Origin of the sequence: Streptomyces siamensis, assembly GCF_039543605.1 — a bacterium.
Lineage (GTDB): Bacteria > Actinomycetota > Actinomycetes > Streptomycetales > Streptomycetaceae > Streptomyces > Streptomyces siamensis.
In genome coordinates, this window is the sequence record NZ_BAABKB010000001.1 from 514681 (window position 1) to 572152 (window position 57472).

47 protein-coding genes, 1 tRNA gene and 1 pseudogene (2 of these 49 running past the window's edge) are annotated in these 57472 nt (G+C 71.2%); 21 read left to right on the top strand and 28 right to left on the bottom strand.

Annotated elements, in window-relative coordinates; translation table 11 throughout:
• Together ABEB03_RS02270 and ABEB03_RS02275 are read left to right on the top strand one after the other, a co-directional pair.
• Nucleotides 1-712: the 3' portion of an IclR family transcriptional regulator gene (locus ABEB03_RS02270; protein ID WP_425589162.1), read on the top strand. Its footprint begins 200 nt before the window's first position; 712 of the gene's 912 nt are visible here — the last part of the coding sequence; its start codon lies off the left edge, out of view; it ends in the stop codon at nucleotides 710-712.
• Between the two features lie 100 nt (nucleotides 713-812).
• Nucleotides 813-1250, top strand: coding sequence for an SsgA family sporulation/cell division regulator (locus ABEB03_RS02275; protein ID WP_095935408.1), 438 nt, complete (start codon nucleotides 813-815; stop codon nucleotides 1248-1250).
• Nucleotides 1251-1313: 63 nt separating this feature from the next.
• Here ABEB03_RS02275 and ABEB03_RS02280 read toward each other — a convergent pair whose 3' ends face one another.
• Nucleotides 1314-2852, bottom strand: coding sequence for a YibE/F family protein (locus ABEB03_RS02280; protein ID WP_345640276.1), 1539 nt, complete (start codon nucleotides 2850-2852; stop codon nucleotides 1314-1316).
• A 220-nt stretch (nucleotides 2853-3072) separates the two neighbouring features.
• Between ABEB03_RS02280 and thiC the strand changes: the two genes are divergently transcribed.
• Together thiC and ABEB03_RS02290 are read left to right on the top strand one after the other, a co-directional pair.
• A complete protein-coding gene (gene thiC, locus ABEB03_RS02285; RefSeq protein WP_345640279.1) occupies nucleotides 3073-4893 on the top strand; it encodes a phosphomethylpyrimidine synthase ThiC in 1821 nt (606 codons plus the stop codon).
• 173 nt (nucleotides 4894-5066) lie between these two features.
• The gene (locus tag ABEB03_RS02290) at nucleotides 5067-6590 is read left to right on the top strand and encodes a VWA domain-containing protein (protein WP_345640282.1); all 1524 of its coding nucleotides are present in this window, start codon (nucleotides 5067-5069) and stop codon (nucleotides 6588-6590) included.
• A 141-nt stretch (nucleotides 6591-6731) separates the two neighbouring features.
• Here ABEB03_RS02290 and ABEB03_RS02295 read toward each other — a convergent pair whose 3' ends face one another.
• From ABEB03_RS02295 to ABEB03_RS02305, 3 genes are all read right to left on the bottom strand, one after another.
• On the bottom strand, nucleotides 6732-7595 hold the full coding sequence (locus ABEB03_RS02295; RefSeq protein ID WP_345640285.1) for a hypothetical protein: 864 nt from the start codon (nucleotides 7593-7595) through the stop codon (nucleotides 6732-6734).
• A 181-nt stretch (nucleotides 7596-7776) separates the two neighbouring features.
• Entirely contained in the window at nucleotides 7777-9030 is a 1254-nt protein-coding gene (locus tag ABEB03_RS02300; RefSeq protein WP_345640289.1) for a metallophosphoesterase, read from the bottom strand.
• A gap of 216 nt (nucleotides 9031-9246) precedes the next feature.
• A complete protein-coding gene (locus ABEB03_RS02305; RefSeq protein ID WP_345640292.1) occupies nucleotides 9247-10359 on the bottom strand; it encodes a LacI family DNA-binding transcriptional regulator in 1113 nt (370 codons plus the stop codon).
• Between the two features lie 443 nt (nucleotides 10360-10802).
• On the opposite strand from ABEB03_RS02305, the gene hisC reads away from it, so the two are divergent.
• Nucleotides 10803-11882, top strand: coding sequence for a histidinol-phosphate transaminase (gene hisC, locus ABEB03_RS02310; protein WP_345640295.1), 1080 nt, complete (start codon nucleotides 10803-10805; stop codon nucleotides 11880-11882).
• Nucleotides 11883-12186: 304 nt separating this feature from the next.
• On the opposite strand, the gene ABEB03_RS02315 is transcribed toward hisC, so the two are convergent.
• Nucleotides 12187-12579 carry a cyclophilin-like fold protein gene (locus tag ABEB03_RS02315; RefSeq protein WP_345640298.1) on the bottom strand — a complete coding sequence of 131 codons (393 nt, stop codon included), beginning with the start codon at nucleotides 12577-12579 and terminating at the stop codon, nucleotides 12187-12189.
• Nucleotides 12580-12802: 223 nt separating this feature from the next.
• Here ABEB03_RS02315 and ABEB03_RS02320 point away from each other — a divergent pair, with 223 nt between their 5' ends.
• The 5 genes from ABEB03_RS02320 (at nucleotide 12803) to ABEB03_RS02340 (ending at nucleotide 21893) form a co-directional block, all read left to right on the top strand.
• On the top strand, nucleotides 12803-14311 hold the full coding sequence (locus ABEB03_RS02320; protein ID WP_345640301.1) for a cytochrome ubiquinol oxidase subunit I: 1509 nt from the start codon (nucleotides 12803-12805) through the stop codon (nucleotides 14309-14311).
• A gap of 20 nt (nucleotides 14312-14331) precedes the next feature.
• Complete coding sequence (gene cydB / locus ABEB03_RS02325; RefSeq protein ID WP_345640305.1) at nucleotides 14332-15339, top strand: cytochrome d ubiquinol oxidase subunit II; 1008 nt, start codon at nucleotides 14332-14334, stop codon at nucleotides 15337-15339.
• Nucleotides 15340-15400: 61 nt separating this feature from the next.
• A complete protein-coding gene (cydD, locus tag ABEB03_RS02330) occupies nucleotides 15401-18970 on the top strand; it encodes a thiol reductant ABC exporter subunit CydD (RefSeq protein ID WP_345640308.1) in 3570 nt (1189 codons plus the stop codon).
• A 42-nt stretch (nucleotides 18971-19012) separates the two neighbouring features.
• Nucleotides 19013-20731 (top strand): sensor histidine kinase, encoded by a 1719-nt coding sequence (locus ABEB03_RS02335; RefSeq protein WP_345640311.1) that lies wholly within the window; start codon nucleotides 19013-19015, stop codon nucleotides 20729-20731.
• A gap of 118 nt (nucleotides 20732-20849) precedes the next feature.
• Nucleotides 20850-21893: a M23 family metallopeptidase gene (locus ABEB03_RS02340; RefSeq protein ID WP_345640314.1), complete on the top strand. Its 1044-nt coding sequence runs from the start codon at nucleotides 20850-20852 to the stop codon at nucleotides 21891-21893.
• Here the strand turns inward: ABEB03_RS02340 and ABEB03_RS02345 are convergent.
• From ABEB03_RS02345 to ABEB03_RS02375, 7 genes and pseudogenes are all read right to left on the bottom strand, one after another.
• Complete coding sequence (locus tag ABEB03_RS02345) at nucleotides 21890-22786, bottom strand: Cof-type HAD-IIB family hydrolase (protein WP_345640317.1); 897 nt, start codon at nucleotides 22784-22786, stop codon at nucleotides 21890-21892. The two genes, ABEB03_RS02340 and ABEB03_RS02345, sit on opposite strands and share 4 nt — an antisense overlap.
• A 77-nt stretch (nucleotides 22787-22863) precedes the next feature.
• Nucleotides 22864-23766: an LLM class flavin-dependent oxidoreductase gene (locus tag ABEB03_RS02350; protein WP_345640320.1), complete on the bottom strand. Its 903-nt coding sequence runs from the start codon at nucleotides 23764-23766 to the stop codon at nucleotides 22864-22866.
• A gap of 147 nt (nucleotides 23767-23913) precedes the next feature.
• A complete protein-coding gene (locus ABEB03_RS02355; protein ID WP_345640323.1) occupies nucleotides 23914-24462 on the bottom strand; it encodes an RNA 2'-phosphotransferase in 549 nt (182 codons plus the stop codon).
• A 240-nt stretch (nucleotides 24463-24702) separates the two neighbouring features.
• Nucleotides 24703-25647 carry a MerR family transcriptional regulator gene (locus ABEB03_RS02360; protein ID WP_345640326.1) on the bottom strand — a complete coding sequence of 315 codons (945 nt, stop codon included), beginning with the start codon at nucleotides 25645-25647 and terminating at the stop codon, nucleotides 24703-24705.
• A 45-nt stretch (nucleotides 25648-25692) separates the two neighbouring features.
• Nucleotides 25693-25890, bottom strand: a pseudogene (locus ABEB03_RS02365) (metal-dependent hydrolase); the annotation flags it as partial.
• Nucleotides 25891-26018: 128 nt separating this feature from the next.
• Entirely contained in the window at nucleotides 26019-27788 is a 1770-nt protein-coding gene (locus tag ABEB03_RS02370; protein WP_345640329.1) for an SDR family oxidoreductase, read from the bottom strand.
• Nucleotides 27785-28648, bottom strand: coding sequence for a M24 family metallopeptidase (locus ABEB03_RS02375; protein WP_345640333.1), 864 nt, complete (start codon nucleotides 28646-28648; stop codon nucleotides 27785-27787). The genes ABEB03_RS02370 and ABEB03_RS02375 overlap by 4 nt, the downstream gene beginning before the upstream one ends.
• Before the next feature lie 293 nt (nucleotides 28649-28941).
• Between ABEB03_RS02375 and ABEB03_RS02380 the strand changes: the two genes are divergently transcribed.
• The 6 genes from ABEB03_RS02380 (at nucleotide 28942) to ABEB03_RS02405 (ending at nucleotide 33231) form a co-directional block, all read left to right on the top strand.
• Nucleotides 28942-29904: an ABC transporter ATP-binding protein gene (locus ABEB03_RS02380; RefSeq protein ID WP_345640616.1), complete on the top strand. Its 963-nt coding sequence runs from the start codon at nucleotides 28942-28944 to the stop codon at nucleotides 29902-29904.
• Nucleotides 29894-30799 carry an ABC transporter permease subunit gene (locus ABEB03_RS02385; protein WP_345640337.1) on the top strand — a complete coding sequence of 302 codons (906 nt, stop codon included), beginning with the start codon at nucleotides 29894-29896 and terminating at the stop codon, nucleotides 30797-30799. Before ABEB03_RS02380 ends, ABEB03_RS02385 begins: the two co-directional genes overlap by 11 nt.
• On the top strand, nucleotides 30796-31707 hold the full coding sequence (locus ABEB03_RS02390; protein ID WP_345640340.1) for an ABC transporter ATP-binding protein: 912 nt from the start codon (nucleotides 30796-30798) through the stop codon (nucleotides 31705-31707). The genes ABEB03_RS02385 and ABEB03_RS02390 overlap by 4 nt, the downstream gene beginning before the upstream one ends.
• A 10-nt stretch (nucleotides 31708-31717) precedes the next feature.
• Nucleotides 31718-32437, top strand: coding sequence for an ABC transporter permease (locus ABEB03_RS02395; protein ID WP_028804040.1), 720 nt, complete (start codon nucleotides 31718-31720; stop codon nucleotides 32435-32437).
• A gap of 153 nt (nucleotides 32438-32590) precedes the next feature.
• Nucleotides 32591-32824 carry an SGM_3592 family protein gene (locus ABEB03_RS02400; protein WP_028804039.1) on the top strand — a complete coding sequence of 78 codons (234 nt, stop codon included), beginning with the start codon at nucleotides 32591-32593 and terminating at the stop codon, nucleotides 32822-32824.
• 322 nt (nucleotides 32825-33146) lie between these two features.
• Nucleotides 33147-33231, top strand: a tRNA-Ser gene (locus ABEB03_RS02405).
• Between the two features lie 118 nt (nucleotides 33232-33349).
• On the opposite strand, the gene ABEB03_RS02410 is transcribed toward ABEB03_RS02405, so the two are convergent.
• The 9 genes from ABEB03_RS02410 to ABEB03_RS02450 form a co-directional block, all read right to left on the bottom strand.
• The gene (locus ABEB03_RS02410) at nucleotides 33350-34129 is read right to left on the bottom strand and encodes an HAD family hydrolase (protein WP_345640617.1); all 780 of its coding nucleotides are present in this window, start codon (nucleotides 34127-34129) and stop codon (nucleotides 33350-33352) included.
• Between the two features lie 104 nt (nucleotides 34130-34233).
• On the bottom strand, nucleotides 34234-35511 hold the full coding sequence (gene serS, locus ABEB03_RS02415; RefSeq protein ID WP_345640344.1) for a serine--tRNA ligase: 1278 nt from the start codon (nucleotides 35509-35511) through the stop codon (nucleotides 34234-34236).
• A gap of 784 nt (nucleotides 35512-36295) precedes the next feature.
• A complete protein-coding gene (gene pheA / locus ABEB03_RS02420; protein ID WP_345640347.1) occupies nucleotides 36296-37228 on the bottom strand; it encodes a prephenate dehydratase in 933 nt (310 codons plus the stop codon).
• 181 nt (nucleotides 37229-37409) lie between these two features.
• A complete protein-coding gene (efeB, locus tag ABEB03_RS02425; RefSeq protein ID WP_345640350.1) occupies nucleotides 37410-38690 on the bottom strand; it encodes an iron uptake transporter deferrochelatase/peroxidase subunit in 1281 nt (426 codons plus the stop codon).
• An 8-nt stretch (nucleotides 38691-38698) separates the two neighbouring features.
• Nucleotides 38699-40678 (bottom strand): copper resistance CopC/CopD family protein, encoded by a 1980-nt coding sequence (locus ABEB03_RS02430; RefSeq protein WP_345640353.1) that lies wholly within the window; start codon nucleotides 40676-40678, stop codon nucleotides 38699-38701.
• A 13-nt stretch (nucleotides 40679-40691) separates the two neighbouring features.
• Nucleotides 40692-41174, bottom strand: a complete 483-nt coding sequence (locus ABEB03_RS02435; protein WP_345640356.1) for a copper chaperone PCu(A)C — start codon at nucleotides 41172-41174, stop codon at nucleotides 40692-40694.
• Nucleotides 41171-41824 (bottom strand): SCO family protein, encoded by a 654-nt coding sequence (locus tag ABEB03_RS02440; RefSeq protein ID WP_345640359.1) that lies wholly within the window; start codon nucleotides 41822-41824, stop codon nucleotides 41171-41173. The genes ABEB03_RS02435 and ABEB03_RS02440 overlap by 4 nt, the downstream gene beginning before the upstream one ends.
• 121 nt (nucleotides 41825-41945) lie before the next feature.
• On the bottom strand, nucleotides 41946-42689 hold the full coding sequence (locus ABEB03_RS02445; protein ID WP_345640361.1) for a YcnI family copper-binding membrane protein: 744 nt from the start codon (nucleotides 42687-42689) through the stop codon (nucleotides 41946-41948).
• A gap of 109 nt (nucleotides 42690-42798) precedes the next feature.
• Nucleotides 42799-43629, bottom strand: a complete 831-nt coding sequence (locus ABEB03_RS02450) for a hypothetical protein (RefSeq protein WP_345640363.1) — start codon at nucleotides 43627-43629, stop codon at nucleotides 42799-42801.
• 223 nt (nucleotides 43630-43852) lie between these two features.
• Here ABEB03_RS02450 and ABEB03_RS02455 point away from each other — a divergent pair, with 223 nt between their 5' ends.
• Together ABEB03_RS02455 and ABEB03_RS02460 are read left to right on the top strand one after the other, a co-directional pair.
• Nucleotides 43853-44308 carry an ATP-binding protein gene (locus tag ABEB03_RS02455; protein ID WP_345640366.1) on the top strand — a complete coding sequence of 152 codons (456 nt, stop codon included), beginning with the start codon at nucleotides 43853-43855 and terminating at the stop codon, nucleotides 44306-44308.
• A 192-nt stretch (nucleotides 44309-44500) separates the two neighbouring features.
• Entirely contained in the window at nucleotides 44501-45328 is an 828-nt protein-coding gene (locus tag ABEB03_RS02460; protein ID WP_345640371.1) for a triphosphoribosyl-dephospho-CoA synthase, read from the top strand.
• On the opposite strand, the gene ABEB03_RS02465 is transcribed toward ABEB03_RS02460, so the two are convergent.
• From ABEB03_RS02465 to ABEB03_RS02480, 4 genes are all read right to left on the bottom strand, one after another.
• Nucleotides 45318-46601, bottom strand: coding sequence for an MFS transporter (locus ABEB03_RS02465; protein ID WP_345640374.1), 1284 nt, complete (start codon nucleotides 46599-46601; stop codon nucleotides 45318-45320). The genes ABEB03_RS02460 and ABEB03_RS02465 overlap by 11 nt on opposite strands.
• Before the next feature lie 258 nt (nucleotides 46602-46859).
• The gene (gene pdxR / locus ABEB03_RS02470; RefSeq protein ID WP_345640377.1) at nucleotides 46860-48239 is read right to left on the bottom strand and encodes a MocR-like pyridoxine biosynthesis transcription factor PdxR; all 1380 of its coding nucleotides are present in this window, start codon (nucleotides 48237-48239) and stop codon (nucleotides 46860-46862) included.
• A 130-nt stretch (nucleotides 48240-48369) separates the two neighbouring features.
• Nucleotides 48370-49857 (bottom strand): aminopeptidase P family protein, encoded by a 1488-nt coding sequence (locus ABEB03_RS02475; RefSeq protein WP_425589163.1) that lies wholly within the window; start codon nucleotides 49855-49857, stop codon nucleotides 48370-48372.
• Nucleotides 49858-50023: 166 nt separating this feature from the next.
• Complete coding sequence (locus tag ABEB03_RS02480) at nucleotides 50024-51535, bottom strand: PP2C family protein-serine/threonine phosphatase (RefSeq protein ID WP_345640380.1); 1512 nt, start codon at nucleotides 51533-51535, stop codon at nucleotides 50024-50026.
• A 483-nt stretch (nucleotides 51536-52018) separates the two neighbouring features.
• Between ABEB03_RS02480 and ABEB03_RS02485 the strand changes: the two genes are divergently transcribed.
• Nucleotides 52019-52684: a bifunctional DNA primase/polymerase gene (locus ABEB03_RS02485; protein WP_345640382.1), complete on the top strand. Its 666-nt coding sequence runs from the start codon at nucleotides 52019-52021 to the stop codon at nucleotides 52682-52684.
• Between the two features lie 56 nt (nucleotides 52685-52740).
• Nucleotides 52741-53301, top strand: coding sequence for a hypothetical protein (locus tag ABEB03_RS02490; RefSeq protein ID WP_345640385.1), 561 nt, complete (start codon nucleotides 52741-52743; stop codon nucleotides 53299-53301).
• A gap of 234 nt (nucleotides 53302-53535) precedes the next feature.
• On the opposite strand, the gene ABEB03_RS02495 is transcribed toward ABEB03_RS02490, so the two are convergent.
• From ABEB03_RS02495 to ABEB03_RS02505, 3 genes are all read right to left on the bottom strand, one after another.
• Nucleotides 53536-54525: a DUF5926 family protein gene (locus tag ABEB03_RS02495; RefSeq protein ID WP_095935363.1), complete on the bottom strand. Its 990-nt coding sequence runs from the start codon at nucleotides 54523-54525 to the stop codon at nucleotides 53536-53538.
• A 334-nt stretch (nucleotides 54526-54859) separates the two neighbouring features.
• Nucleotides 54860-55492, bottom strand: a complete 633-nt coding sequence (locus ABEB03_RS02500; RefSeq protein ID WP_345640389.1) for an ATP-binding protein — start codon at nucleotides 55490-55492, stop codon at nucleotides 54860-54862.
• 117 nt (nucleotides 55493-55609) lie between these two features.
• On the bottom strand, nucleotides 55610-56419 hold the full coding sequence (locus ABEB03_RS02505; RefSeq protein WP_345640392.1) for a glycerophosphodiester phosphodiesterase: 810 nt from the start codon (nucleotides 56417-56419) through the stop codon (nucleotides 55610-55612).
• A 256-nt stretch (nucleotides 56420-56675) separates the two neighbouring features.
• Between ABEB03_RS02505 and ABEB03_RS02510 the strand changes: the two genes are divergently transcribed.
• Nucleotides 56676-57472, top strand: the 5' portion of a protein-coding gene (locus tag ABEB03_RS02510; RefSeq protein WP_345640395.1) for a S1C family serine protease. The gene runs 700 nt beyond the window's last position; 797 of the gene's 1497 nt are visible here — the first part of the coding sequence; it begins with the start codon at nucleotides 56676-56678; its stop codon lies beyond the right edge, outside the window.

Genomic DNA, 57472 nt, shown 5'->3' on the forward strand with positions numbered 1-57472 from the left:
GCGGCTTCTGGAGGCGGTGGCGTCCCGCGAGCACGGGGCGCCCGCCAAGCAGCTGGCCCGGGAGGCCGGGCTCGCGCTGCCGACGGCGTACCACCTGCTGCGCACCCTCGCCCACGAGGGCTATCTGCGCCGGGACAAGGGACTGTTCTTCCTCGGAGAGTCGGCCGAGCGGCTGAGCAGCAGTGGAGCGCAGCAGAAACGTCGCAGCACGATGAGTGACGCACTGGCGCACTGGCGCGATGCGATCGGTGTGCCCGTCTACTACGCGAACTACCGGGACGGCGAGATCGACGTCATCTGCGTCGCCGACAGCCCGGCCACCCCCGCCGTCGAGGAGTGGGCCGACTTCCGCGAGACCGGCCACGCCCACGCGATCGGCCAGTGTCTGCTGTCCCAGTTGGACGACAAGGCCCGCCGCGACCACCTCGACCGCTATCCGGTGCAGTCGATCACCCCGTACACGGTGCGTGACAACGACAGCCTGTTGCGGCGCCTGGAGCGGACAGGGCGCATGGAGCCGGTCATCGAGCGGCAGGAGTACGCGCTGGGCACGGTCTGCGCCGCCATCCCCATCACCGCGGGCAGCACAGCTGCGACGATGGCCATTTCTCTCCCTTCCCATCAGGCAGAGCGGCTGCTACCCGCCGCGCGCCAATTGCAGAGCGAGATCGGCCGGCTGCTAGGGACACTCGCGATCTCTATCAGTATCTGAAAACTCACTCCTTGTGATCTGTCGTGCACGTTCTGCAAGATTCCAGCAGTGTCAGGGGGACGATTCCTGGCCAGAGCGACGGCAAACGACGGGGTAGGCGATGCGCGAGTCGGTACAGGCAGAGGTCATGATGAGCTTCCTCGTGTCGGAGGAGCTCTCTTTCCGCATTCCTGTGGAACTGCGATACGAGACCTGTGATCCGTACGCGGTGCGGCTGACCTTCCATCTGCCTGGCGATGCGCCGGTGACCTGGGCGTTCGGACGGGAATTGCTGATCGACGGTGTGGGCCGCCCGTGCGGTGACGGTGATGTGCGCATCGCGCCGGCCGACCCGGAGTCCCTCGGCGAGGTCCTGATCCGTCTTCAGGTCGGCGGCGACCACGCACTGTTCCGGTCCGGCGCCGCGCCGCTCGTCGCGTTCCTCGACCGCACCGACAAGCTGGTGCCGCTCGGGCAGGAGCGAGCCCTGGCCGGCTTCGACACGCATCTCGACGAGGCCCTCGACCGCATCCTGGCGGAGGAGCAGAGCGCGGGCTGACGAACGTCCGCATCCTCAAGTGGAGTAACGCTTCCTCACCGTCGGGGCGGTGGGCCGACGGTTTCAGCGCTTACGGCGGCGACCGCCACCGCCGCGCACCGGCGTCCGGGCCCTCGCGGGCTCAGGCACGCTCTGCGCCGCCTCGGGGCGGTCGGCGGCGACGACCAGGGCAGCGAGCGCCGTGGTCACCGGCACGGAGGCGACCAGCCCGATCGAGCCGATCAGGGTGCGCACGATCTCCTCGGCGACGAGTTCGCTGTTGGCCACCGTGGCCACGCTGCTCTGCGCGATCGAGAAGAGCAGCAACAGCGGCAGTGCGGCGCCCGCGTAGGCGAGGACGAGGGTGTTCACGACCGACGCGATGTGGTCACGGCCGATGCGGATGCCCGCGCGGTACAGGCCGCGCCAGCCCATCGTCGGATTCGCCTCGTGCAGTTCCCAGACCGCGGACGTCTGGGTGACGGTCACGTCGTCGAGGACACCGAGCGAACCGATGATGACGCCCGCGAGTAGCAGACCGCTCATGTCGATGGACGGATACAGGCCATGGATCAGGCCGGTGTTGTCGTCGGTGTTACCGGTCAGCGCCGCCCATCCGATGAAGGCGGAGCCGAGCACACCGATCAGCACCAGCGAGAGCAGCGTGCCGATGACGGCCACCGATGTGCGGGCCGAGAGGCCGTGACACATGTAGAGGGCGATCAGCATGATGGCGCTGGAGCCGACGACCGCCACGATCAGCGGGTTCGAGCCCTCCAGGATCGCCGGCAGGATGAAGAACGTCAGGATCAGGAAGCTGATGGCCAGCGCGACCAGCGCCATGACGCCGCGCATCCGGCCCACGACCACGACGACGACCGCGAAGATCCCGGCGAGCAGGGTCAGGGGGAACTTCCGGTTGACGTCGGTGACCGAGTACTGGAGGTCCTTCGGCGCGGACGGCTCGTACGCGACGACGACCTTCTGCCCCTCGTGCAACTGCCGTGTCTGGTCGGGCTGAACGATCTCCGTGAACGTGCGGCCCGTGTCCTTGCCGGTGTCGATCCGGACCGTGGCCTTCTTGCACTCTCCCTTCGCCCGCTGCTGGGTGGACGAGCCCTCGGCGGTGGAGTTGTCGCCGGTCGGCGCCTGCCCCGCGGCGTTCACCGACTTGCAGTCCACCTCGTCGACCTGGGCGACCGTCGCCTGCTGTGTCTGCCGGTCGAAGCCGACGCCGGTCCGCTCGTGGGACGGAGCGCCACCGGGCCAGAGCACCAGGAGACCCACAACGACCGCCGCCGCGAAGGGGATCAGCACCGCGGCGATGACCTTGCGCAGGTGCCGGGAGACGGGTGCGGCCGGGCCGTGGCTGTGACTGTGCGAGTGGCCGTGGCCTCCGCCGGGGCCCTGTCCGTGCCCTCCGCCGGGACTGTGGTCGTGGCCGTCGCCCGGACCGCCGCCGTGCCCGTTGCCGGGACCGTGGCCATGGCCGCCGCCTGGTCCACGGCCACCGCCGGATCCGCGTCCGGAGCCACCACCGGGGCCATGCCTGTGGCCGTCGCCGGAGCCTGCCCCGCGGGGCGGCTCGGACGGTGGGAACGGGGACTGCTGCGTCGTGGTCACCGACCGATCATCGCAAGAACGGCAGGGGCCCTCTGTTCACCGCGCCAGATATGACGCTAGCGTGGAGGCACCTTTGCACACGCGGGAGCTCGGAGCACCGGGCTGAGAGGGCGCTGACCTCCGCCTCAGCGATGTTTCACATGAAACATCGACAGACGGAAGCCGCTGCGTCGACCGCCGAACCTGTTACCGGGTAATGCCGGCGTAGGGAGTAGGTCTCATGACCGACAAGGACGTACGCACGCCTGCCTCCAGCCAGACGGACGGGGCTTCTTCCCCGTCCTCGAACGGCGAGGCCGGGAAGTCCATCGGCTGGCACAAGGGGTACGTCGGGGGTCCGCGCCCCGACGTACGGGTGCCGGTCCGTCAGGTGCACCTCACCAACGGGCAGTCCGTCACGCTGTACGACACCTCCGGCCCGTACACCGATCCATCCGTCGACACCGATGTGCGCAGGGGCCTGGCGCCCCTGCGGGAGAACTGGATCATCGCCCGCGGCGACACCGAGGAATACGCGGGCCGTCCCGTCCGTCCCGAGGACGACGGGATCAAGCACACCTCGCCGCGCGGGGGACTGCGCAACCTCGATGCCGTCTTCCCCGGCAGGCCGCGGCAGCCGCGCCGGGGCCGGGACGGGCAGGCGGTCACGCAGCTCGCGTACGCCCGCCGCGGCGAGATCACGCCCGAGATGGAATTCGTGGCGGTCCGCGAGAACGTCGAGCCCGAGGTCGTACGCGAGGAGATCGCCGCGGGGCGCGCGGTGCTCCCCGCGAACGTCAACCACCCGGAGATCGAGCCGATGATCATCGGTAAGCGGTTCCTGGTGAAGGTCAACGCCAACATCGGCAATTCGGCGGTCACTTCCTCCATCGAGGAGGAGGTCGAGAAGATGACCTGGGCGACCCGCTGGGGCGCGGACACGGTCATGGACCTGTCCACCGGCCGCAACATCCACACCACCCGCGAATGGGTGCTGCGCAACTCCCCCGTGCCCATCGGCACCGTGCCGCTCTACCAGGCACTGGAGAAGGTCGACGGCCGAGCCGAGGAACTGACCTGGGAGATCTACAAGGACACGGTCATCGAGCAGGCCGAACAGGGCGTGGACTACATGACCGTCCACGCGGGTGTGCGGCTGCCGTATGTGCCGCTCACCGCGAACCGCAAGACCGGCATCGTCTCGCGCGGCGGCTCCATCATGGCCGCCTGGTGCCTCGCGCACCACAAGGAGTCGTTCCTGTACGAGAACTTCGAGGAGCTCTGCGAGATCCTCGCCGCGTACGACGTCACGTACTCGCTCGGCGACGGCCTTCGTCCGGGCTCGATCTCGGACGCCAACGACGAGGCGCAGTTCGCGGAGTTGCGCACGCTCGGGGAACTCAACACGATCGCCAAGCGTTTCAATGTTCAGACCATGATCGAGGGCCCGGGACATGTCCCGATGCACAAGATCAAGGAGAACATCGACCTTCAGCAGGAGATCTGCGATGAGGCTCCGTTCTATACGCTCGGCCCGCTGACCACGGACGTCGCGCCGGCGTACGACCACATCACCTCCGGTATCGGGGCCGCGATGATCGCCTGGTGGGGCACGGCCATGCTCTGCTACGTCACACCCAAGGAGCACCTGGGCCTGCCCAACCGTGACGACGTCAAGACCGGCGTCATCACCTACAAGATCGCCGCGCACGCCGCCGACCTCGCCAAGGGGCACCCGGGTGCACAGGAGTGGGACGACGCGCTGTCCGACGCCCGCTTCGAGTTCCGGTGGGAGGACCAGTTCAACCTGGCGCTCGACCCGGACACGGCACGGGAGTTCCACGACGAGACCCTGCCGGCCGAGCCCGCCAAGACAGCCCACTTCTGCTCCATGTGCGGGCCGAAGTTCTGCTCGATGAAGATCAGCCAGAGCATCACCGAGCGATTCGGTGGCGCGGCGGCCGAGGGGGCTTCCCAGGAGAAGATCGCCGAGGGGATGCTCCAGAAGTCGAAGGAGTTCGCGTCCAGCGGCAACCGGGTCTACCTGCCGATCGCGGACTGATCCGACACGGTTCCCGCCGAGTGGCCGGCCCTTCCCTCCCCAAGGAGGGAGGGGCCGTCTCCCGCTCGTGGGCTGACGCGTCCTCAGCCGGCCGAAGGTCCTGGGCTGTCCGACGGGCACCGGTGTGCGTATGGAGCGGTCCCGGGGACGGGTTCGGTTGGCAGACTGGGCCCATGACAGCCACATCCATGAGCAAAGGCGCCAATCTTCCCGTGGCCGCCGAGGCCGTGCAGGTCGTGCTCGGCTGGACCGCCGGGCCTGGTGCGCCGGACGCCGACGCCTCGGCGCTCCTGCTCGGGGCGGACGGACGGGTGAGGGACGACGGGGACTTCGTCTTCTACAACCAGCCGCAGCACGCCTCCGGCGCCGTGCGCCACCTCGGGAAGCGGCAGGACGCCGGCGGCACGACGGACACCGTCGGGGTGGACCTGCGTGCCCTGGAGCCCGCCGTCGAGCGAGTCGTGCTGGGTGCCTCGGCCGACGGCGGCACCTTCGGTCAGCTGTCGGGGCTGATGCTCAGGCTGCTGGACGCCGGGACGGGCCAGGAGCTCGCGCGTTTCGAGATGGAGGCGACGACGGAGACGGCGTTCATCGGCGGCGAGCTCTATCTGAGGGGCGGCCAGTGGAAGTTCCGCGCGGTCGGACAGGGCTACGCCTCCGGGCTGGCGGGCCTCGCCACCGACTTCGGGATCAGTGTGGACGAGGAACCCGCCGCCCCGGAGCCGCCCGTCCCCGGTGCCGCGGCGACGGCCCACCAGGCGCCGATGCCCGCCGCTCCGCCGGCGCCTGCGGCACCCCCGGCTCCGGTGCCCGCCGTTCCGCCCACACCCCCGGCACCTCGTCCACCCGTCCCCGCCATGGCGCCCGCGCCCGCTCCGCCGGTCGTCGGACCGCCGGTTCCCACGGCGCCGCAGGGCACCCCTCCTCGCCTGGTCAAGGGTGAGGAGAACCTGCCCGTGGACATGCGCAAGCGGCTGTCCCTGCGCAAGGAGCAGGTGGCGGTCAGCCTGCGCAAGCACGGCGCGGAGGGTGTCAGGGCCCGCGTCGTGCTGGTCCTCGACGCCTCGGGCTCGATGTCCTTCCTGTATTCACGCGGCGTCGTGGCCGATGTGGTGGAGCGGATGGCCGCGGTGGCCGCGCAGCTGGACGACGACGGGGAGATGCAGGCGTGGACCTTCGCCTCCAACCCGGCCCGGCTGCCGGACATGGTGCTGGGGGAACTGCCCGAATGGCTGGAGCTTCACGTCCGGGTCGGTGAGCTGACCCTGTTCCGGCGCAAGAAGCCGCGCAAGGGTCTGCGGCCGGGGCAGGTGGACATGCGCGCGGTCGGCATCCAGAACGAGGAGCAGAAGGTCATCGCCGAGGTGCGGTCGTTCGTCCGTGAGAACCCGGCCGCCGATCCCACGCTGGTGCTGTTCTTCTCCGACGGCGGCATCTACCGCAACAAGGAGATCGAGAACGAGCTGCGTGCGGCGGTGGAGGAGCCGATCTTCTGGCAGTTCGTGGGCCTGGGCCGGTCGAACTACGGCGTGCTGGAACGGTTCGACGCACTCCCCGACCGACGCGTCGACAATGTCGGCTTCTTCGCCGTCGACGACATCAGCACCGTGCCGGACCCGGAGCTGTACGACCGCTTGCTGTCCCAGTTCCCGGCCTGGACGAGCGCGGCACGGCGTCTGGGCATCGTCCGCAGCTGAGGCCATGAGGCCATGAGGCCATGAGGCCAATGAGACCGAGGCTGTCGCACGGGGGCGCGAGGGCACAGGGAAAGGCCCCGTGCGGGCCCGCGCCGCTGGAGCGCGGGCCCGGATTCCCCCGGCCGCCGGCCGACCGGGGTCCTACTCGGGCTGGTGCTCCGGTCCGCCGAAGTCCGGGCTGGTGAAGTCCGGACTGGAGAAGCTCGGGCGCGGTCCTGCCGACGGTCCGCCTTCGGGGCTGCTGAACCCCGGCCGGTTGTACCCGAGGTGCGGGATGCGGCTCGGTGTCGGGGTTTGGCGGCCCAGCGCGGCGGAGCCGGGATCGGCGAGGGCCTCCCGGAGGAACGGCAGGATGCCGCGCTCCAGCAGGGCCTCGCGCCAGGCTTCCCTGGCCCGGACCACTTGTTCGCGCAGTTCGCCGCGGGCCTCGTCCGGAAGGGAGGACGAGCTGTTGCGCAGTGCCGTCAGCAGCAGCCCGACCGCGGCGACCAGGATCGCGGCCGCCGTGACCGCGCCGAAGACCCACCCCGTGGTCAGGAGGGTCTTGGCGAACGCCGGCTCGGGGTCGAGCATCTTCAGGATGTACCCGACGAGCAGGAAGATCGCCGCTGCCGTGCCCGCGAGCACGGGCGCGAGCACCGCGACGACGGCGATGGCGCCGGCTCCGGCGGTCTCGGTGACCTCCCCCACGGTGGCGGCGAGCCCCATCGCGGTCGCGCCGGGCTCCGGGGAGCCGACTTCCTCGCTCACGACCGGTTGGGACGACACCGGGTTGCGGAGTTCCTGACGGGCCTTCACATAGTTCTGGTACTCGGTCGCCGCGGCCGCCGTGATGAGCGCGGTGGCGTTGAGTGCCATGGTGCGCAGTTGTTCGGGGTTGAGCCGCTGGCCGACAGCGGCGAGTTCCGGGCGGTGTGGTGCGGAGCGCAGCGCCTCATCGAGGATCCGCTCGTATTCCTGGCGGTCCTCGCTCAGCAGGTGCTGCGGAACGCTGTTCATGTGCATCCCCCGATGCTCCGTAGGGCTGGTGGCTCGCACGCTGACGAGCCGTCGGGCAGAAACGGAGGGGAGCCTGCTACGGATAAGCCGATGGTAGAGCGGTGACGGCACGCCGTGACAGGGGGTTTCCAGAAATAGGCCCCTGGCTCGGCGCAGTCCTCCGGGGGGACGCCTGCCCGGCGAACGCTCAGGTATCCAGGGGAAGTTGCTGGACCAGCAGCTTTCCGGCCATGGTCACTCCGCCGTCCATCGCGATGGCCAGCCCGTCGGCGTACAGGTGGGGTCCTTCGACCACGGGGCCCGCGCCGTCCTCGCCGTCCTCGGAGCCGACCTCGCCCAGGAGGTACGGGATGGGGCTGTGACCGTGGACGATGCGCTTGCCGCCGTAGGCGTTCAGCAGTTCGCGGACGGCCTCGGAACCGCCGTCGTCGCGGAAGGCGAAGCGCTTGGTGAACTTGCGGAACAGGTCCCAGCACTCGTCGGCGTCGTTGCGGGTGAGGGTTTCGCGGACGGTGTCGTTGACCGCTTCGATGGAGTCGCCGTAGTCGAGGTAGGCGGTCGTGTCCGAGTGGACCAGGAGGTGCCCGTCGACCAGTTCCATGGCGTCGAGTCGGGCCATCCACTGGAGGTGGTGGTCCTGGAGGCGGTCCATGTCGGTCTTCTGCCCGCCGTTGAGCAGCCAGGCGGCCTGGAAGGTGGCGGTGCCCGCGCCGGAGTTGACCGGGGTGTCGGCGAACCGCTTGGCGCCGAGGAGCAGCAGCTCGTGGTTGCCCATGAGGGCCTTGCAGTATCCGCCGGCCGCGGCGGCCTCGGCGGACAGCCGCATCACGAGGTCGATCACGCCGATGCCGTCGGGTCCGCGGTCGGTGAAGTCGCCGAGGAACCACAGGCGGGCGTTGCCCGCGGACCAGTTGCCCGAGGCGTCGACGAGGCCCCGCTCCTGGAGCGCCGCGACCAGCTGGTCCAGGAAGCCGTGCACGTCGCCGACCACGTACAGCGGGCCCGGTCCGTCGGCGGGGGCGGGAGCGGGCACGGCGGCCGGGTCGACGGTGACCTGGACGGTGTCGCCCCGGTTGATCACGGGGAGGTCCCGCTGCGTGGGCGTGTACTCCTCCGTGTAGTCCGTCCGGTAGTCCGTGGACGGGTACTCCGCCGACTCCGGGGCCCGCTGCTCGGCCGGCTCCGGGGCCCGGTGCTCCGCCGCGTTCGCGGTCCGGTGCTCCGCCGTGTCCGGGGCCCGGCGCTCGGCCTGCTGCTGGTTCCGGTACTCGGCCGGGGCCGGATTCCGGTACTCGCCCGGCTCCGCGGCGGGGCCGGTGGCCTCGCCGGGGGGAGTGCTGGGCGTGTACGGACCGGTCTCGTGGACGTACGCGGGTACCCGGAAGTCGCGCAACGTCGCCGTCCGCACCACCTCGGGTCCCTGACCGGCCCCCTGAGTCATCGACCCCTCCACCACCATCGCGCCGCATCTGCACCGGATCGGACTGCCTGGTCGCAGCGGCCCGCGGTGTCGTCCGCCCATCATAGGAATGCGGATCGCGCCATGTGATGACCCAGGGGTGGTGAATCGGAGCAGGAGCCCTGTTCACCGCGGTTTTCGCCCGAATTGGGCGGTGCTTTCCCAGCCCTTTCGGTGGCGCCCCTTGTTTACGGGACGTCAACCCTTCTCGGGTGATCGTGGCGGACTGACCGTCGTGCGCGGCGAGCGGCGCTCCGAGGACGTCCGGACGATCAGTTCCGTGGGTATCACCTGCTCGACCGGATGGTCCGATTCGATCCCTTCGATGGCGTCGATGAGGAGCTGGACCACGGCCGTGCCGATGCGCCGCGGCTTGAGCGAGAGCGTGGTGATGGGCGGCTCGGTGTTGGCGTAGACGGTGGACTCGCTGCAGCAGACGAGCAGCAGGTCGTCCGGGACGCGCAGGCCGTACCGGCGGGCCGCGGCCAGCAGGTCCGTGCCGTTCGGGTCGAAGAGCCCGTAGACGGCGTCGGGGCGGTCGGGCCGGGCGAGCAGCCGGTCGGCGGCGACGGCTCCGGCGCAGGGATCGTGCGCGGGGTAGGCCTCGTACACCGGATCCTGGCCCACCCGCTCGCACCAGTGCAGGTATGCGGTGGTGGAGAGATGGGTGTACGTGTCCGTGGTGGTGCCGGTGAGGAGGCCGATCCGGCGGGCGCCGGCGTCGGCCAGGTGGTCGAGGATGCCCAGGACCGCGGCCTCGTGGTCGTTGTCCACCCAGGCGGTGACCGGGAGCGAGCCCGCCGGGCGGCCGTCGGAGACGACGGGTAAGCCCTGGCGGACCAGTTCGCTGACGACCGGGTCCTGGTCGGACGGGTCGATGACCACGGTCCCGTCCAGGGCGACGTTCGACCACACGTCGTGGCGCGAGGTCGCGGGGAGGATCACGAGGGCGTAGCCCCGGGCCAGCGCGGCCGACGTCGCGGCCCTGGCCATCTCCGCGAAATACGCGAACTCGGTGAAGGTGAAAGGTTCATCCCCGTACGTCGTCACGGTCAGGCCGATCAGCCCCGACTTGCCGGTACGGAGGGTTCGGGCCGCGGCCGACGGGCGATAGCCCAGCCGGTCGGCGACCTCGCGGACATGGCGTCGGGTGGCGTCCGGGAGCCGGCCCTTGCCGTTGAGGGCGTCGGACACAGTCGTGATGGAGACCCCTGCGGCCGCAGCCACGTCTCTGATGCCCGCCCGGCCCGGTCGACCGCCTCGGCGGGAGGTCTCCGCCCGGCTCACCTGGTGCTTCCCTGCTGCTGTCATGGCGAGCCGATAGTAGGGCTCATGCGGTGGGGTAGTGCGGACGCATATGCACGCGTTGACAGGCACGTTTCTGCATGGTCGAAAAGGATCAACAACCTTAGAAACAAAGGTAGTTGAACGATCCAATGGCAGTACGTGTCTTGTCGACACGCATGGGCCTGCCAAGTGGGCCATGTTTCGAAGAGGTCTCAACTCACCTTCACGAGGGATGCGCGCCACGGCGTGAGCCACCGGCGCGTGCGAGCCCGAGTGGCGCGCCCCCCTTTTCGTGCACCTTCGTACAAGGATGACCGTCAGGTCGCCCGGAGGCGACGGGCGGTCCGGTGCGGGTTGCCGCCCGGTTGTCCACAGCCCATTCGCAGCGGCGCCGAATCCTCATAAGGTGAGAAGCATTGGTAGCCGGCGGTGGTCATGAGCCGCCGGTGGTCGCGAGGAGGACTGCGGTGAGCGAGACGAGCCCCAAGCTGCGTGCCGAGCTGGAGGGTATCCCCACCTACAAGCCCGGCAAGCCCGCCGCGGCCGACGGTCCGGTGGCATACAAGCTGTCCTCCAACGAGAACCCGTATCCGCCGCTGCCCGGGGTGATGGAGAGCCTCCTGGCCGCCTCCGGGTCGTTCAACCGCTACCCGGACATGGCGTGCACCGGCCTGATGAACGAGCTGGCGGACCGCTTCGGGGTCCCCGTCTCGCATCTTGCGACCGGCACCGGTTCGGTCGGGGTCGCGCAGCAGCTGCTCCAGGCCACCAGCGGCCCCGGCGACGAGGTCATCTACGCCTGGCGGTCCTTCGAGGCGTACCCGATCATCACGCAGATCAGCGGGGCGACCTCGGTGAAGGTGCCGCTCACGCCGGGCGAGGTGCACGACCTGGACGCGATGGCCGACGCGATCACCGACCGCACCCGGCTCATCTTCGTCTGCAACCCGAACAACCCCACCGGCACCTCGGTGCGCCGGGCCGAGCTGGAGCGCTTCCTCGACCGGGTGCCCAGCGACGTGCTGGTCGTCCTGGACGAGGCGTACCGCGAGTTCGTCCGCGACGTCGAGGTGCCGGACGGCGTGGCCGTCTACCGGGACCGGCCCAACGTCTGCGTGTTGCGCACCTTCTCCAAGGCGTACGGCCTGGCCGGGCTCCGCGTCGGCTTCGCGATCGCCCACGAGCCGGTGGCGGCGGCCCTGCGCAAGACCGCGGTGCCGTTCGGCGTGAGTCAGCTGGCCCAGGACGCCGCGGTGGCGAGTCTGCGTGCCGAGGACGAGCTGCTCGGCCGGGTCGGCTCCCTGGTCTGCGAGCGCAACCGGGTCGTCGAGACGCTGCGTGGACAGGGCTGGACGGTACCCGAGACCCAGGCCAACTTCGTGTGGCTGCGACTGGGGGAGCGCACGCTCGACTTCGCCGCGCATTGCGAGCGCGCCGGGGTCGTGGTGCGTCCCTTCGCCGGCGAGGGCGTGCGCGTCACGATCGGCGAGACCGAGGCGAACGACATCTTCCTGAAGGCGACGGAAGGCTTCCGCGCCTCGCTCTAGTCCGCCGGGAGCCGCGCGCCGGCGGAGCCGTCACGGGCCCGCCGGGGCGCAGGTCGGCAGAGCGTGGCGCGGTCCGCCCGGGACCGTTGCCCGGTGCGGTCGCTGTCAGTTCGCTCGGGGCCGTTGCCTGGCGCGATCGCTGCCGGTTCGCTCGGGGCCGTTGCCTGGCGCGATCGCTGCCGGTTCGCTCGGGGCCGTTGCCTGGCGCGGTCGCCGCCGGTTCGCCGCGGGCTGTCGGCCGACGAGGGCACCGGTGGACGGCCGGGGCCCGGACTGTCGGTTTCCCCCCTGCTCCGCCGCGGGGCTACCGGTTCGCGGAATCACCTGCGTCGACGGGTTCCACTCGGACGGGATCGCCGTCGCGCACCGTGGCCAGTGCGTGAGGGTCGCCGTCGAGGCGGCCGAGGACGTTGCACGGGCTCGCGAGGCGGCACTCGTCGTCTCGCGAGATCGGCGTGGGTCCGTAGGGGAGGGCGAGAGCGTCGCCGTCGGTCCAGAAGGCCACCGTGCCCGGCGGGACCACCTCACGGGCGCCGGCCTCGCGGGCGACCGCGACCCCGGTGTCGAAGTAGACCTCCTCGCCCCAGGTGCGGGCGGTGGAGGAGAGCGGCAGCGCCTGGGCGAGCGCCCGGGTGGTCGGGGTGTCGTCGAGGGTCGCGGTGAGGTTTCCCGCGGGCCAGGAGATCCGTATCTGCATGCCGCGGATTCAACATTATGTTGAAGTTCAGCGGAAGCCCCGCGGTCCCCGAGGGTCCTCGAGCCGACTAGGGACCCCCCACCCCCACCCTTCGAACGGCCATGCGTCATAATTGCTTGTGAATGTGAACGCGTTCACAAACGTGTCCCGGTTGCTCCCGTGATGTACGTGACAAAGCGGGCAAACTGCCGCTGTATCACGGCGACGTAAGGAGACTGACGACGTGGAATTGGCTCTGGCGCCGGAGACTCTGGCGCGCTGGCAGTTCGGCATCACCACCGTCTACCACTTCCTGTTCGTCCCTCTGACCATCTCGCTCGCTGCCCTCACGGCCGGCCTGCAGACGGCCTGGGTACGCACGGAGAAGGAGAAGTACCTCAGGGCCACCAAGTTCTGGGGGAAGCTTTTCCTGATCAACATCGCGATGGGTGTCGTCACCGGCATCGTGCAGGAGTTCCAGTTCGGCATGAACTGGTCCGACTACTCGCGCTTCGTCGGTGACATCTTCGGGGCCCCGCTCGCTTTCGAGGCTCTGATCGCCTTCTTCTTCGAGTCCACGTTCATCGGGCTGTGGATCTTCGGCTGGGACAAGCTTCCGAAGAAGCTCCACCTGGCCTGCATCTGGATGGTCTCCATCGGAACGATCCTGTCCGCGTACTTCATCCTCGCGGCCAACTCGTGGATGCAGCACCCCGTCGGCTACAAGATCAACGGGGCGAGGGGCCGTGCCGAGCTCACCGACTTCTGGCTGGTGCTGACCCAGAACACGGCGCTGACCCAGGCGTTCCACACGCTCACCGCGTCCTTCCTGACCGGTGGCGCCTTCATGGTCGGCATCGCCGCCTTCCATCTGCTCCGCAAGAAGCACATCCCCGTGATGAAGACCTCGCTGCGGCTGGGGCTGGTCACCGTCGTCATCGCCGGACTGCTCACCGCGATCAGTGGTGACACCCTTGGCAAGGTCATGTTCAAGCAGCAGCCGATGAAGATGGCCGCCGCGGAGGCGCTGTGGGACGGTCAGGACGCCGCGCCGTTCTCGATCTTCGCCTACGGCGATGTCAGCAAGGGCCACAACACCGTCGAGCTGTCCGTCCCGGGGATACTGTCGTTCCTCGCCGACGACGACTTCACCTCGTACGTTCCCGGCATCAACGACACCAACAAGGCCGAGCAGGAGAAGTACGGTCCGGGTGACTACCGCCCCATCATCCCGGTCACCTTCTGGGCGTTCCGCTGGATGATCGGCTTCGGCATGGCGTCCTTCGCGATCGGCCTGGTCGGACTCTGGCTCACGCGCAAGAAGTTCATGCTGCCTCAGCACCTGAGGGTGGGTGACGACGAGGTGCCGCATCTGGTGCTGTTCAAGAACAAGGCGCTCGGCCCGAACCTCACCAAGTGGTACTGGCGCATCGCGATCCTGACGCTGGGCTTCCCGCTGATCGCCAACTCCTGGGGCTGGATCTTCACCGAGATGGGCCGCCAGCCGTGGGTCGTCTACGGCGTGCTGCAGACCCGGCACGCGGTCTCCCCCGGCGTCTCGCAGGGCGAGGTCCTCACCTCGATGATCGTCTTCACGGCGCTCTACGCGATCCTCGCCGTCGTCGAGGTCAAGCTGCTCCTGAAGTACGTCAAGGCCGGACCGCCGGAACTCACCGAGGCCGACCTCAACCCGCCCACCAGGATCGGCGGCGACTCCCAGGACGCCGACAAGCCGATGGCCTTCTCCTACTAGGCCCAGGGAGCTGCTGAGTCATGGAACTTCACGACGTCTGGTTCGTACTCATCGCGGTCCTGTGGACCGGCTACTTCTTCCTGGAGGGCTTCGACTTCGGAGTCGGCATCCTGACCAAGCTGCTGGCCCGGGACCGCCCCGAGAAGCGGGTGCTGATCAACACGATCGGCCCCGTCTGGGACGGCAACGAGGTGTGGCTGCTCACGGCGGGCGGAGCGACCTTCGCCGCCTTCCCCGAGTGGTACGCCACGCTCTTCTCCGGCTTCTATCTGCCGTTGCTGATCATTCTTGTCTGCCTCATCGTGCGCGGGGTCGCCTTCGAGTACCGGGCGAAGCGGCCCGAGGAGCAGTGGCAGCGCAACTGGGAGACGGCGATCTTCTGGACCTCGCTGATCCCGGCGTTCCTGTGGGGCGTGGCCTTCGGCAACATCGTGCGCGGAGTGAAGATCGACCAACACTTCGAGTACGTGGGCAACGTCGGGGATCTGCTGAACCCGTACGCACTGCTCGGAGGTCTGGTCACCCTGACGCTGTTCACCTTCCACGGCACGGTGTTCGTGGGACTCAAGACCGTCGGAGACATCCGGGAGCGGGCGAGGAAGCTGGCGCTGAAGCTGGGAGTGGTGACCGCCCTGCTGGCGCTGGGCTTCCTGCTCTGGACCCAGGCCGACAGCGGTGACACCGCGTCGCTGGCGGCGCTGATCGTGGCCGTGGCGGCACTCCTCGTCGCGCTGGTGATGGTCAACGCGGGCCGTGAGGGTTGGGCGTTCATCCTGTCGGGTCTCACCATCGTGGCGGCCGTCGCGATGCTCTTCCTGGCGCTCTTCCCGAACGTCATGCCGTCCTCGCTCAATCCCGACTGGAGCTTGACGGTCACCAATGCCTCGTCGAGCCCCTACACCCTGAAGATCATGACGTGGTGCGCGGGAATCGCCACACCGATCGTCCTGCTGTACCAGTCGTGGACCTACTGGGTGTTCCGCAAGCGGATCGGTACGCATCACATCGCCCCTGATGCCGCGCACTGAATCCGACCTCAGGGCATGTTTCACGTGAAACGTGCCTGATGAGCCCAAGGGTGTGTTTCACGTGAAACCAATCGATCCGCGTCTGCTCCGGTACGCCCGGGCCACCCGCCTCTTTCTCATGGCGGTCGTGGGGCTGGGTGCCGTCGGAGCGGCGCTGGTCATCGCCCAAGCGATGCTCATCGCCGAGGTCGTGGTCGGAGCCTTCCAGCACGGCCTGTCGGTCGCCGAACTGTGCACGCCCCTGGTGCTGCTGGTGGCGGTCGCGGCCGGCCGTGCGGCGGTGGCGTGGCTCACCGAGCTCGCCGCCCACCGGGCGAGCGCGGCGGTCAAGTCGGAGTTGCGGGGCCGGCTGCTGGACCGGGCCGCGGAGCTCGGTCCGGGGTGGCTGAGCGGCCAACGGACGGGGTCGCTGATCGCCCTCGCCACCCGAGGGGTCGACGCCCTCGACGACTACTTCTCCCGCTATCTTCCGCAGCTGGGACTCGCGGTGGTGGTTCCGGTGGCCGTGCTGGCGCGCATCGTCACGGAGGACTGGGTCTCGGCGGCGATCATCGTCGGCACGTTGCCGCTGATCCCCCTCTTCATGGTGCTGATCGGCTGGGCCACGCGCACCCAGATGGACCGGCAGTGGACGATGCTGTCCCGTCTGTCCGGGCACTTCCTGGACGTCGTCGCGGGACTGCCCACGCTCAAGGTGTTCGGCCGCGCCAAGGCGCAGGCCGAGTCGATCAGGAAGATCACCGGCGAGTACCGCCAGGCGACCATGCGGACGCTGCGGATCGCCTTCCTGTCGTCGTTCGCCCTGGAACTGCTCGCCACCATCTCGGTCGCTCTGGTCGCCGTGACCATCGGCATGCGACTCGTCCACGGCGAGATGGACCTGTACGTGGGGCTGGTCATCCTGGTGCTGGCGCCCGAGGCGTATCTGCCGCTGCGGCAAGTGGGCGCGCAGTACCACGCCGCCGCCGAGGGACTCGCGGCGGCGGAGGAGATCTTCTCCGTCCTGGAGACTCCGGCACCGGCCTCCGGGGCGCTGCGTGTTCCGACGGGGGAGATCAACTTCGAGGGCGTGACCGTGCGGTACCCCGGGCGCTCGGCGGATGCGGTCTCGGACGCCTCCTTCACGGTCGAACCCGGAGAGACGGTGGCTCTCGTCGGACCGAGCGGCGTGGGCAAGTCGACGCTGCTGAACGTCCTGCTCGGGTTCGTGGAGCCCGACGAGGGACGCGTGCGGATCGGCGGAACCGACCTCGCCGAGGTCGACCTGGCCGAGTGGCGCTCACAGGTCGCCTGGGTGCCGCAGCGTCCCCACCTGTACGCCGGTTCCATCGCCGAGAACGTACGGCTGGCCCGGCCCGACGCGGACGACGCGGCGCTGCGGCAGGCGCTCGCCGACGCGGGCGCGGCGGCCTTCGTCGATGCCCTGCCCGACGGCGCCGGCACCCTCCTGGGCGAGGACGGTGCCGGGTTGTCGGCCGGTCAACGCCAACGCCTCGCCCTCGCACGCGCGTTCCTCGCCGACCGGCCCGTGCTGCTCCTCGACGAACCGACGGCCGCGCTGGACGGGGCGACGGAGGCAGAGGTCGTGGAGGCCGTACGGCGGCTCGCCGTGGGGCGCACGGTGCTGCTCGTGGTGCACCGGCCCGCGCTGCTCGGGGTGGCCGACCGGGTGGTGCGTCTGGAGCCCGGGACGGCCGCTTCCACGGACGGCGGACCGCGCGTCCCGGCGTCCCGCTCGACGGAGGCCGGAGCGCTCGTCGAGGTGCCCGGCTCCGAGGAGCCGGGCCGTGGGCGTCCGCTTCACGAGGTGGAACCGGCGGCCGAGGGGGCCGCCTCCGGAACGTTCCCGTCGAAGCGGGACGGTGTGCTCGCGCGGGTGCGCGCGATGGCCGCTCCCCGGCGCGGGCCGCTCGCGCTGGCCCTGCTCCTCGGCAGCCTCGCGCTCGGAAGCGCCGTCGGCCTGATGGCGACGTCCGGCTGGCTCATCTCGCGGGCGTCGCAGCAGCCCCCCGTGCTGTATCTGATGGTGGCCGTGACGGCGACGCGCGCGTTCGGCATCGGACGGGCCGTCTTCCGTTACGCGGAGCGGCTCGTGTCCCACGACGCGGTGCTGCGGATGCTGGCCGACACACGGGTCGCCGTCTACCGGCGCCTCGAGCGCCTGGCGCCCGCCGGGCTGCGGACGACCCGGCGCGGCGATCTGCTGTCGCGGCTCGTCGCCGATGTGGACGCGTTGCAGGACTACTGGCTGCGCTGGCTGCTGCCCGCCGGAGCCGCGCTCGTCGTCTCCGCCGCGTCCGTCGGCTTCACGGCATGGCTGCTGCCGGAGGCCGGTGCCGCCCTCGCTCTCGGGCTGCTCGCGGCCGGGGTCGGTGTCCCCCTGGTGACCGGAGCCGTCGCCCGGAGGGCCGAGCTGCGGCTCGCGCCCGCACGGGGCGTCCTGGCGACGAAGGTGGCCGATCTGCTCACGGGAACCGCGGAGTTGACCGTCGCGGGCGCGCTTCCGGCCCGTACGGCCGAGGCGCGCAGGGCCGACGCCGTGCTCACCCGCCTTGCCTCCCGCGGTGCCACCGCGACCGCGCTCGGCGACGGGCTGACGGCGCTCGTATGCGGGCTGACCGTCGCGGCCGCGGCCCTCACGGGTGCGCAGGCGGTCGCCGCCGGCCGCCTGAGCGGTGTCGCGATGGCCGTCGTCGTCCTCACCCCGCTGGCCGCGTTCGAGGCCGTCCTCGGGCTGCCCCTCGCCGTCCAGTACCGGCAGCGGGTGCGCAAGAGCGCGGAGCGCGTGTACGAGGTGCTGGACGCCCCCGAGCCCGTACGCGAACCGGAGCGGCCGCGGCCCGCGCCCGCCTCGCCGTTCCCGCTGCGTGTGCGGGGGCTGCGGGCGCGCCACGAGGGACAGGACCGGGACGCGCTGGTCGACGTCGACCTGACGCTCGAACAGGGCCGCCGCATCGCCGTCGTGGGCCCCTCCGGGTCCGGCAAGACCACGCTCGCGCAGGTACTGCTGCGCTTCCTGGACGCGAGCGCGGGAACCTGCACGCTCGGCGGCACGGACGCCGCCGCGATGGACGGCGACGCCGTACGCCGTCTGATCGGGCTCTGCGCGCAGGACGCCCACCTCTTCGACAGCACCGTCCGCGAGAACCTGCTGCTGGCCCGGAAGGACACCGACGAGGCCGGCCTGCGTGACGCGCTCGCCCGGGCCCGGCTCCTGGAGTGGGCGGACGGCCTGCCCGACGGCCTCGACACCCTGATCGGCGAGCACGGGGCCCGACTGTCCGGCGGTCAGCGGCAGCGGCTCGCGCTGGCGAGGGCGCTCCTCGCCGACTTCCCCGTGCTCGTCCTCGACGAGCCGGCGGAGCATCTCGACCTGCCGACGGCAGACGCGCTCACCGCGGACCTGCTGGCCGCGACCGAAGGACGTACGACGCTGCTGATCACGCACCGGCTGGCCGGCCTCGACGCGGTGGACGAGGTGATCGTGCTCGTGGAGGGACGCGTGGTCCAGCGCGGTCCGTACGCTCGGCTGGCCGCCGCCGAAGGACCGCTGCGGGACATGGTGGAACGGGAGACGGCAGGAGATCTGCTGCTCGGAGCCGGGCCCCTGACCGCCGCCGCGCACCGGTGAAGCCGACTTTCCCACATAAAGGGGACTAATTAGGCTCAAGGCATGTCGGCAGCTCCCGCCCCGCGCTCATCCGACGGCAGCCCGGACGCGACGGCCGGGACGGCCCGCGGTCTGCGCGGGCTGTCCACGGAGCTGACCGCGCGGGTGCCGCAACTGCTGGAGGCCCTGCGATCGGTCGGCTCGGGCCTTGAGCTGCACGCCACCCTCAACCGGATCTGCACGACGGCGGCCGAGCTGACGAACGCTCGTTACGTGGGTCTGGGAGTCGCGGCGGAGGACGAGGAGGGGCTCGCGGACTTCGTCTACTACGGCATGGACGAGGACACCGCCCAGCGGATCGGGCGCCTCCCCGACGGGCAGAGCGGTCTCCTCGGGGCGCTCATCCACGACCCGAATCCGGTACGGCTCACGAACCTGGCGGACGACGCGCGCGCCTGCGGCCTCCCCGAACACCATCCGCCGATGCGGAGCTTCCTGGGCGTCCCGATCAGGGTGCAGGGTTCGATCTTCGGCAATCTGTATCTGGCCGAGAAACGGGACGGTGATCCGTTCACCGACTACGACCTCCACCTGGTCCGCGTCCTGGCGGCGGAGGCAGGCATCGCCATCGGCAACGCCAGGCTGTACGAGGCCGCCCAGCAGCGCGAGCGGTGGATCGACGGCTCGGTGGCCGTCACCACGGCGCTCCTGGCGGGCGACGACGCCGAGGACGCGCTCCAGGTGGTCGCCGAACAGGCCCGCCGGCTGGCCCGCGCGGCCGCAGGGATCGTGATGCTGCCCGCCGTGGAGGGTGGTCTGGAGATCGTCGCGGTCTCCTCGGCCCAGCCGTCGAAGGCGCTCGGCGTGGTCGTCCCGCCGGAGAGCCCGGTCGTCGCCGAACTCCTCGACGGAAAGCCGGTGTTCGTCGAGGACGCCGCCACCGAGCCGCGCATGATCACGGACCTCGCCCGCGGCTACGGACCGATCATGATGCTGCCGTTGCAGAGCGACGGCCGGCTGCTGGGGGCCCTCGTCCTGCCCCGTGCCGAGGACGGCCGGCCCTTCACCGGGACCGAACGGGTCCTGGCGGCGCAGTTCGCCTCGCAGGCCGCGCTCGCGCTGATGGTGGCCGAGACCCGGCGCGACCGGGAGCGGCTCGCGGTGTTCGAGGACCGCGACCGGATCGCCCGGGATCTGCACGATCTCGTCATCCAGCGGCTGTTCAGCACCGGGATGATGCTGGAGAGCGCACAGCGGAGGTCGGCCCTGCCCGAGGTGCGGGAGGGCGTCGGACGGGTGGTCGACGAACTCGACGTCACCATCCAGGAGATCCGCACGGCCGTCTTCGCACTCCAGCCGGGTTCCGAGGAGCCGCCGTCCGGACTGCGCACCCGGATCCTGCGTGAGATCAACATGGCCGCCGTGCCGCTGGGCTTCAAGCCCGGCCACCGCTTCGTCGGCCCCGTCGACACCGCGGTCGGCGAGCTCACCTGCAAGAACCTGATCGCCGCGCTGCGCGAGGCCCTGTCCAACGCCTTCCGTCACTCCGGGGCTTCCCGGATCGACGTCACGGTCGACGCGACCGCGCGGCTGCCGGACGGGCGGCAGGGCGTGCGGCTCACCGTCGCCGACGACGGCGTCGGCATCCCCGAGAGAGGTCGGCGCAGCGGGCTGCGGAACCTCGCGCGGCGGGCCGAGTCCCTGGGCGGCGACAGCTCGTACGGACCGGGCATCGGCGAGGGCGGTGCCGGTACGACGGTGACATGGCAGGCCCCGTACTGAACCGTCCCTCACGCACACCCTGTTCGGCCCAGTCCTGTCGGCCATTCGTGCCGTACGGTCCCCCGGCTGTACGACGTGGACGAGACCGGGCCCACCGAGGCGGTCCACGATCGCTGTCATGCCCTTTCTCCGCCGCCGTCCCCTGCTCCTGCCGGTGCTGCTGTGCGCACTCGCGGTTCTCGCGTCCCGGCCCACGACGGCCGAGAGCGAAGACGACGGCTCCGAGGCCGGTGCCAGGGTGGCGCGACTGTACGAGGAGGCCGCCACGGCGTCGCGCGAGTACGAGGCGGGACGCAGGGCGGCCGACGCGCAGCGGGGCAGAGCGGAGCGGGCCGAGCGGCTTCTCGCGCGTGAGCGGCAGGAGATCACGGTGCTGCGCGAGGACCTGGGGCGGATCGCGCGCGCCCAGTACCGGGAGGGGGACGGGCTCCCGTACTCCGCGCAGATGCTGCTCGCGACCGGCGACGACGAGCTGATGCGTGGTCAGGGCGCGGCATGGCGCGCGGATCTCGCGTTGGGCAACGCGGTCGGCAAGAGCCGTCGCGCCGAGGCCCGGCTCGCCGCCGACGAGGCGAAGGCACGGTCGGCCCGCAAGGCGCTGGACCAGAGGAATGGCGAACTGGCCGAGATGAAGCGGACCATCGAGGCGAAGCTCGACGAGGTGCGGTCGACGCTGCAGAGCCGGGCGGACGCCTCGGTGGCGGCGGGCTCCTGCCGCGGTGCCGTCCACCTCGACGGGGCGCGGACGCACAGCGAGCACAAGTGGGTCGCGCCGGTGCCTTCGTACCGTCTCTCCGCGCGTTTCGGGAGCGGTGGCGAGCGCTGGGCGAACCGCCATACCGGGCAGGACTTCGCGGTGCCCATCGGCACGCCGGTGAGGTCGGTCGGGGCGGGCCGGGTGGTGAAGGTCTCCTGCGGGGGTTCCTTCGGAATCGAGATCGTGGTCCGGCATCCCGGCGGGTACCGCACCCAGTACGCGCACCTGGCCGCCGTGGCCGTCGACCAGGGGGACCCGGTGTCGACCGGGCAGTTGATCGGGCGGTCCGGCACGAGCGGCAACTCGACGGGACCGCATCTGCACTTCGAGGTGCGGGTCAGCGACGAGCTGGGATCGGCGATCGACCCCGTGCCGTGGCTGGCCCGGCACGGGGTCCCGCTCTAGGGGGTGTCGAGCCGCTCGGCGAGGATCCGCTCGATCACGACGGCCACTCCGTCGTCGTTGTTGGCCACCGTGCGGCCGGAGGCGGCCGCGAGGACATCGGGGTGGGCGTTGCCCATCGCGTACGAACGGCCCGCCCAGGTGAGCATCTCGACGTCGTTCGGCATGTCACCGAAGGCGACGACCTCCTCGGGGGAGATGCCCCGCTCGGCGCAGCACAGCGCGAGGGTGCTGGCCTTGGAGACGCCGGGGCCGCTGATCTCCAGGAGGGCGCTGGGGCTCGACCGGGTCACGTTGGCCCGCTCGCCGATGGCCGTGCGGGCGACCGCGAGGAAGGCGTCCGGGTCCATGTCGGGGTGGTAGGCGAGCACCTTGAGGACCGGCTGATCGGCGTCCAGGGCGTCCGCGGCGAGGAGCTTCTCGGCCGGCGCGACGATCTCCGGGGGTTCCATGTGCAGCGAGGGGTAGGCCGGTTCGAGGTGCAGGCCGTACGTCCGCTCGACGGCGTACACGGTGCCGGGCGCCGCGGAGCGCAGCAGGCGGACGACGTCGAGCGCGATGCCGGGCGCAAGTTCGCGGATCTTGACGAAGCGGTGGGCGCCGGGGCCGCCGTGCAGGTCGACCACGGCGGCGCCGTTCCCGCAGATCGCGAGGCCGTGCCCGTGGACGTGGTCGCTGACGACGTCCATCCAGCGGGCCGGGCGGCCTGTGACGAAGAAGACCTCGATTCCGGCCTGTTCGGCGGCGGCGAGGGCGGCGATCGTACGCTCGGACACCGACTTGTCGTCGCGCAACAGGGTGCCGTCGAGATCCGTGGCGATCAGCCGGGGCGGAACGGTGGAGGCCGGGGTCTCGGGCCGTCGAGTCGCTGAGGTCACCCGCTCATTCTCCCGCATATGCCCGCACGGCCGTGCGGCGGTCCGCACAGTTGAGTGGTTACCGTCCTCACCAGCACCGTTACACCCCGTCGCCCTCACGGCAGCTGGGCGAGGGCCTCCATGGCGATCTGCTCGAAGACCTTCACGTCGGTGGCGAAGACCGAGTCGGGGATCGGCCAGTGGATCACGATCTCGGTGAAGCCCAGCTCCGCGTGCCGGCCGGCGAAGTCGACGAACGCGTCGAGGGACTCCAGGGGACGGCCCTTGTCCGGGGTGAACCCGGTGAGCAGGATCTTGTCGAGCTCGGACACGTCCCGGCCGATCTCGGCGCAGGCGTCGGCCAGCTTGTCGGCCTGCCGGCGAATGGCCTGAACCGACTGTTCGGGGGTGCCCGTCTCGTAGAGCTTCGGGTCGCCGGTCGTCACCCAGGCCTGCCCGTGCCGGGCGGCGAGCTTCAGCCCGCGCGGGCCCGTGGCGGCCACGGCGAAGGGCAGCCGGGGGCGCTGCACACAGCCCGGGATGTTGACCGCCTCGTGGGCGGAGTAGAAGTCGCCGCCGTACGAGACGGACTCCTCGGTGAGCAGGCGGTCCAGCAGCGGCACGAACTCGCCGAAGCGGTCGGCGCGCTCACGCGGGGTCCACGGGTCCTGGCCGAGCGCCGTCGCGTCGAAGCCGGTGCCGCCCGCGCCGATGCCCAGGGTGATCCGGCCGTTCGAGATGTCGTCGAGGGAGACGAGTTCCTTGGCGAGGGTCACCGGGTGCCGGAAGTTCGGCGAGGTAACGAGCGTGCCGAGGCGGATGCGGTCGGTGACGGCGGCCGCGGCGGTGAGCGTCGGCACGGCGCCGAACCAGGGGCCGTCGCGGAAGCTCCGCCACGACAGGTGGTCGTAGGTGAAAGCGGTGTGGAAGCCGAGCTGCTCCGCGCGCTGCCAGGCGGAACGCCCGCCCTCGTGCCAGCGGACGTACGGGAGGATCACGGTGCTGAGGCGCAGACTCATGCTTCGAGCGTAAGCGGAACCGGGAGGTGGTCGTGGCCACCTCATGATCGGCCACGGGGTGCACGGACCGCGGGCGCGGTTGTCCCGGGCGGTCTGCGGGGTCGGCGGGTCACCGGGGGCACGGCTGCCCCGCGGCGACCGGCGGTGTCAGCGCGGGGCCGGAAAGCGCAGGTAGCGCGGGGGTACGGCCTGGGTCAGCCAGACGCCGTTCGCGCTGACGTGGAAGACGTGGCCGTCGCGGTGCATGGCGGCGGCGTCCACGGAGAGGACGACCGGCCGGCCGCGGCGGGCACCGACACGGGTCGCGGTCTCCCGGTCGGGCGAGAGGTGCACGTCGTGCCGGTTCATGGGCTTGAGGCCCTCGGCACGGATCGCGCCCAGGCTGGATGCCACGGTCCCGTGGTAGAGGTACGCCGGAGGGGTCGCCGGAGGCAGTCCGAGGTCGACCTCCACGGAGTGGCCCTGGCTGGCGCGGATCCGGGTGCCCTCGACGGCGAAGCGCCGCTTGTCGTTCGTGGCGACGACGTGGTCCAGTTCCTCGCGCGTGACGCGGAAGCCGTGGGCGGCCGCCGCGGCGATCAGCGTGTCGATCTCGACCCAGCCGCCCTCGCCGAGCGTCAGCCCGATCCGCTCGGGCTGGTGCCGCAGGTGTTTCGAGAGGTACTTCGACACCTTTACGGTGCGTCTTTCATCCATACGTACATCCATCTTGTCGTTCGATCTCTTTGTTCTATGTTCCGTCCGGTCCTCGTTCGCGGGGGTGCGCGGCTCGCGTCGGTCGAGCAGTACGCCACCCGTTCTTCGTGCCGTCGGGTTCACCAGCGTGCCTGGCGAGACGCTGATCACGCATTTGATTTTGGTCCGGAGGTTTGATCCACAACCAAGTCCGGTTATCCACAGGGGATTTGGAGATTCTGTGGACAACGGGACGAGGATTTAGGGGGATTGGTCAATCATGCCGTGCTTGGCATGATTTGCTGCCAGGTGGTCCAAGGCACGTGCCTGGACCTCGCGTTCAGCCGCGGCAGTGACGAAGGCGGCCACCTGCGACGGACCAACCAGGCTGGCCACGGCCCGCATTGTCGCCGCGGGGATCTCCACAGAACGCACCTCGTCGGCTCGATCCCGGGGCTGCCCGGCGCCCAACTGCTCGCGCAGGTGACGGTGCGCGAACAGGCGCATGGCCCTGGCCAGTTCGGCGTCGACCGTCTGCTGCGCCAGAGGCCGCAGCCGTCGTACGAGAGAGGCCGCCTCGGCCGCCTCCGCGTCCGTCGGCGGGTGCTCTCCCAGATAGCGGGCGAAGACGTGCTCGGTCGTGAACTCCAGGAAACGGTCCGCTATATGTTCGACCTGAACCCTCAACTCCCGCAGATGGCCTGAGATCGCGGACAGCGGGACGCCCGCCGCGTGCAACTCCACCGCCACGCCCAGCTCTTGGGGACTCGGGACGAGGAACGTGTCCTCGTCGCCGGGAATGCGCTCCAGCACCCCCAGCTCCACGGCCTCGGCCACCGCCGCGTCGTCCGGGCTTCCGCCGAACCGCTCGTCCAGCTCGGCACGCGAGATCCGCGCGGCCTCCTCGTCGGTCCACGGCCCGTCGACCTCGGCGACCAGACCGAGGACCCCGCCGAGGCCCCGGCCGGTGTCCCAGGCCTCCAGCAGCTCCTTGATGGACGCCAGCGTGTAGCCGCGGTCGAGGAGGTCGGCGATCTGCCGCAGCCGGGCCAGATGTGTGTCCGCGTACACGTTGGCGCGGCCCCGCCGCTCGGGGCGGGGGAGCAGGCCGCGGTCCTGATAGGCGCGGATCGTCCGGACCGTGGCACCGCTGAGGTGTGCCAGATCCTCGATCCGGTACGCGGCACCGGCCGCTTCGTCGCTCACGCTCCCTGCCCTTCCGCGTCGCCCGGCGAAGCCGCCCGGCGGTCGCTACGCGGTCGCCGCACGCCCGATCGCCGCGGCTGCCGTCCGTGCCGCCGGCGAAAGTGCCAGGTACTCGACGGCCCGGCGCAGTGACCCCTCCCGGGACGGATGGTACGACCGCCGCGGACAGCGCGGTACGGCCGCGCCGAGCTCCCTCCACGTGGTCAACAGCCCCTGGCACACGGCTCTGTTGTGCGCGGCGAGATGATCGAGGACGTACGCGTGCTGCACGCCGCGTGTCGCCTCTCGACCCGTGAACCCCTTGACGTCCGTCAGGACCCGGCCGGGCGCGATCGCATCGCGCCCGGGGACTCCCGCGGGCTCCGGTGAGCTCACAGCGGTGGCTCCAGCCGGGCGATCGCGCGCAGCGCCTTCGGGGTGAACCGGGACATGAGGTGGGCGCCGCGCGCCTCCGGGGTGACGGGGACGACGGCCTGGTTGCGGACGACGGCGCGCAGGATCGCGTCGGCGACCTTCTCCGGCGGATAGTTGCGCAGGCCGTACAGCCGGGCGGACCTCTTCTGCCGCCGCTTCTCCTCCGCCGCGTCGACGCCGGCGAAACGGGCGGTCGAGGTGATGTTCGTGTTGACGAAGCCGGGGCAGACCGCCGAGACGCCGATCCCCTGCCCGGCCAGCTCCGCGCGCAGGCACTCGCTGAGCATCAGGACGGCCGCCTTGGAGGTGCTGTAGGCGGGCAGGGCCTTCGAGGGCTGGTACGCCGCGGCCGAGGCGGTGTTGACGATGTGGCCGCCCTGGCCGCGCTCGGCCATCTGCTTCCCGAAGAGCCGGCAGCCGTGGATCACACCCCACAGATTGACGTCGAGGACCTTCTTCCAGTCCTCCGACGTCGTGTCGAAGAAGGAGCCGGAGAGCCCGATCCCGGCGTTGTTCACCAGGACGTCCACCACGCCGTACTCCGTGGCGACCTTCTCGGCGAGTTTCTCCATGGCCTGCTCGTCGGAGACGTCGACCGTCTCCGCCCAGGCCTCGGGGGAGCCGATCAGCCGGGACATCTCCGCTGTGCGGGCGGCGCTCTCCGCGTCCCGGTCGACGGCCACCACGCGCGCGCCGGCTTCGGCGAACGCGAAGGCGGTGGCCCGTCCGATGCCACTGCCCGCGCCGGTGACCAGGACGAGCTGGCCCCCGAACCGGTCCGCGTACTTGCCGGTGGCCGCCGTGTCCTGCGCGGGCAGTCCGGCCTCCCGGCCTTCGTTGGCCGTCACGAACTCGGTGATCCAGGCGGTCAGCTGGTCCGGCCGCGTGCGCGGAACCCAGTGCTTGGCGGGGAGTGTGCGGCGCAGCAGTCGGGGTGCCCATTCCTCCAGGTCGTCGTAGAGCCGCTCGGAGAGGAACGCGTCGCCCAGGGGCGTGATCAGCTGCACGGGCGCGTGGGCGTACGCGTCGGCGCGCGGCCTGCTCAGCCGTGGCCGTACGTTGTCGCGGTACAGCCATGCGCCGTGCGCCGCGTCCGAGGGCAGCGACGAGGTCGGGTAGTCGCCCGCGGGCACCTTCTCGAACCGCTCGAGCATCTTCGGCCAGCGCTTGCCGAGGGGGCCGCGCCAGGCCAGCTCGGGCAGGGCGGGAGTGTGCAGCATGTACACGTACCAGGACTTGGCGCCCTGGCCGAGGAGCTGGCCGACCCGGCGGGGGGTGGGCCGGCTCACGCGCTGCTTGATCCAGTGCCCGAAGTGGTCCAGGGAAGGACCGGACATCGAGGTGAAGGACGCGATCCGGCCCTCGGTGCGTGCGACCGTGACGAACTCCCAGGACTGCACCGAGCCCCAGTCGTGCCCCACCAGGTGCACCGGACGGTCCGGGCTCACCGCGTCCACGACCGCGAGGAAGTCGTCCGTCAGCTTCTCCAGGGTGAACCCGCCGCGCAACGGCTGCGGCGCCGACGACCTGCCGTGCCCGCGCACGTCGTACAGCACGACGTGGAAGCGGTCGGCCAGTCTTGTGGCGACCTCGGACCACACCTCCTTGGAGTCCGGATATCCGTGCACGAGCACCACCGTGGGCTGCCGGTCGTCGCCCAGCTCGGCGACGCACAGCTCGATCCCGCCCGTCCGCACCCAGCGCTCGCGTGCACCTTCGAGACTCACTTGTCCTCCGCCCAGCGCCGCACGTGCGGCAGATCGTCGTCCAGCCAGAAGGCGCTCGCCTCGGGGTCCTTGGATTCGGTGACGACCAGGATCTCCTCGAACTTCGCGCCCGTGCCCCGGAATCCGAGGTGGGGTTCGACCGCCCACAGCCCGGGCTGCGGCGGATGGTCGGAGAAGCGGTACGGCGACCACAGCGGCGACCAGCCGTCCCGGTGCCCGCGCAGGGCGTCGCCCGCCAGGCCCTTCAGGGACTGGGTGCCGAACCCGAACAGACGAGGAGACCAGGGACGCTCCCTCACCCGGTCCACCTTGTGCGCGATCACACCGAAGGGGTACGCGCGGTGCCGGTTGGCGTACCCCTGGCGGACCATGAGCCGGTCCACGTCCTCGTAGATCTCGCGCAGTGTGCGGCGCTCGCGCACCTCGCGCAGGATGAGCTCGCGGTGCGCCTCCAGGTCGGCGAGCAGCTTGTCCTGGAGGGGGTTCGGGCCCAGGGAGCCCGAGTAGCCGATGTCGGCGGTGAAGCCCTTGTGGACCGGTGCCATGTCGAGGATGAAGGGCATCCCCGGCTCCAGCCGCCGGTTGGTCGGGAAGAACTGGAGCGGGACGCGGAAGCCGACGAACGCGGTGCGGTCGCCGAACCAGGCGAAGGGCAGGTGGAACCAGTCCCGCACCCCGCGCCCGCGCAGCCAGTCGCGCTGCATGCGTGCCGCCTCGCGCTCCGTCACACCGGGCTTCAGCTGCGCCGCGACCGCCTCCGCGCACTCGTACGCGAGGCGCTGCACCTCTTTGAACCCGCGCAGTTCCTCTTCGAACCCGCGCAGCCCCGCGGAGAGTTCGCCTGCCACTGCCGTCGTCATGCCACCGCCCCACACCCTGTCCACGCTGACCGCGGTACGTGTCCGTAACTTGACACTGGCGAATGTGACAGTAGTTAGAGGCTGCGTCAATAGCCGGGTGCGGCACCTGTGGACAACCGGTCCGTTGTGGACGACCGGCACCCCCGGACGGGCGGCCCGGCCGGGGCGCGGCGACGGACGGCATTCGACCTGAGGGGGACCCCTACGGGCCCGTACGACTGGAGTCTGACGCGGATCCAGCTCCGTGGTCTGACGACCGCTGTGGCGTGCGCCACTACCTTCGAAACGTGACTGTGATCGCGACCGAAAGCCTGAGCAAGCGGTTCCCCCGGGTGACCGCGCTTGACCGGCTCTCCGTGGACGTCGGGCCCGGTGTGACCGGACTCGTCGGAGCCAATGGAGCCGGCAAGTCCACACTGATCAAGATCCTGCTGGGTCTGTCCCCCGCCACCGAGGGCCGCGCCGAAGTGCTCGGACTCGACGTCGCCACCAAGGGCGCCGCCATCCGCGAGCGGGTCGGGTACATGCCCGAGCACGACTGCCTGCCGCCCGACGTCTCGGCCACCGAGTTCGTCGTCCACATGGCGCGCATGTCCGGCCTGCCGCCGGCCGCGGCCCGCGAGCGCACCGCGGACACCCTGCGCCACGTCGGCCTGTACGAGGAGCGCTACCGCCCCATCGGCGGCTACTCGACGGGCATGAAGCAGCGCGTGAAGCTCGCGCAGGCCCTCGTCCACGACCCCCAGCTGGTCTTCCTCGACGAGCCGACCAACGGCCTCGACCCGGTAGGCCGCGACGACATGCTCGGTCTGATCCGCCGGATCCACACCGACTTCGGCATCTCGGTCCTGGTCACCTCGCACCTTCTGGGCGAGCTGGAGCGCACCTGCGACCACGTCGTCGTCGTCGACGGCGGCAAGCTGCTGCGGTCCAGCTCCACCACGGACTTCACCCAGACCACCACGACCCTCGCCATCGAGGTCACCGACACCGACGAGCACCCGGACGGCACCCGCGCGGTGCGCGACGCGCTGCACGCGCGCGGGATCGAGACCCACGACGGCAGCGGCCTGCCGGGCGCCGGGCACATCCTGCTGCTGACCGCCGAGGGCGAGGAGACGTACGACCTCGTCCGCGACGTCGTCGCCGACCTCGGCCTCGGCCTGGTCCGCATGGAGCAGCGCCGGCACCACATCGCGGAGGTCTTCAAGGACAGCGACGAGCAGCGGAAGGAGGCGGTCGGCCATGGCGGTTGAGCAGCCCACGGCCCGGGAGGCCGAGCAGACCCGGATCCACAACATCGGCTACCGCAACTACGACGGACCGCGCCTGGGCCGCGCGTACGCCCGTCGCTCGCTGTACTCGCAGTCCCTGCGCGGTGCCTACGGACTCGGCCGCTCGGTCAAGTCCAAGGTGCTGCCGATGCTCCTGTTCGTCGTGATGTGCGTCCCCGCCCTGATCATGGTGGCGGTCGCGGTCGCCACCAAGGCGAAGGACCTGCCCGTCGACTACACGCGATACGCGATCATCATGCAGGCCGTGATCGGTCTGTACGTGGCCTCGCAGGGACCGCAGGCCGTCTCGCGCGACCTGCGTTTCAAGACCGTTCCGCTCTACTTCTCGCGCCCCATCGAGACCGCGGACTACGTGCGGGCCAAGTACGCGGCGCTGGCCTCGGCGCTGTTCGTCCTCACCGCCGCGCCGCTGATCGTGCTCTACGTGGGAGCGCTGCTGGCGAAGCTGGACTTCGCCGACCAGACCGAGGGATTCGCACAGGGGCTGGTCTCCGTGACGCTGCTGTCGCTGCTCTTCGCCGGGATCGGCCTGGTGATCTCCGCGGTCACACCGCGCCGCGGCTTCGGCATCGCGGCCGTCATCGCCGCCCTGACCATCTCCTACGGGGCGGTGTCCACCGTCCAGGCCATCGCCTTCGAGCAGTCCAGCACCGGAGCCGTCCCGTGGCTCGGCCTCTTCTCGCCGATCACGCTGATCGACGGGGTGCAGACCGCCTTCCTGGGCGCCACCTCCGCCTTCCCCGGAGGGGAAGGACCCTCGTCCGGGCAGGGCCTCGTCTACCTCATCGTCGTCCTGGGGCTCATCGCCGGCTGCTACGGCCTCCTGATGCGCCGCTACCGAAAGGTCGGGCTGTGACCACGCTCAACATCGACCACGTCTCACGCTGGTTCGGCAACGTGGTGGCGGTCAACGACATCACGATGACGATCGGCCCCGGAGTCACCGGTCTGCTCGGCCCGAACGGCGCGGGGAAGTCCACCCTCATCAACATGATGGGCGGCTTCCTGGCCCCCTCCACGGGCACCGTCACCCTCGACGGCGAGCAGGTCTGGCGCAACGAACGGATCTACCGGCACATCGGCATCGTCCCCGAGCGCGAGGCGATGTACGACTTCCTCACCGGCCGCGAATTCGTCGTCGCCAACGCCGAGTTGCACGGCCTCGGCGACAAGGCCGCCCAGCGCGCGCTCGCCACGGTCGAGATGGAGTACGCGCAGGACCGCAAGATCTCGACGTACTCCAAGGGCATGCGACAGCGCGTGAAGATGGCGTCCGCCCTCGTCCACGACCCGTCGCTGCTGCTGCTCGACGAGCCGTTCAACGGCATGGACCCGCGTCAGCGCATGCAGCTCATGGACCTGCTGCGGCGCATGGGGGACGAGGGCCGCACGGTGCTCTTCTCGTCCCACATCCTCGAAGAGGTCGAGCAACTCGCCGCGCACATCGAGGTGATCGTCGCCGGACGGCACGCGGCGAGCGGCGACTTCCGGCGCATCCGCCGCCTGATGACCGACCGCCCGCACCGCTATCTGATCCGGTCCAGCGACGACCGGGCGCTCGCCGCTGCACTGATCGCCGACCCGTCGACGTCGGGCATCGAAGTCGACCTGGCCGAGGGTGCGTTGCGCATCCAGGCGGTCGACTTCGGCCGGTTCACCGCCCTGCTCCCGCGCGTCGCGCGTGAGCACGGCATCCGGCTGCTCACGGTCTCGCCGTCCGACGAGTCCCTCGAGTCCGTCTTCTCGTATCTCGTCGCGGCGTAGGAGGCCGAAGATGTACGACCCCACAGTCGCCCGGCTCACCTACCGTGGCCTGCTCGGCCGGCGCAGGGCCCTGATCCTGTGCGCCCTGCCCGTCCTGCTCATCGTGATCTCCGCCGCCGTGCGCGGCTTCACCGGCGCCGACGACCAGGTGGCCTCGGACGTGCTCGGCGGTTTCGCGCTCGCGACGATGGTGCCGATCATCGGCGTCATCGCGGGCACCGGCGCGATCGGCCCCGAGATCGACGACGGTTCGGTGGTGTATCTGCTGGCCAAGCCCCTCAAGCGGCCCACGATCATCTTCACCAAACTGATCGTCGCCATCGCCGTCACCATGGCGTTCTCGGCGGTGCCGACCTTCATCGCGGGCCTGATCCTGAACGGCAACGGCCAGCAGATCGCCGTCGCCTACACCGTCGCCGCGCTGGTCGCCTCGATCGCGTACGCCGCCCTGTTCCTGCTCCTGGGGACCGTGACCCGGCACGCGGTGGTCTTCGGACTCGTCTACGCCCTCGTCTGGGAGGCCCTCTTCGGGTCGCTGGTGTCCGGCGCGCGCACGCTGAGCGTCCAGCAGTGGGCACTCGCCGTGGGCCACAAGGTCACCGGCGGCGACCTCGTCACCTCCGACGTGGGACTGCCCACCGCGACGGTGCTGCTGATCGCGGTCACCGTGCTGGCCACCTGGTACGCGGGACAGCGGCTGCGGTCGCTGACGCTGGCCGGCGAGGAGTGAGCGGGTTCCACGCGCGCGTGCCGGCCGTCACGGTGCACGCGCGCGTGGAACCCCGCCGCGGCCGCCCGTTCACCGGGCGGCCTTTTCTTGACATCGGCTTCACCTGTGCCCGGGCACACTGGGCCGAGGGGATGCGTTGCTAGGAGGACGGGGATGTCCGCTGAGGAACTGAAAGGCGACGGGGAACCCGGGGACGTCTGGGACGACCTCGTCCTGGACGAGGACTTCATACGGTCCGCGGATACGGCCGAGCCCTCGGCCCGCGCCCGTATGCTGGCCGCCCGCTGGCGCCAGGGAGGGCCCGACCCGCAGCCCTGGCGGTCCGACGAGCCGCCCGCGGGATGGTTCTTCAGCAAGGCGCGCCGGCGCAGATGGCGCCGCCGCTGACCGCGGCTTCCGAGGGCCGCCGCGTCCGGGGCGCCACCGGGACAGGAGCCCTGAACCGGCACTGCGTGCGAGCCCCGTATTTATTCGGTGGCGTCCAAATCGGCTCCGGGGCACAGTAGTTGTGTCCACGCCGCCGCATCGAGCCGGCGCCATGTTCTGGGAGAGGAGCGCGACGATGTTCATCAGGAGCAGTTCGTCGAGCTCCCGACAGGGCAGCCCGCGGCGGGTTCCGGAGTAGTTACCCCTCCGTCGAACCCACCCCGCACGGGGGGCTGCCCGGGGCGGCCGCTTCGAGCGCGCGTCACGCGCGGGCCGCCCACCCGGAGGATTGGCCGAGAGGTAAGGCACCGGCTTGCTAAGCCGTGGTCGGGGTCGTCCCCGCGCGCGTTCGATCCGCGCACCCTCCGCAAGAACGCACCGGCCGACGGCCGCGAGCGCCCACCCCGCCGCGCAGCCCATGGCTCCGTGGCGCGGACCCCGCCCCCACCGCGCCAGGAGGGAGCCGGGACCGGACCGAGGCCGGGTCTAGCCCAGCAGGCGTTCCAGGACCACCGCGATGCCGTCCTCCTCGTTCGAGGACGTCACCTCGTCCGCGACGGCCTTGAGATCGTCGTGGGCGTTGGACATGGCCACCCCGTGCGCCGCCCAGGCGAACATCGGAATGTCGTTGGGCATGTCGCCGAAGGCGATCGTGTCGGCCGCCTTCATGCCGAGCCGGCGGGCCGCCAGGGACAGCCCGGTCGCCTTGGAGAGGCCGAGGGGCAGCAGTTCCACTATCCCCGCACCCGCCATCGTGACGCCCACCAGGCCGCCCGCGACCTGCGTGCCGACGGCGGCGAGCTCGTCGTCGGAGAGCGTCGGATGCTGGATGTACACCTTGTTCAGGGGAGCCGACCAGAGGTCCGCCGCGTCCCTGATCGGCACGGTCGTCAGCGGGCCGTCCTGCACCCGGTAGCCGGGGCCGACGACGACCTCGCCGTCGAGCCCGTCGCGGCTCGCGGCCAGCAGGAGCGGCCCGACCTCCGCCTCGATCTTGGCGAGCGCCAGACCGGCCAGCTGCCGGTCCAGCGTCACCGACGTGAGCAGCCGGCGCTCCCCCGCGTCGTACACCTGCGCGCCCTGGCCGCACACCGCGAGGCCCTCGTAGCCGAGGTCGTCGAGGATGTGCCGGGTCCAGGGCACCGCACGTCCGGTGACGACGATGTGGGCCGCGCCCGCCGCGGTCACCGCGGCGAGCGCCTCACGCGTGCGCCGGGAGACCGTCTCGTCGGCACGCAGCAGCGTGCCGTCGAGGTCGGTCGCCACGAGCTTGTACGGGAACGACCCGCTCGGTCCGTCCTGCTCGTGCGACGCCCGCGGCGCGGTCGAGCCGTGCGGCGCGGTCGAACCGGTCGCTCCAGATGTGCCGGTCACTTGGAGATCGGCTCCAGGACCTCGCGGCCGCCCAGGTACGGGCGCAGCACTTCCGGCACCCGGACGGAGCCGTCGGCGAGCTGGTGGTTCTCCAGGATCGCGACGATCGTGCGGGGGACGGCGCACAGCGTGCCGTTGAGCGTGGCGAGCGGCTGGACCTTCTTGCCGTCGCGCATGCGGACGGACAGGCGGCGGGCCTGGAAGCCGTCGCAGTTCGACGCCGAGGTCAGCTCGCGGTACTTGCCCTGCGTGGGGATCCACGCCTCGCAGTCGAACTTGCGGGACGCGGACGCGCCCAGGTCGCCCGACGCCACGTCGATGACCTGGAACGGCAGCTCAAGACCGGTCAGCCACTGCTTCTCCCAGTCCAGGAGGCGCTTGTGCTCGTTCTCCGCGTCCTCCGGGGCGACGTACGAGAACATCTCGACCTTGTCGAACTGGTGCACGCGGAAGATGCCGCGGGTGTCCTTGCCGTAGGTGCCGGCCTCGCGGCGGAAGCACGGCGAGAAGCCGGCGTAGCGCAGCGGCAGCTTGTCGGCGTCGAGGATCTCGTCCATGTGATACGCCGCGAGCGGGACCTCGGAGGTGCCGACCAGGTAGTAGTCGTCCTTCTCCAAGTGGTACACGTTCTCCGCGGCCTGGCCGAGGAAGCCGGTGCCCTCCATGGCGCGCGGGCGGACCAGCGCGGGCGTCAGCATCGGGGTGAAGCCGGCCTCGGTGGCCTGCGCGATCGCCGCGTTGACGAGGGCGAGCTCCAGGAGCGCGCCGACGCCGGTCAGGTAGTAGAAGCGCGAGCCGGACACCTTGGCGCCGCGCTCGACGTCGATGGCGCCCAGCGCCTCACCGAGCTCCAGGTGGTCCTTGGGCTCGAAGCCCTCGGCACCGAAGTCGCGGATGGTGCCGTGCGTCTCCAGGACGACGAAGTCCTCCTCGCCGCCGACCGGGACGTCGGGGTGCACCAGGTTGCCCAGCTGGAGGAGGAGCCGCTTGGCCTCCTCGTCGGCCTCGTGCTGCTCGACGTCCGCCGCCTTGACGTCGGCCTTGAGCTGCTCGGCCTTCTTCAGCAGCTCGGCGCGCTCGTCGGGGGAGGCCTTGGGGATCAGCTTGCCGAGCGCCTTCTGCTCGGAACGCAGCTCGTCGAAGCGGACGCCGGACGACCTGCGCCGCTCGTCGGCGGAGAGGAGGGAGTCGACGAGGGCGACGTCCTCTCCACGGGCGCGCTGGGAGGCGCGAACACGGTCGGGGTCCTCACGGAGCAGGCGAAGGTCAATCACCCCTCAAGGCTACCGGTGCGCGGTTCCGGCCAACGACTCGATATTCCGGTCCGCCGGTTCTGTGACGTTATGAGGGGAATGCCGGACTGAATCTTTTGATCATGAGCCGGCGTCAAGGAAAAGGGTCGTACTCCCTGAAAGGGGGCAGGTGGCGGCTCGTCGGTTGACCGGATTTCCTTGTGGCGACAGGGACTTGGTGCCTGGTTGTCCACAGGAATCCACAGCCCTCCAGAGTTATCCACAGGCTGTGCGGAAGATCTGTGGACTTCGGAAATGATCATTCCGAGGGGTGGACACGGCTTGAGGAATTCCCGGCTCAAACCCTGCGTACACGCACTTTCGGGTGTAAATGATTCGCTCCATAGAGTTGATCAATGGAAAAGGGTGGACGAAGGGTGACGTGCGGGGCTGTGGAAGAAGTTGGGGCCTGTAGGCCGATTTGTCGACGATGCAGTATTTCGTTGTCGACTTGTCCCCAGGTCGAGAAGCGCGCCTGTGGATAACATCTGTGGATGACGAAAATCTGCAGGTAGGACCAGTGATCAAAGGTGCACGGGCCGGTGGACAGGGATGACGCCGGGAGCGGGCAGGCCGTCGGGGACGAGCCGCCGGCCAGGGGTGGTCGGCTCCCGCGTGCCGAACCGGTGGAAATGAGCCGCACGGACTGTTCACGGCGTGTTCGGGCACGGTCCGTCCATTCGATTCCCGGCATCGGCCCACCGCCTTTGCCCGCCCTGGCCCGAACTTGCGCTCTCAGCCCCGGCCGCCCGCGGAACGGCCCCTTTCAGAAGCGGCCGTCCTGGCAGCGCGCCAGCCAGTCGGAAGCGGCGGAGAATTCGCTGTCCGAGGTCCCGGCCCGTGGCGCGCGTACGTCCTTGGGGTCGACTTCCGCCCGGGGGTACGAACCGAGGAAGCGCACCTGCGGGCAGACCCGCTTGAGCCCCATCAGCGCCTCCCCCACCCGCCGGTCGGAGATGTGGCCCTCGGCGTCGATGGCGAAGCAGTAGTTGCCGATGCCCTCACCGGTCGGCCGGGACTGCAGCAGCATCAGGTTGACGCCGCGCACCGCGAACTCCTGGAGGAGCTCCAGCAGGGCGCCGGGGTGGTCGTCGCGCTGCCAGATGACCACGGACGTCTTGTCCGCGCCGGTCGGTGCGGCGGGCCGGGCGGGCCTGCCCACCAGCACGAAGCGGGTCTGCGCGTTCTCCGCGTCGTGGATGCCGGTCTCCAGCGGCTCCAGGCCGTACTTGGCCGCCGCGAACTCGCCCGCGAAGGCCGCGTCGTACCTGCCTTCCTGGACCAGGCGCGCGCCGTCGGCGTTCGACGCGGCGGACTCCCACAGGGCGTCGGGCAGGTGCGTCCTGAGCCAGTTGCGTACCTGTGGCTGTGCGGCGGGGTGCGCGGTGACCGTCTTGATCTCCGACAGCTTCGTGCCGGGCCTGACCAGCAGGGCGAAGGTGATCGACAGCAGCACCTCGCGGTAGATCATCAGCGGGGCGCCCGCGACCAGCTCGTCGAGGGTCGTGGTGATGCCGCCCTCCACCGAGTTCTCGATCGGGACGAAGGCGGCCTCGGCCTCGCCGTTGCGGACGGCGTCCAGCGCGGCGGGAACCGACACCACCGGGACCAGTTCCCGGGTGGCAGCCTCCGGGAGCGTGCGCAGGGCGACTTCGGTGAAGGTGCCTTCGGGACCGAGATACGCGTAGCTGGCTGGCATGACCTCACCCTAATGGGCCTCGAACAACGGGGACGACGCGTGGGGAAACGGGACCCCCAGGCGTGACCGGCTACGAGGTGATCGGACGCCTCTGGAGGTGACCAGCCGCCCCAGGGGTGATCGGCCGCACCCAGGGGTGATCCGGGACTCCCAGGGGCGATCCGGGGGCCCGCCGGGGAGGTCAGCCCTCCAGCAGGCGCTGCCCCACGTACTCGCCCGTCGCCGCCCCGCCGGGCACCGCGAACAGGCCGCTCGACTCGTGGCGGACGAAGGTGGAGAGCGCGTCACCGCGGTCGAGCTTGCGCTGGACGGGCACGAAGCCGCGCAGCGGATCGGCCTGCCAGCAGACGAAGAGCAGGCCCGCGTCGGGCACCCCGTCCGTGTCGATGCCGTCGTGGAAGGAGAACGGGCGGCGCAGCATCGCGGCACCGCCGTTCTGGTCGGGCCGGGTGATCCTGGCGTGCGCGTTGATCGGCACGACGAGATTGCCGTCGGTGTCGGTCTTGTCCAGGTCCATCGGCGTGGTCTCGGTGCCGCCGCTGAGCGGGGCGCCGGTGGCCTTCTTCCGCCCTATGACGTCCTCCTGGGCCGTGGGAGAGAGCTTCTCCCAGTCGTCGAGGAGCATGCGGATACGGCGGACGACGGCATAGGAGCCGTTCGCCATCCAGGCCGGCTCGCCCGCGCCGGGCACGAAGACGCGCCGGTCGAAGTCGGACTCGGACGGCTTCGGGTTGCGGGTGCCGTCGATCTGCCCCATCAGGTTGCGAGCCGTCATGGGACGGCCGGTCGCGCCGGGCGAGCGGTTGAAGCCGTTCATCTGCCAGCGCACCCGGGCCGCGCTGCCCGCGTCCTTCTGGACGGCGCGCAGGGCGTGAAAGGCGACCAGGGCGTCGTTCGCTCCGATCTGCACCCACAGATCGCCGTTGCTGCGCGCCTTGTCGAGGTGGTCGGAGGAGAAGTCGGGCAGCGGGTCGAGCGCCACCGGACGCTGCTTCTCCAGGCCCGTACGTGCGAAGAAGCTGTGGCCGAAGCCGAAGGTGACCGTCAGGGAGGAGGGGCCGGCGTCGCGTGCGACATCCGTGTCGTCCTGGGCGGCAGGCTCGCCCGCCATCAGCCGCTGGGCGGTCGCCGACCAGCGGCGGAGCAGCGCGGCGGCCTCCTTGCGGCCCGCGCCCGCCGCCAGGTCGAAGGCGACGAGGTGGCCGCGTGCCTGGAGGGCGGTCGTGATGCCCGGCTGGTGTTTCCCGTGAAACATCACCGCGTCCGAGCCGACCGAGGTCAGCGGCGCGGTCGGCGCGCCGTTCTCGTCGTTCGGAGCGGCCGCGCATCCGGCGGCGCCCCCGGCCGCGCCCAGGGCGAGACCGGTGGCGCCGGCGGTGCCGAGCAGCTGACGTCGTGAGAAGCCGCCCTTGGTGGCGGCCTCGGGGGAGGAGACGGCGTCGGGAGTGGACTGGTCGGACATGGTGGGGTTCAGCCGATCTGCGCGTTCTTGTTCACGGTCGCCTGGTCGATGTCGGAGGTGCGCACGGTCACCGCGATCTTCCAGTCGCCCGCCATGGGGATCTGCACTCCGCTCGCCGACCAGTGTCCGGTGGCGATGCGGTCGGGGGTCACGGGCAGCGGGCCGATGTCCTTCGCGGCGAGGGTGAAGGCGACCTTCACCTCGGGGACGTCGAAGGCCTTGCCGTTGGGCCGCACCACGAAGACGTGCATCTCGTTGCCGCCGACGCGGGCCGGGTCGAGGGTGAGCTCCACGGTGCCCTTGCCGTCCTCGCCGCCGGTGTCGAACGGGATCTTCAGGGACAGCGGGCCCGAGCGCTGGGACGCGGAAGCGGTGGCCTGCTGGGCCGCCTCCTCCGTACGCCCGGGCTCGGTGGAGGTCAGCACGGTCGTGACCGCGAGCAGGACGACGGCGACACCCGCCTCCGCGAGCACCGAGCGACGCAGACCCGAGCGGTGCGGATCGGCGTCACGGAGGCGCTTGTCGCGCGCGGTGGCCACGGCCGCCCGCTGCCGGGCGAGCTGCGCGGCACGCCGGGAGTCCGCCGGGACCGTCTCCCGGGTCTCCTCGCGCTGTTCGGCCACGTCCTCGGCCGCGGAGCCTCGTTCCTCCGAGGCCGGCGCCTCGGACAGACGGCCGGTCCAGCGGCGTGAGATCCATGCGATGCCGACGAGGACCGCCACCAGAGCGATCTTGACGAGCAGCAGTTGGCCGTACCTCGTGCCGGTGAACGCGGACCAGGAACCGAGCTGGCGCCACGACTGGTAGATCCCGGTGGCGACCAGGGTCACGACGGCGCCGAACGCGAGGCGGGAGAAGCGGCGCACGGCCGCCGTCTCGATCGCGTCCTCGGCCGGAGCCCTGAACAGTGCCGTCAGCAGGGCCGACAGCCCGCCGAGCCATGCGGCGACGGCCAGCAGGTGCAGTACATCGACGGGCATCGCGATACCGGGCTGGAGGCCGGTCGACGCGTGCTCGGCCATCGCCCAGGTCGCGGCCAGGCCCGCCGCGACGACGGTGCCGCCGATCGCGAGGCCGAAGGTGAGGTCCTTCTTCTCGGCGGCTCGGTCCGCGGCCTCGGCGGCCCGGGCGGCCGCCACGGTGGCCTCGTCGTCGCCTCCGTCGGTCCCGTCGGTCCCGTCGGACGCCGGGGCCTCGGGCTCGTCCCGCTTGACGTACGCCCCGAAGAGCACCGCGATGAACAGCGCCGCGGCGGCGAGCAGCAGCAGCCGGGACACCAGGGCCGCGCCCGACTTGGTCTGGAGCACCTGACCCAGCAGGCTCAGATCGAAGATGTCGCCGATCTTGCCGGAGCCGACGTACGAGCCGCGCAGGAGCAGCAGCGCGAGCGTGGCGCCGGTGAGGGCGAGCCAGCCGGTGACGACGAGCCGCTGGACCGGCCGGACGCCGGCACCGCGCTGCCAGCAGGTCAGCACGAAGGCGGCTCCGCCGACCAGGAGAACGAAGCCCGCGTAGGAGACGTAGCGCGCGATGCCGTAGAGCACGCCGACGGTTCCGCCGCCCGCGCCCTGGTCGGACAGGGCGACGGAGGTCTGCGAGGGCGCGCCGACGGAGAAGGTGAAGGCGCCGGAGACGGGGTGGCTGTCCTCGGACACCACCTGGTAGGTGACGGTGAAGGTGCCGTCGGGCAGTCCCGAGTGCAGCTTCACGCCGTACGTGGTGCCGCTCAGGTTGGCCGCCCGGCCGGTGTCGACCCGCTTGCCCTTGGGGTCGAGCACGCGGAGCGAACCGTCGGACAGCGCGACCTTCTCGGAGAAGGTGAGCGACACCTGGGTGGGCGCCTGGTCGACCACCGACCCCTGCTTCGGGTCGCTCCCGGTCAGCGCGGCGTGCGCGGAGGCAGGCGCGGCCCCGGCCAGGAGCGCGCCGGTGACGGCGAGGAACAGCAGCAGGAGGGTCCGGAAACGGGGGGCGATGGTCTGCGTCAAGGTGGTCGCTCCCTCAGTGCCCGGTCTTCGGTGTGTACGTCGCGGACTTCACCGGCATGGATATCTTCACTGTGCCGGATTTGGCGAAGTGGAGTTCCACGGCCACGCTCTCGCCCTGCTCCGGCTTGCGGGTGAGCTTCTCGAACATGAGGTGGTTGCCGCCGCTCGCGAAGTTCAGCGTGCCCTTCGCGGGCACGGCGAACGACTTCTCCTCCTCCATCGCCCCGCCCTGCGTGGAGTGCAGTGTGACGTCGGCCGACAGGCTGCTGGTGACCGAGGTCAGGGTGTCGGCGCCACCGGTGTTGCTGACGGTGAAGAAGCCGGCCGCCATGGTCGCCATGCTCGGGGCGGGCATGTAGGCGCCGGTGACCTTCAGCGCGGGCCTGCCCGCCGAGGAACCGCCGTCGTCCGAGCCGCAGCCCGCGAGTGCGGCCGTGGTGGCCACGAGGACCGCGCACACGGCGAGCGGACGCGGGACCCGGCCGGGACGGCTCACGGGTTCTCCCCCTTGATGAGCTTGGGCAGGTCCTTGGTGTAGTCGTCCACGGTGGCGTCCTCGCCGTACAGCACGTAGCCGCCGTCGGTCTTCGGCGAGAACGCGACGACCTGGGTGCCGTGCACGGAGACGAGCTTGCCGTTCTTGTCCTTCGACGTCGGCTCGATGGAGATGCCCAGAGTGCGCGCGCCGGCCTGGATCGTGGCGAAGTCGCCGGTGAGGCCGACGAAGTCGGAGTCGATGCCCTTGAGCCAGGTACCGAGGGCGGCGGGGGTGTCGCGGCCCGGATCGGTGGTGACGAAGACGACGCGGAGCTTGTCCTGTTCGGCCTTGGGCAGCTGCTTCTTGGCGACGGCCAGATTGTTCATCGTCAGCGGGCAGACGTCGGGGCAGTGCGTGTAGCCGAAGTACACGAGCGTCGGCCGGCCCTTGGTCAGGGCGCGCAGGTCGTACTTCTTGCCGTGCGTGTCGGTGAGCACGAGGTCCGGCTTCTCGAACGGCTTGTCGAGGATCGTCGCCGCCTTGGCGGAGCCGGTCTCGGCGGACACGTCGGCGACGGGCTTGTTGCCGTCGTCGCCGCTGCCGCAGGCGGAGAGGGTCAGGGTGGCGGCGGCGAACAGGGCGGCCACGGCATACGTCTTCTTGCGCATAGAAAAATGTCCCAGATGTGTGCGCTCCGGCGCGCACCGGGGGTCGTACGGGGCCCGAAGCCCAGGTCGTACGACGTCCCGGTGCGCACCGAAGGGATGAGCCTCGGTACCGCGCGCTGCCTCAGGCGGCGCGGCGGCGGCCGGCGAGCACGCCGTACCCCACGCCCGCCACGCCGACGACGATGCCGACGATGCCGAGCACGCGCGCGGTGGTGTCGCTGCTGTCGGACGACGCCTCGGTGGTCTTCTCGGACTCCGCCTTCGCGTCGGACGAGTGCGACGCGTCGGAGGCGTCCTCGGCGTCGGCGGAGCCGTGGTGACCGCCCTCGGACGCGGCGGAGAGCGCGAGCACCGGGGCCGGGTTCTCGGGCTCCTCCTGGCCTTCCTGCTGCGGCTCGATCCAGCGCACGACCTCCTTGTTGGAGTACGTCTGGACGGCCTTGAAGACCAGTTCGTCGGTGTCCTCGGGCAGCGCGCCGATCGAGAGCGGGAACTTCTGGAAGAAGCCCGGCTCGACGCCCTTGCCGGTGGCGGTCCAGGTGACCTTGGTGACGGCCTCGTCGATCTTTTGGCCGTGCACGGTCAGCGGCTTGTCCAGCTTGGACTTGGTGACCTTCACGTCCCAGCCGTCCAGCTTCTGCGGCATGACCGAGGCGAGCGGGTGGTCGGCCGGGAAGGTGACCTCGAGCTTGGTGGTCGAGGCGTTGTCGCGCTCGTTGGGGACCTTGAAGTTCACGACCGCGTAGTCGCCCTTGGCGGCCGTGCCCTCGGGCTGAACGCTGACGTGCGCGAAGGCGGGGACCGACAGGGTGAGGACGGCCGAGGCGGCGAGGGCAGCGGCGGCGGCGATACGGGAAGGCTTCATAGCAGGGGACACTCCACTTTCAGTCCGTTGGCAAAGGGGTGCGCGTGCGCGACGGGCACGCGCGCGTGCCGCACGACGGCGTGGCCCCTTGGCGGAGTGACGCGTCGTGTCAGGCGGCGAGGACGAGCGCGGTGGAGGACGGCGGTCCGCGCCGGACGACGGTGTGCTGGAGTGCGCTCGCCTGCGGCTCCAGGGGCGCGAGCAGCGCGGTGCGCGGTGCGCGGACCGCGTCGGGCGCTCCCGGAAGACCCGCGCGCAGGGCGCGTACCAGCGCGAACGCGGACCGCAGGGACCGTACGAGTGCCGTCTCCGCGACCCCGTGGGCGGACAGCCGCATGAGACGCAGCAGCGCCAAGTCCCCGCGGCGCAGCACCCATCCCGCGGCGACGGCCGCGAGGACGTGGCCGAGCAGCATCGGCAGGGAGGGCAGGACCGACATCGATGAGCCGGCCGCGGCCGCCATGGCGTCCGCCGGATGGTGCATGGACGGGCTCATGCCGGTCGTCGTGCCCGTGTCGATCCGCGCCTCGGCGAGGATCCGCTGCGCCTGTGCCGGACTGATCGCCGCCGCGGCCGTGCCGCACACGAGGCGCGCGGCCCGCTCGACGAGCGAGGCGTCGGACATGGGCATGCCCGACATGGCGTCCGTGGACGTCGCGCCGCTGTGCTGGCCGAGTCCGAACAGCGTGTGCAGCGCGGTCTGTCCGGCCGCGAGGACCGCGGCGATGCCCGGGAGCGACCGCTCGCGTCCCGCCAGCGCGGCGGCGACCGCGAAGACCGCGAGGAAGCCGGCCCCGAGTGTCCACAGGGGGACCGAGGCACAGGAGGCGAGACCATGACCGGCCGCGGCCAGCGCGACGCAGACCGCGGCGAACACCGCGGCCCTGAGCATCCGGAGGTCGAGTCCGGAGCGTGCCGAGCGCTTGTGGGGGGCAGTCATGGCGGGCTCATCATCCCACTGGCCCGGCTCGTCCCGTACGGCAGGTCCGCTAGGTGGTGTTCGACCGTTAGGTCACCTTGTGCGGGGCCTTGGGTGCACATACACCGATGCTCGGCACCCGCGCATCCGCCGTATGGGCGGCATCACCTCGGGCAGGCGATTGCGTGCGCGTGCTTGCGGCAATACGTAACGGTATGTCGAGCCGCGGCCGGGAGGCTGGAGCATGAGCATCTGGTGGTCACTCCATCTGCGGCGCGAAGCTGCGAGCGTTCCGCTCGCGAGACGCCTGCTGCTCGGCACGATGGAGAGCGCGGGAGTCGACCCGGACATCTCGTACGACCTCTCCGTCGCCCTCACCGAGGCCTGTGCCAATGCCGTCGAGCACGGTGGCGGCACCGCGAACGGCCCCTCCTCCGAGGCCTACCGGGTGACCGCCTACCTCGACGGCGAGCGGTGCCGCATCGAAGTCGCCGACTCGGGCCCGGGTTTCCCCGGCGGCCGTGCCCGTCCTCCGATCCGTCCGGCGCGCGGCGACAGCGAGCACGGGCGGGGGCTGTGCCTGATCCATGAACTCGCGGACCACGTCCAGATCGACAGCAGCCCCGGCAGGGGCGGCGCCGTCGTCAGCTTCGACAAGATCCTCAAGTGGAAGAAGGACCCCTCTTTGCTGACGGCGTAGCGCTGGGCGCGGAGGAGCGGGGCGTCCGAGCGAACGCCCCGCACTTGTGACGCATCCCCCTGCCGGGCTTCGCAGGGGCCCGTCCGGCCCGGGCTTCTCAGGGGCCCGTCCGGCCCGGGAGGTCCCGAAGTCCACAGCGCGGTCACAGCCCTCCCCCAGGTCCCTGACGGCCGGCGTTTCTAGATTCCCGGCATGAGGGGAAGCCGCCAGGACGAGACGCTCGCCGAGGCCGCGGTGATGGCGCTGACGCGACAGCTGGAGCTGGCGCCCAAGCCCGGACTGCCCGACCCGCGCGATCTGCGCGCCCGAGCCACCCGGCAGGACCACCGCTCGCTGCGCTGGTCGGCCAAGGCCCTGGCACCCGGCCTCGCGGCGATGGCGGCCGCCGCACGCCGCACCGGCCGTGCCACCCCCGGACTTCGCGCGGAACTGGGCGCGATCGGCCGGTCCACGGAGCACTCGGTGGCTCTGGCCGGCGGCGGACACCGGGGCGCCCTGTGGGCGCTCGGGCTGCTCGTCGCGGCAGCCGCCCTGGAACCCGGCGCCACCGGGACGGAGGTCACGGCGGCGGCCAAGCGGATCGCGGCGCACACCGACCGGCGGGCACCGCGGCGGCCCTCCCGGGGATCGACCGTCTCCGCGACGTACGGGGCGGCCGGCGCACGGGGCGAGGCACGCGCCGGATTCCCGCACGTCCGCCGGGCGTTGGACGCGCTCGCCGCCACCCGTTCGGCCGGTGCGCCGGAATCCTGCGCCCGGCTGGACGCCCTCCTCACCGTCATGTGCACGCTCCAGGACACGGAGCTGCTGCACACCGCCGGACCCCACGGCCTGCGGCACGTCCAGACGGGGGCCCGCGCGGTGCTGGACGCGGGCGGTACGTCCACGGAGGCGGGCCGTGCGGCCCTGGCAGCCTTCGACGGCGACCTGCACGCGCGCGCGTGGAGCCCGCGAGGCAGTGGAGCGCTCCTCGCGGGTGCCTTGTTCGTGGACTCGCTGCCCGTGACCGTCAGGGCGTGACCGGGACGCCGCGCCGGTCCGCGGCCGGATCGGAGCGTGGGTCCGGCGCCAGGTCCTGCGCGACTCGGGAGCGTGCCGCGGGCCCCATCGCGTACGACGCCCCGGCGATCAGTCCGCCGAGCAGCAGCCATCCGGGCGTTCCCCAGCCCACCAGCAGGGCCGTCAGGACGAGCGGACCCATCGTGCGGGCCACCGTGACACCGGTGCCGAAGAAGCCCTGGTACTCGCCCATGCGGTCGGCCGGGGCGAGGTCGAAGGCCAGTTGCCAGGAGCCCGCCGACTGCTGCATCTCGGCGAAGACCTGAAGGAGGGCGCCCGCCACGAGGATGCCGGCCGCGACCCACGGGGAGGCCCCGGACGACAGGGCGAACACCGCGCAGGACGCCAGCATCACGAGTCCGGACCGGCGGATCGCGCGCGTGGCGGCCGTGCGGCCCGTGACGCCCCGCGCCATCCGCACCTGGAAGACCATCACCACGCCCGTGTTGAGCACGAACAGCGCGGAGACCAGCCAGGCGGGCGCCTCGGTGCGCTCGGTGATCCACAGCGGGACGCCGAGGCTGAGCAGCGGCATCCGCAGCAGCAGCACGGTGTTGAGGAACGTCACCAGCACATAGGGGCGGTCGCGCAGGACACCGAGCCGGTGACCACGTCGCACGGTCACCGGCTGCACCGGAGGCAGGCGCAGCAGCAGTCCGGCGCACAGCAGGAAGCTCGTCGCGTCCAGCGCGAACACCCCGGAGTAGGCGGCCCGCGTCCCGGTGTGCAGCGCGAGTCCGCCGAGGCCCGCGCCCACCGCCAGACCGGCGTTCAGCGTCGACTGGAGGTGCGCGAGCAGTCCGGTGCGCCGCCCGGCCGGCACCAGCCCCGCGAGCAGCGCCTGCCGGGCCGCCGCGAGCCCCGACTGCGCGGACGCGTACGCGCACGCCGCGAGGACGAAGGGGACGAAGCCGCGGACGACCAGGAAGGACGCCACCGCCGTCGCCGTCGCCAGGGCCAGCAGCGCCGCCGTGCCGCGCGGCCCGCGCCGGTCGGCGAGCCGGCCGAGCGGCACGCCCACCAGTGAACCGACGGCCCAGGCGACGGTCAGCCCCAGTCCCACGTGCGCGGGGGCGAGACCGACGACGTGCGTGAAGTAGAGGGCGGAGGTCACGTAATAGGCGCCGTCGCCCACGGAGTTGGCCAGCTGGGCGAGGGCGAGCACGCGCTGCGGGCCCACGGGTGGGAGGAGACGGGGTGACGTCGCGTGCGCCGCGGCTGCCTGGTTCGTCATGCCACTGACGCTACGGACGTATTGGCTCCCCGGGCAGCTCCAATCAGCACGCCTCTTGTTGGCCCAATTCGACGACCGGCAACCGGCACGGCCCACGCCGGAGACCTCTCCCGCCGGGGCGGACCGGCCTGCGGCCCACCACGGGCCCGTCCCGGCCGCCCTCCGCCGCCGGGGCGGACCCGCCCGCGGCCCACCACCGGCACGGCCCAGGCGAGCGCCCTCCGCAGCCGGGGCGGACCGATCCGCGCCGGTGGCCCCTCAGCCCGCCCTCCGCACCGCGTCCAGCACCCGCCCGAGAGCCTCCAGGGCCTCCGGATACGCGCGTTCCCGGGGTGTCCCGTACCCGACGACGAGCCCCTGCGGGCGGTCCGCGCCCGGTGCGTGCCAGTGATCTCCCAGGTGGCCGATCGCGAGCCCTTCGTGCGCGGCGCGCGCCAGCACCTCCGCCTCGTCGTCCACCTCCACCAGGGCATGCAGCCCCGCGGCGATCCCCCGGACGCTCCTGCGCGTCCCCAGCCGGTCGAGCAGTCGGTCCCGGCGGCGCCGGTAGCGCAGCCGGCACGCGCGCACATGACGGTCGTACGCGTGGCTGTCGATCATCTCGGCGAGTGCCAACTGGCCGATGGACTCGGTGTGGTGGTCGCTGTGCAGCTTGATGTCGGCGACCGCGTCGACGAGGTGCGGCGGCAGCACCATCCAGCCGAGCCGCAGGGCGGGCCCGAGCGTCTTGGAGGCCGTGCCCAGGTAGACGACCTGGCCGGGCGCCATCCCCTGGAGCGCGCCGACCGGCTGCCGGTCGTAACGGAACTCCCCGTCGTAGTCGTCCTCGACGATCAGCCCGTCACGCGCGCGTGCCCAGTCGGTGAGGGCGCGCCGCCGCTCCGGGTGCAGGGTGACGCCGGTCGGGTACTGGTGGGCGGGCGTGACGACGACCGCGTCCGCCTTCGCCGCGGCGTCCGCGCGGGCACCGCGTTCGTCGACGGGCAGCGGCACGACGGTTCCGCCGCTCTTGCGCACCACCTCGCGGTGGAACGCCAGACCCGGGTCCTCCATGGCCACCGTGCCCCCGTCCAGCACACGGGTGAGGAGCGCGAGACCCTGCACATAGCCCGAAGTGATGACGATCCGTTCGGGCGGCGCGATCACTCCCCGCGCCCGCCCCAGGTAACCCGACAGCGCGGTCCGCAGCTCGATACGGCCGCGCGGGTCCCCGTAGTCGTACGCCAGGGACGGTGCCGTCGCGATCGCACGGCGCAGTGCCCGCAGCCATGCCGCCGCCGGGAAGGTGCCGACGTCCGGGCTGCCCGGACGCAGGTCGAAACGGGGTGCACGCGCGTGTGGCGCGCGTACGGCCGCCGCCGCGCCGTCCGAGGGCAGCGGTGCCACCTCGGTGCCGGAACCCTGCCGGGCCGTCAGATAGCCCTCCGCGACCAACTGGTCGTACGCCGCTTTCGCCGTGCCGCGGGAGATGCCCAGTTCGGCCGCGAGCCGGCGGGTCGCCGGCAGCCGTGTGCCGGGTGCGAGCCGGCCCTCGCGCACGGCGTCCCGCAGGGCGCGTTCGAGCCCCGCCCTGCGCCCCGCCCCGGCGTCCGGCTCCAGATGCAGGTCCACCCCGACACCGGACCAGAAGTCGTCCACGAAAAGCCGCCCCCCCCTAGGCACACCGGAAAACCCGGGAGCGCCGAAGTCCCCCGGGCATGCCGATGGCCGGGCACCCAGGAGGGCACCCGGCCATCAGTCTCGTCATCAGCCCTCGCGGGGCACTATGTCAGCCCTTCAGGGACGCCATCCAGGCCTCGACCTCGTCCGAGCGGCGCGGCAGGCCCGCGGACAGGTTCCGGTTGCCGTCCTCGGTGACGAGGATGTCGTCCTCGATGCGGACGCCGATGCCGCGGTACTCCTCCGGGACGGTCAGGTCGTCCGCCTGGAAGTACAGGCCGGGCTCGACGGTCAGGCACATGCCCGGCTCCAGCGTGCCCTCGACGTACGTCTCGGTCCGCGCGGCCGCGCAGTCGTGCACGTCCATGCCGAGCATGTGGCCGGTGCCGTGCAGGGTCCAGCGGCGCTGCAGGCCCAGCTCCAGGACGCGCTCCACGGGGCCCTCGACCAAGCCCCACTCGACGAGCTTCTCGGCGAGCACGCGCTGCGCGGCGTCGTGGAAGTCGCGGTACTTGGCGCCCGGCTTCACGGCCGCGATACCGGCCTCCTGGGCCTCGTACACGGCGTCGTAGATCTTCTTCTGGAGCTCCGTGTACGTGCCGTTGATCGGCAGCGTGCGCGTCACGTCGGCGGTGTACAGCGTGTGGGTCTCGACGCCCGCGTCCAGCAGGAGCAGGTCGCCGGAGCGGACCGGGCCGTCGTTGCGCACCCAGTGCAGCGTGCAGGCGTGCGGGCCCGCGGCGCAGATCGAGCCGTAGCCGATGTCGTTGCCCTCGACGCGTGCGCGCAGGAAGAACGTGCCCTCGATGTAGCGCTCGCTGGTCGCCTCGGCCTTGTCCAGGACCCGGACGACGTCCTCGAAGCCGCGCACGGTCGAGTCGACGGCCTTCTGCAGCTCGCCGACCTCGAAGTCGTCCTTGAGGAGCCGCGCCTCGGAGAGGAAGACCCGCAGCTCCTCGTCCCGCTCGGCGGTGACCTTGTCGGTCAGGGCGGACTCGATGCCGGCGTCGTAGCCGCGCACGACACGGACCGGTCCGGTGGCTTCACGCAGCGCGGCGGTCAGCTCGCGCACGTCCGAGGCCGGGATGCCGTACAGCGCCTCGGACTCGGTGAGGGAGTGGCGGCGGCCGACCCACAGCTCGCCCTGGCCGGACAGCCAGAACTCGCCGTTCTCGCGGTCGGAGCGCGGCAGCAGGTAGATCGTCGCCTTGTGGCCGCCGGACACCGGCTCCAGGACGAGGACGCCGTCCTCGGTCAGGTTGCCGGTCAGGTACGCGTACTCGACCGAGGCGCGGAAGGGGTACTCGGTGTCGTTCGAGCGGGTCTTCAGGTTGCCCGCGGGGATCACCAGGCGCTCGCCCGGGAAGCGCGCGGAGAGCGCGGCGCGGCGAGCGGCCGTGTGCTCGGCCTGGGCGATGGGCTTCAGGCCGCGCAGCTCGGTGTCGGCCCATCCCGACTTCATGCTCTCGGCCAGCTCGTCGGACACGCCCGGGTACAGGCCGTTCTTGCGCTGCTTGATCGGCTCCTCTTCGCCCGCTTCGTCAGCGGCATCGTCAAGCACGGCTTCCGGGGTCTCCGGGGTGAGCGCCTCCGACACGGTCTGCCTCCTAGATACGACTTTGGACCTCCCCCATCGTACGGTCGTACTGAAGGGGGCCCAGGGCCGGAAGACCTGTTACGTACGGCTCACCGTGAACGGCGACCGCGGGCACCGCGGATCGGCCGTCCGAGTCGGCCGCCCGGGACGGCGGCGCTCGGGGCGCTCACTCGAAGCGCGCCGCCAGCAGGACGACGTCCTCCTTGCTGTCGGCCTCGTCGAGTCCGTCCGGCAGCACCGTGCGCAGGACGTGGTCGGCGACCGCGCCGGGGTCGTCGCGGACCGTCCGGGGCACGCTCGCCGCCGCCGCGTGCAGCCGGGTGAAGGCCCGGTCCATGGGGTCGCCGGTGCGGTGCAGCAGCCCGTCGGTGTACAGCAGCACGGTCTCGCCCGGCTCCGTGGTCAGCTCGACGCTCGGCGCCTCCCAGCACGCGAGCATGCCGAGGGGGGCCGACAGGGAGGTCTCCACGAACTCCGTGCGCCGCGGCCCGATCACCAGGGGCGGGCTGTGTCCGGCTCCCGCCAGCGTGAGCTTGCGCAGTGCGGGCTCGCAGTAGGCGAACAGCGCGGTCGCGGAGCGGGCGGGCTCGGTCAGCCGCAGCAGCAGTTCGAGGTCGGACAGGACCGCGACGGGGTCCTCGCCCTCCATGACGGCGTAGGCCCGCAGGGACGCCCTCAGACGGCCCATCGCGGCGACCGCGCTGGGCCCGCACCCGGTGACGGAGCCGACCGCGAGACCGAGCGCGGCGTCGGGCAGCGGCAGCGCGTCGTACCAGTCGCCGCCGCCGCGCGCACTCGTGCGGTGCCGTGCGGCGAGCTGGACGCCGGAGACCCGGGGGAGCCGCGGGGGCAGCAGCTCCTCGGAGATCGTCGTCATGCACGCGCGCGTGCGCTCCAGTTCCACCAGGCGGGCCAGGTGCTCGGTGGCGTAGCGGGCGTAGAGGCCGACGAGGTGGCGCTGGCGTTCGACCGGTTCGGCGGGTTCGTCGTAGAGCCAGACGGCGGCGCCCAGCCGGCCCGCCGCGCCGGTGGACAGGGGGAGGGCGTAGCTCGCGGCGTAGCCGAGCCGGGCGGCCACCTCACGGTGGCGGGGGTCGAGCCCGTCCTCGGAGAAGAGGTCCGGCTGGGCGATCTCGCCCTCACCGCCCGGAAGTCCGTCCAGGATCTTCCCGTACGACATGGCGCTGCGCGGGACGGTCTCGATGTGGCCGAGATCCGCACGGGCCAGCCCCAGGCCGATGGTGGTGTCGGGGCCGAGTCCGTCGCCCGGCTCCAGGACGAGGAGACCGCGTCGGGCGCCCACGAGGGCGGCTCCGGCGCGCAGCGTCTCCTGCAGGGCGTCGTCGAGTGCCGAGGTGCGCGCCAGACGCTCGGTGAGCTCGTGGAGCGTGGTGAGATCCGAGACCCAGCCCGCCAGGCGATCTTGAAGAACGGCGCCGGGACCGATGGGGGAGGTGGCCGAAGGGGCACCCGTGGGGGCAGGCGTCGGCGCGACAGTGTGTGTGGGCGAAGGAACCGTTGAATCGATTCCGGCCACTTTCGGAATGTGAGGGGCGTTCATGGCGTCCGGCTTTCCGACCGGTGCGTATTGCTCAATAGCATCGCAAACCCCCATGTCGTTCTGCGCCGCTAGCGGTGTCTCCACATGTACACGCACTCGTGAGGGGATGTCCAGCATTGTCCTGCCGGGATTCCTGGTGTCCGTGAGACTGTCGGTAACCCTTGCGGGAAAGCAAAGTTGGCTTAAAACTGACTCGGGCAACGGCTTATTGAGGTCGACTGGCCTCGTTCGACGGAGCGTCACAGCGGTCGTGATGGGTACGTACTCGGTGAAGGCCAGGGGTGGTTGAGATCCGCCCGGAACCTGGCGACGGACCCGGGCGTCTTAGCCACCGACGACCGTGCCCCATCCTCCCGTGGCGGAGGCGGCAAGAAATACACGGGACGGCAAATCGCCAGGCGCCGCCACCCCACGCCATGCCCATGCTTTTGATAGACGCAGTATGGACGCGGACGCAGCCAAACGCTCGGCCCATAGGGGTTCCCCTTGTCTCCAGCAGGGGTGTGATGCGCCAGTAGGTACGCACAGTGAAGTGATCGACACATGGTGTGATGTGGTCCACGGTGTTGCCAGGCGTGCAACGGAAAGGAACGAGCGCTCATGCGCGAGATCCTCGGAAGGCGACGCAGGCTCCTGTCCAGGCGGAACAACGGGAGGCCTGAGATGCTCAGCGCGGCCCTGACCTTCGCGACCGAATGGCAGTGGCCCGTACTCCCGGGAGTGGCGGCGGACCCGCAGGGGCGTGCCCGCTGCGCGTGCCCCGACCCGGAGTGCACGGTGCCCGGTGCCCACCCCTTCGACCCCGGCCTCCTCGCGGCCACCACCGACGAGCGCATGGTGCGCTGGTGGTGGACCAACCGGCCGTCGGCGCCCGTCGTGCTGGCCACCGGCGGCAAGGCCCCGTGCGCGGTGAGCCTGCCGGCTCTCGCGGCGGCCCGTGCCCTCGACGCCCTCGACCGCAAGGGCATGCGCCTCGGCCCGGTCGTCGCGTCCCCGACGCGCTGGTCGATCCTCGTCGCGCCCTACTCCATGGAGCAGCTCGGCGAGCTCCTCTACGCGAAGGACTTCGTCCCCGGTTCCCTGCGCTTCCACGGAGAGGGCGGCTATCTCGCGCTGCCGCCGTCCGAGACGGGCCAGGGCCAGATCCGCTGGGAGCGTGCCCCGCTGCCCGGCTCCGCCGCCCCCTGGGTGCCCGACGTGGAGGCCGTCGTGGACGCCGTCGTGGAGGCACTCACTCGTACGGGTGTGAGCGCGCCCGAGTTGTAGGAGCGCCCGGCGCGCGGTTGACCGCGCGCCCGCCCGCGCTCGTTATCTTCCCCTTCATGAACCTTCGCCTGCTCGCACTCGCGGGCGTAGTGGCGTTCACGGTGGCCCTTCCGCTCGCCGTGGCATCCGCGGGGCCTGTCGCGGACGCCGGATATCCCGGCCGCGACGGCGCCGCGGCCGCAGGGGCCCCGGGGCGCGACGGCAAGGGGACGGCGGCTCCCGTCCCCACCCGGTCGCCCCGGCTGCTGGGACTCGGCCTCGCCACCGCCGCCCGGTGCGGTCCCGAACTCTCCTCCCCCGACGGCATCGAGGCGCAGACCTGTGTCCTCACGCAGGGTGAGGACACCTGGGCCCGTACGTACTACCGCAACGCGACCGGCGACGAGCTGAGCTCCGTGCTGACGTTGATGGGGCCCGGCGGGCGCACCGTGCAGATGAACTGCGTGGTGGGCGCGGAGGACGACCCCGGGGTCTGTGAGACCCCCAGGGAACGCACCGACGGCGACGTGGGGGGCTATTCGGCGGTCGCGGAGTTCGCGGAGTTCGCGGAGTTCGCGGAACGCACCGCGGCCGCAGGGCCGCTGCTGCTGCGCTCGGGGAGCAACTCGGGGCAGTAGCAAGGTGGTTGATGTCGCGCGCGGTTGCGGACATGGAAAGACCCGGTTGCTGGCGACGGGGGATGCACCAGCAACCGGGCTACTCGAACGGTAACAAGAGATCGGCGGTTCGCAAATTCGATCTCGGCTATTCGGACACGGATTTACCTGTCACAACGGGGAGTTGTGACAGGAGTCACCCGTTCTGTGGGGCTCTGCCCAGCTGACCGGTCGGTCAGTTCGGCTTCCTGTGGGTCAGCTGAGTGTGACCTGTCGGTTGGTGAGGCCGCCGCGCGCCCTGCGCTCCTCCGCGGTGAGCGGTGCGTCGGTGGCCAGGGCGGTGGCGAGGCGCTCGGCGAACTCGGCCGCGGGCTTCTCGATGTCGTCCGCCGTGACGCTCGTCGGCAGGTCCCAGACCGGCACCGTGAGCCCGTGGGCACGGAAGGAGCCGACCAGACGGGTGCCCTCGCCGAGGTTCGAGCGGCCGGCCGCGTGCAGCCGGGCCAGCGCGTCCAGAAGCTGCTCCTCCGGGTGCGGCATGACCCAGCGCAGGTGGTTCTTGTCGGGGGTCTCGCACCAGTAGGCGGCGTCGACCCCGGCGAGCTTCACGGTCGGGATGGCGGCGGCGTTGGCCCGCTCCAGGGAGGCGGTCACGTCCGCCGTCGCGTTCTCCGCGTCCGGAACCCAGAATTCGAAGCCGCTGTGCACAACTGGCTCGAACGCGCCTTCGGGGGCGAGCAGGTCCTGGAGTCGCGGGCCCTCGGCGGGGGCGCGCCGCCCCTCGACCGGAGTGCCCGGCTTCGCGGTGAGCGCGCGCTGGAGGGTGTCGGCGAGGTCGCGGCTGATGTCGCCGGACGCCGTGTCGTTCTGCAGGCCGAGGAGCACCGAGCCGTCCTCGCGGCGCAGCGCGGGCCAGGCCATCGGCAGGACCGTGGCGAGCGTGACCGACGGGACGCCTTCGGGCAGGCTCTCCTTGAGGTTCAGCTCGACCGTCGCGGCGGGCACCAGCTCGCGCAGCGCGACCCAGTCGCACTCGCCGGGCAGTCCCTCGAAGGGGCGCTGCACCAGCTCGGTCACGGCGTGCGCGGCGGCCCGGCCGTGGCAGGCCTTGTAGCGGCGGCCGCTGCCGCAGGGGCAGGGCTCGCGAGCGCCCACAACCGGGACGTGCCCATCGGCGCCTGCGGCGCGGGCCCCGGCTTTCGAGGTGGGCTGCTTGGCCTTGGTGTGGGGTCGCTTCTTGGCCATCGTGGGTGTCTCCCGATCACGGCTCGTCTCGTACGGGCGCGAGCCTAGCCGTTCCTACGTGGGCTGACGGGACCCTGTGGACAACGCACCGGGTCGTCCCGGAGCCGGTGATTCGGCCCGCGTGCGCCACGACCGGCACGTCCCGCTCCGCTCGCTCCCCGCCGGGCGGTGTCGCCGGGTCGGCGTGTCCCCGTCGGTGGCCCCGAGGACGTGCTCCCCGTCGGTGGCCCCGAGGACGTGTTCCCCGTCGGTGACCCCGATGGGCGTGCTCCCGTCGGCGCGGTCCCAGGGGCCCGCTTGCCCGGCGCCCCGGCGCCCCGGCGTGCCGGCGTCCTCAGCCCAGTTCGTCGAAGGCGTCCGCGAAGTCCAGCTCCGGTATCCCCGCCGACACGTTCGGTGACGCGACGCGCGTAGCGAAATCATCATGCCTGCGCGCGGATTCCACGTCGTCCTGGACGACGACCCATACCGTGACCTCGCCGCGGACGTCGTCGCGCACGCCCCAGTCCTTGGCCAGTGCCGAGATGATGTTCAGCCCGCGGCCGCCGCGCGCGGTGACCGAGGGCGTGGCCGGGACGGGCCGGGTCGGACCACCGCCGTCCGTCACCTCGACGACGAGCCGCCCGGACGTGTCGACGCGCCACGCGGCACGGACGTCCCCGTCACCCGTCAGGGCGTCACCCAGCGGCCTGCCGTGCCGACAGGCATTGCTGAGCAGTTCGGAAAGGATCAGTACGGCATCGTCGATGACCGAGTCCGCCACGCCACCGGTACGCAACTGATCACGCATACGGTGTCTTGCTTCCCCCACGCCCGCAGGACCATGGGGTACGGCCATGCTCGACGACGTGGGCACCTCCTGTGCCACCACCAACGCCACCCCCGAGACCTCCTTTGCCCCACGCCACGTTGTGGATGCCCCTTTGGACTGGACCGGAAACCGGCCAATCAACGTCTGCTGACGCACTCGTAACGATCGAATACGGAGCGAACGCGCCGGTGCACTCCCTGTAATCGCGTGACTGGATTTCGGTGGTGATGTCCGGGGTCCGTGGAGGGCCCTGCCTGGGGGAACGTGGTGGGATCAGCGGCCCAACTGGCGCAGGACGGCGCGCGGACGGTTGGTGATGATGGCGTCGACGCCCAGCTCAACGCAGAGATCGACGTCCTCGGGCTCGTTCACCGTCCAGACGTGCACCTGGTGTCCGGCTCGTTTCAGCCGTTCGATGTAACCGGGGTGGCTGCGTACGATCCGCATCGAGGGGCCCGCGATCCGGACACCGGCGGGCAGCCGTCCGTCGCGCAGGCGCGGGGAGATGAACTGCAGCAGATAGACCGTGGGCAAGTTCGGCGAGGCGGCCCGGACGCGATGCAGCGAGCGCGCGGAGAAGCTCATGACGCGTACCGGTGACTGGGTGGGGGCCTCGGGCGCGTCCAAGCCGAAACGCTTCAGCAGGACCAGCAGCCGCTCCTCGACCTGGCCGGCCCAGCGGGTCGGGTGCTTCGTCTCGATGGCCAGCTCGACGCGGCGGCCCGCGTCGGCGACGAGTTCGAGCAGCCGCTCCAGGGTGAGGACGGAGGTGTCCTCCGGGTCCCCGGGACCGTGCTCCCAGTCGGGGGCCTCGTCGCGGTTCTTCCAGGAACCGAAGTCCAGGGCGGCGAGGTCGGCGAGCTCCAGGGCCGAGACCGCTCCGCGCCCGTTGGACGTACGGTTGATCCGGCGGTCGTGCACGCAGACGAGATGGCCGTCGGCGGTCAGGCGCACATCGCACTCAAGGGCGTCCGCACCGTCCTCGATCGCCTTCCTGTACGCGGCCAGCGTGTGCTCGGGGGCCTCTTCGGAGGCTCCGCGGTGGGCGACGACCTGGATGGGGTGCTGTCGTGCGAGGGTCACCGCGTCATGGTGCCACCGTCGTGCAGCAGGCGTGAGGTCGAGGAGGCGGGGATCCGCCCGTTTCGCCAGACTGGTCCGATATAAAGGATGGTCGCGGACCCACAGCCACCGCTTATGGTGCTCTGACGGCCGGTGGGAAAAGCTGACGTCGTACAAAAGCGCATGCACAGCTGAATCGCGCCGGACCGTCGACAAGCGTGAGTGAGCGTGACCGAGTGCGACCGAGAACAACAGCCGTGGATCTAGGAGTAGAGCTGTGAGCACCGAGAACGAGGGCATTGCAGTACCCCCGGCCCCGTCCGCACCTCCCGTGCCGGTGGAAACTCCCGCTGCCTCCGCGCAGGCCACTGCGCCCGAGGGGGGCGCGCCGACCACTCCGCTCCCGCTGGTGCCTCCGAGCGCCCCCAGCGCCCCGGAGCAGGCACCGGCGCCCGCGCAGCAGCCGGCGTACGCGCACGCCGGAGTAGGACACGGCGCCGCCCCGCACGGGCAGGGCGCCGGAGTCCCCGGATCCGCCGCCGAGGCGGGCTGGCCGCCTCCGCCGCCGCCCACCCCGTCGTACGCGGACGGTGGCGGCTCGGGCCACGGCGGCTGGGGCTCCTCCTACCAACAGCCCGCACCGAAGCCGAAGAACGGGCGCGGCGGCCTGGTCGCCGCCCTCCTGGTGGCCGCCCTGGTCGCCGGCGGCGTCGGCGGCGGCATCGGCTACTCGCTCGCGAAGAACAACGACGACTCCACCGACTCGACGACGGTCTCCGCCCCGAGCGGCAGCGGCGACGTCAAGCGCGCCTCGGGCACCGTCGCGGGCGTGGCGGCCAAGGCGCTGCCGAGCACCGTGACGATAGAGGCGCAGAGCTCGAGCGGTGAGGGCGGCACCGGCACCGGTTTCGTCTTCGACACCCAGGGCCACATCCTCACCAACAACCACGTCGTCGCGGACGCGGTCGACGGCGGCAAGCTCACCGCGACCTTCCCCGACGGCAAGAAGTACAACGCCGAGGTGGTCGGCCACGCTCAGGGCTACGACGTCGCGGTCATCAAGCTGAAGAACGC

Coding starts and splice junctions, on each gene's coding strand:
- ABEB03_RS02275 (WP_095935408.1), top strand. CDS start 813: ATGCGCGAGTCGGTACAGGCAGAGGTCATGATGAGCTTCCTCGTGTCG.
- thiC (WP_345640279.1), top strand. CDS start 3,073: ATGACCGACAAGGACGTACGCACGCCTGCCTCCAGCCAGACGGACGGG.
- ABEB03_RS02290 (WP_345640282.1), top strand. CDS start 5,067: ATGACAGCCACATCCATGAGCAAAGGCGCCAATCTTCCCGTGGCCGCC.
- ABEB03_RS02295 (WP_345640285.1), bottom strand. CDS start 7,595: ATGCACATGAACAGCGTTCCGCAGCACCTGCTGAGCGAGGACCGCCAG.
- ABEB03_RS02300 (WP_345640289.1), bottom strand. CDS start 9,030: ATGACTCAGGGGGCCGGTCAGGGACCCGAGGTGGTGCGGACGGCGACG.
- ABEB03_RS02305 (WP_345640292.1), bottom strand. CDS start 10,359: ATGACAGCAGCAGGGAAGCACCAGGTGAGCCGGGCGGAGACCTCCCGC.
- ABEB03_RS02315 (WP_345640298.1), bottom strand. CDS start 12,579: ATGCAGATACGGATCTCCTGGCCCGCGGGAAACCTCACCGCGACCCTC.
- cydB (WP_345640305.1), top strand. CDS start 14,332: ATGGAACTTCACGACGTCTGGTTCGTACTCATCGCGGTCCTGTGGACC.
- ABEB03_RS02335 (WP_345640311.1), top strand. CDS start 19,013: ATGTCGGCAGCTCCCGCCCCGCGCTCATCCGACGGCAGCCCGGACGCG.
- ABEB03_RS02340 (WP_345640314.1), top strand. CDS start 20,850: ATGCCCTTTCTCCGCCGCCGTCCCCTGCTCCTGCCGGTGCTGCTGTGC.
- ABEB03_RS02345 (WP_345640317.1), bottom strand. CDS start 22,786: ATGCGGGAGAATGAGCGGGTGACCTCAGCGACTCGACGGCCCGAGACC.
- ABEB03_RS02350 (WP_345640320.1), bottom strand. CDS start 23,766: ATGAGTCTGCGCCTCAGCACCGTGATCCTCCCGTACGTCCGCTGGCAC.
- ABEB03_RS02355 (WP_345640323.1), bottom strand. CDS start 24,462: ATGGATGAAAGACGCACCGTAAAGGTGTCGAAGTACCTCTCGAAACAC.
- ABEB03_RS02375 (WP_345640333.1), bottom strand. CDS start 28,648: ATGACGACGGCAGTGGCAGGCGAACTCTCCGCGGGGCTGCGCGGGTTC.
- ABEB03_RS02385 (WP_345640337.1), top strand. CDS start 29,894: ATGGCGGTTGAGCAGCCCACGGCCCGGGAGGCCGAGCAGACCCGGATC.
- ABEB03_RS02395 (WP_028804040.1), top strand. CDS start 31,718: ATGTACGACCCCACAGTCGCCCGGCTCACCTACCGTGGCCTGCTCGGC.
- ABEB03_RS02400 (WP_028804039.1), top strand. CDS start 32,591: ATGTCCGCTGAGGAACTGAAAGGCGACGGGGAACCCGGGGACGTCTGG.
- pheA (WP_345640347.1), bottom strand. CDS start 37,228: ATGCCAGCCAGCTACGCGTATCTCGGTCCCGAAGGCACCTTCACCGAA.
- efeB (WP_345640350.1), bottom strand. CDS start 38,690: ATGTCCGACCAGTCCACTCCCGACGCCGTCTCCTCCCCCGAGGCCGCC.
- ABEB03_RS02440 (WP_345640359.1), bottom strand. CDS start 41,824: ATGCGCAAGAAGACGTATGCCGTGGCCGCCCTGTTCGCCGCCGCCACC.
- ABEB03_RS02445 (WP_345640361.1), bottom strand. CDS start 42,689: ATGAAGCCTTCCCGTATCGCCGCCGCCGCTGCCCTCGCCGCCTCGGCC.
- ABEB03_RS02450 (WP_345640363.1), bottom strand. CDS start 43,629: ATGACTGCCCCCCACAAGCGCTCGGCACGCTCCGGACTCGACCTCCGG.
- ABEB03_RS02455 (WP_345640366.1), top strand. CDS start 43,853: ATGAGCATCTGGTGGTCACTCCATCTGCGGCGCGAAGCTGCGAGCGTT.
- ABEB03_RS02460 (WP_345640371.1), top strand. CDS start 44,501: ATGAGGGGAAGCCGCCAGGACGAGACGCTCGCCGAGGCCGCGGTGATG.
- ABEB03_RS02465 (WP_345640374.1), bottom strand. CDS start 46,601: ATGACGAACCAGGCAGCCGCGGCGCACGCGACGTCACCCCGTCTCCTC.
- ABEB03_RS02480 (WP_345640380.1), bottom strand. CDS start 51,535: ATGCTGGACATCCCCTCACGAGTGCGTGTACATGTGGAGACACCGCTA.
- ABEB03_RS02485 (WP_345640382.1), top strand. CDS start 52,019: ATGCGCGAGATCCTCGGAAGGCGACGCAGGCTCCTGTCCAGGCGGAAC.
- ABEB03_RS02490 (WP_345640385.1), top strand. CDS start 52,741: ATGAACCTTCGCCTGCTCGCACTCGCGGGCGTAGTGGCGTTCACGGTG.
- ABEB03_RS02495 (WP_095935363.1), bottom strand. CDS start 54,525: ATGGCCAAGAAGCGACCCCACACCAAGGCCAAGCAGCCCACCTCGAAA.